Below are 57671 nucleotides of genomic sequence, written 5' to 3'. Positions count from 1 at the left end.
TCACACCCGCCCGAAACTGGATTCGCTTGGATAATTCTTGCGTTAACGTTAACACTAACCCCAATAGCAGAGACACATGAAACCCAGAGGCTGCCAAAACATGAGCAAGTCCCACCTGAATAAACTTATCCCGAATATCAAAGGGTAAATCTACAGCTCGACGACCCAGCACCATGGAACTGATGACTACACCTTGAGGTACATCTAACCCCTGCACTAGGGAACGTACAATTCGCTGACGCATCCACCACAAGCCCCAGGAAGCCTGATTAGACTCAAATTTGAGAGTTTCGGCACTCAGGCCAATAAACATCCCCTGACGAGCTAAATAGTGCCGGAAATTAAACCCTCCAGGGATGCTTGCGGGTTGTGGTTCATACAGTCTTCCCCTCACTTCTACTTGATAACCGGGATGTAATCCTGTGGCTTGCAATAAGGGAGCCGTAGTGTAAGCATTGATCTGAACCGGCTGGTCTTCAATTTGACTAATGTTAAGTTTAAACTGAATACGGTGCGATCGCGTCAACCGAGGTTCACTGAGTACCTTTCCCTGCACCATCACCGGTTGACCCATCCAAGCACTTAGGTCTATTCCTGGGGGTTGGGGAGTGCGAACATGAAAATAAAAACTGGCTAGAAATCCCAAAGTTCCCGCTAGTAACCATATCCCAGACTTGGGCCCTATCCGCCAATATCGGGGAAGCGTCAATGCGGCGATCGCTCCCAACACCAGCATGGCATAATTTCCACCAGGAACCGGAACCAGCAGCAATCCCACAATATAAGCCAGACACAACAGTACACCGCTCGTCCTGGACATGACTAACCGTAAAGATAGAAACACATCAAAAACGGTTGAAGCCCAATAGACCCCAACGCCTACACTATATCTCAATTGAAGAGAATTGAAGGAAGGTATGAGTTATAATAAGGATTTATAGAGATTAAATTTTAAGTCTTTCATGGCGGCAAAAGATTATTTTCACGATACGGTTAAAATAGCCTTGGTTAAAGAAGAATGGGACATTACTCACGATCCTCTTTACTTAGATTTTGACAGTGCTCGTATTCAAATCGATCTTGCTGGAGAAAAGCTAATTGCCGCAGAACGAGGTCTAGAAAAAATTGCTGTTGAGGTAAAAAGTTTTCTTGCCCCATCAACGATTTATGAATTTCATTTGGCCATTGGTCAATGTTTTAGCTATCGAGTAGCGTTAAGAAAACAAGAGCCAGAACGAACACTTTATCTAGCCATTCCGTTATTCACCTATCAAGAGTTTTTTTGTCGTCCTTTTGCTCAAACCACTCTTGAAGAAGCACAATTAGAAATTTTGGTTTTCGATCCGAATCAACAGGTAATTGTACAATGGAAAGAACAGAGAAAAAATTAGAGTATTATCGCCAAAGTATTGAAAAAATACTCAATCATTATGGTTCGGCACAACCGGCTAATGGTGAGATTGAAGTGTATACATTTTTTGACCACCAGCAGGATCATTACCAAGTTTTTCATGCAGGCTGGAATCGCCACATGCGTATTTTTGGCCCCCTGATTCATATTGATATTCTCAATCATAAAATATGGATTCAACATGATGGTACAGAAGTAGGAATTGCCAATGAGTTAGTTGACTTAGGGATACCGAAAGAAGAGATTGTTTTAGCTTATCATGCGCCATTTATGCGGCAATATGATGGGTTTGCTGTGAACTGACTCCATTTCTGTCGATGCTATAGCATTTCTCTCTTCTATGAAGTACAGCTCGAAGCCTTAGAACTTAAGCTATACAAACTATTGCCTATTGCCTATTCCCTCTTACTGTGAATTACGCTTTTTCTTTAATTCAAAATAAGCTTGCATTACCTGGCGTACTTTCGGCGCAGCAAACTTACCGCCACCTCCTCCAGAGTTTTCCCCAAAGGCAACAATCACCACTTCTGGATTATCCAACGGAGCATATCCCCCGTACCAAGCATGGGATAAACGGGGGGGATCTTCAGCCGTTCCTGTTTTACCTGCATTAACCGGTAAAGAAAGACTATTCATTACCGTTCCCGTACCCGCATTAACCACTCGACGTAATCCCGTTTGCAAAATTTCAACGGTAATCGGACTCAGGCCTAAAGACTCGCGCCAAATATGATCGTCTCCCTCTTGTTTCACCAAATGAGGTTTAACTAAATCCCCACCATTAGCCACCACTGCAAACATCATGGCCACTTGCAGAGGAGAAGACAATAAAAACCCTTGGCCAATAGACATATTTACCGTATCCCCGACAAACCATTCGTACCCAATATTTTCCCGCTTCCAAGCATCATCGGCGACTAAACCTGCCGCTTCTTCTCGGTGTAGTTCAATTCCAGTTTTGCGCCCAAATCCAAATCTTCGCGTCCAATCAATCAAGATTTCTCCGCCAATTCCTTGGGCAATTTGATAGAAGAACGTATCACTACTCCAAGCCATAGCTCCAGTAAAATCTAAAGGCCCAAAACCAACCCGGTTCCAGTCCCAAAACTTGATTCCTCCCACTTGAATATAGGGGTAAGTTCCCAAAACCGTGTGGGGAGAGTAGATCCCGGATTCAATGGCTGCTGCGGTGGTCACAATCTTGAACGTAGAAGCAGGGGGAAAGCCTTGCAGTGCCCGGTTGACAAAGGGATGGTCTTTTCCTTGTAGTTCTTTCCATTGTGCCTCACTAATTCGCCCAGAGAAGATGTTGGGGTCAAATTTGGGATTACTAGCCATGGCTAAGACTTCGCCATTTTGGGGATTCATGGCCACAATCGCCCCTTTCGTATTCCCTAGAGCTGCTTCTGCTGCCATTTGCAGGTCTAAGTCCAGGGTCAAACGGATATCATCACCAGATTTAGCTGCTTTATGATCGAGAATGCGTACCACTTGCCCTTTGCTGTCTACTTCTACCTCTCGACCTCCCCATCCCCCGCGTAGTTCTTTTTCTAGGGCCGCTTCAATCCCCATTTGTCCAATAATGTCACCGAGACGATAGCCTTGATTTTCCTCTTTCTCTAAGTCTTCTTCGTTGACTTCTCCGGTATATCCTAAAACATGAGATGCGACCTCTTTATACGGATATTCCCGCGCTGCTTCTACATCTACTTCTATCCCTTCTAACTCCCGGCTATATTCAGCCAGGGCAGTCACTTCTTCGGGAGTGAGTCCTCTGGCAATCCGTAGGAGGTAGGGAGAGGTATATTCTGCTTGATCCAGACGGCTTTGGATTTCTGATTCAGGAATGTTTAGGATTTCTGAGAGTCGTTGGAGGGTGGTGGGCCATTCGGTTTTACGACTGGCGAGGGGCCAAAGATAGACGGAGTGAGAAAGACTACTACCGGCGAGGATTTTGCCATGGCGATCTAGAATCTTACCGCGTCCGGGATGTTTGGGAATCACCCGAATGCGGTTATTTTTAGCTTCTTGTTCGTAGGTTTTCCCTTGGAGCAGTTGCAAATGTACTAACCGAGTCCCAATCCCTCCAACCAAGCCCAGAGTAATCAACAGTAGGAGGATTAACCCTTGGTAGTTACGCCCAATGGTACGCTCTGTAGTGTGGGTTGTGGGAATAGGACGGGACTTGGTTAAGAGCATATAGTTTGATCTAAGGTGACGGGGTTAAGATACGAAGCACCAGAATTGTAGAGCAATTTTACTGAAATTCAAAGATTTTTTACAGTTGTCTAAGTTTAGATTGACAAATCATAAAGAAAATAGTATGAAAATCGCCTTTGATTCGGTTAAATGTTGCACTCGATTGCGAGCCAACCAAACCCTCCGCTAAAATGCTCTCAGGTCAGCTATGGCCGCATTGCGTTTCCATCGCGCCTACAATACTTAACCTGAGTCAATAGATTATTAGTCTATGTTTGATGCCCTCGCCGATCGCCTAGAGTCTGCCTGGAAAAGCCTCCGGGGACAAGATAAAATTAGTCAGAGCAACATTAAAGAAGCCCTGCGGGAAGTCCGTCGCGCCTTATTGGAAGCGGATGTAAATCTGCAAGTGGTGAAGAATTTTATTGCTGAGGTCGAATCAAGGGCCCAAGGGGCAGAAGTGGTGAGCGGGGTACGCCCAGATCAGCAGTTTATCAAGATTGTCCATGATGAGCTGGTGGCGGTGATGGGGGGAGAGAATGCACCCCTAGCTCAGGTGGAACCTGCGCCAACGGTGGTGTTGATGGCAGGGTTACAAGGAACGGGGAAAACCACGGCTTCGGCCAAGTTGGCCTTGCATTTGCGCAAACAGCAACGCTCATGTCAATTGGTAGCCACAGATGTGTATCGTCCGGCGGCGATCGATCAGTTGATTACCCTGGGAAAACAAATTGATGTGCCGGTGTTTGAGCTGGGAGCAGATGCGAATCCGGTAGAGATTGCCCGGCAAGGGGTCGAAAAGGCGAAGGTTGAGGGAATTGACACCGTTATTATTGATACGGCAGGTCGGCTGCAAATTGATGCCGATATGATGGCGGAGTTGGCCGAGATTAAGGCGGTGGTCAATCCCCATGAGACGCTGTTGGTAGTGGATGCAATGATGGGTCAGGAAGCAGCCAATCTGACCCATACGTTCCATGAACAGATTGGCATCACGGGGGCCATCCTGACGAAGATGGATGGCGATAGTCGTGGCGGTGCGGCGCTGTCAGTACGGCGGATCTCGGGGCAACCGATTAAGTTTATTGGGGTTGGGGAGAAGGTAGAGGCTCTACAACCGTTTTATCCAGATCGGATGGCTTCTCGGATTTTGGGCATGGGCGATGTGCTGACCCTGGTGGAAAAGGCCCAGGAAGAGGTGGATTTGGCCGATGCGGCGAAGATGCAGGAGAAGATCCTTTCAGCCCAGTTTGATTTTACCGATTTCCTCAAGCAGACGCGGCTGATGAAAAGTATGGGGTCTCTGGGGGGTCTGATGAAGATGATTCCAGGGATGGGTAAGTTGAATGCGGATCAGTTGGAACAGGGTGAGGTGCAGTTGAAGCGATCGGAGGCGATGATTGGTTCAATGACAACTGAGGAACGTAAGAATCCCGATTTGTTGTCGAGTTCTCCGAGTCGGCGGCGGCGAATTGCCAAGGGGTCTGGGCATTCGGAGAAGGATGTGAGTAAGTTGGTGAGCGATTTCCAAAAGATGCGATCGATGATGCAACAGATGGGGCAAGGCCAGTTTCCGGGGTTACCCGCAGGCTTTCCTGGAGGCGGTGGCGGGCCAGGGATGTTTGGGGGCGGCCGGCCTCCTGCTCCCGGTTGGCAAGGCTATGGTGGAGCGCCCAAGAAGAAGAAGAAAAAGAAGAAGAAGGGATTTGGACAGTTGTAGTAGCTTGGCCAGCTTAAAAAGGTGAGGGGGAGGAACCACAGAGACACGGAGGTACGGAGAGGGTTTGTGTTCTGAATGGTTAATTATGGGTGTAGCGGTGAAAAAATGGTAAGATTAGGAGTTTAGTGTCTAGAATCGAAAAGCATACTGCTGAAGGAAAGCGATGATCAAGTTACGATTGAAACGATTTGGCAAAAAACGGGAAGTGAGCTATCGGATTGTGGCGATGCCCAGTACGACTCGTCGGGAAGCTCGTCCTTTGGAAGAGTTGGGATTTTATAATCCAAGAACGGATGAGACTCGCCTTGATGTGCCGGGAATTGTACGGCGCTTAAAACAAGGCGCTCAACCGACTGATACTGTGCGTAACATCCTTGAAAAAGCGAATGTCTTTGAACAACTCAAAGCAACAACCCCCGAAAACTAATGAGGTGACCCCACAATCGACTTTACCAACGCCAGATTATTTGGAGTTGGTGCGGATGCTGATTCATCCGTTTCTAGAGTTTCCAGAGGAGTTGAAGCTCGATTGTGAGAGGTCTACGAGTAAACCTCTGGTCTGGATACGAGTGGCGTTTTCGCCGAAGGATAAGGCGAAGGTCTATGGCCGAGGTGGCCGCAATATAGAAGCGATCCGAACGGTACTGTCTACGGCAGCTCAAGCGGCTGGACAGTCAGCTTATTTGGATGTGTATGGTGGGTTCCATGTGTCTGACGATCGCCATGAACGCCATGGGACTCATGAAGAGGTTCGAGTTCGAGAGAGTCGAGATAAACCACGAAGGAGATCGCGACCCGAACCGCGTCGAGTTCAAGGGCCTTATCGCCAATGAGAACTAGACGACTTCCTAGGGGTTGCTCCAATTGTGGTGAATTATGAGCAATGAACCAGTAATCATTGAACTGCCCAGTCCCGATAGTGCGATCGCATTATCGGGAGTCCAGGGCGAAAATCTGAAAATCCTCAGTAGACAAACGGGAGCAACTGTGGTATTGAGGGGTCAAGAGTTGCTAATTTCGGGCACAGCGAAGCAAATAGAGTTGTGTTCGGCTTTGGTGCGATCGCTCGAAGAGTTCTGGGGTAAAGGCAAGTTGCTCTCTGGTGTCGATGTCCTCACGGCCCGTCATGCTCTGGATACGGGGCGAGAGGATGAACATCAGGATTTGAAGAAAAATGTCCTCGCTCGTACCCGTCGTGGCGAGGAGATTCGGGCGAAAACCTTTGCCCAGAAGCGTTATGTGGAGTCAGTTCGGACTGAGGATCTGACGTTTTGTATTGGCCCGGCCGGAACGGGAAAAACTTATTTGGCGGCAGTTCTGGCGGTTAGAGCGCTACTGGATAACCAGTATGAGCGGTTGATTTTAACTCGTCCAGCAGTAGAAGCGGGGGAAAAGTTGGGGTTTTTACCTGGAGATCTCCAACAGAAGGTCAACCCGTTTCTACGCCCGCTTTATGATGCCCTCTATGAGTTTATTGAGCCGGAGAAAATTGCCAGTTTGATGGAGCGAGGGGTGATTGAAGTGGCTCCATTGGCGTATATGCGGGGTCGGAGTTTGAATAATTCGTTTATTATTGTCGATGAGGCTCAGAATACGACTCCGGCGCAGATGAAAATGGTGTTAACGCGGTTGGGGTTTCGATCGCGGATGGTGGTGACGGGGGATGTAACGCAAACCGATTTACCAGGGAATCAGCGATCGGGGTTAGCGGTGGCAGAAGATATTTTAAAGAATGTGGACGGAGTGGGATTTTGTAAATTGACCCAAGCGGATGTGGTGCGTCATCCTTTGGTACAACGGATTGTCACGGCTTATGAGCGCTATGAAAAGGCTCTTTAAGGGGAATAGAGCGCTTGGTGATCGGCAACAGTAGATTTCCCATCCTCTTTGTCGGCTGACCGCTTACTGCTATGATTTGTATTTGCGATTGTAGGGAGCGATCACTCATATCAAGTCCCAAGAAATCAAGAAAGCGGGTTTCTGTCAGAACTTCTGCATCCCAAGAGAAATTTTCTGAAGAAACCCGCTTTCTGCATTACCTCATATAATCGTCAGGGCTTTTATCTTAGAGATTTTATCGCGACTCAATCCCTCTAATTCCCCAATCTCTAACCACCCTTCTTTCACCAATTCGGCAAAAACAAAAATTAGCATCGAATCCCGAAAATCATATTTCCCATCCAGGTCATGCCTTCTGGCACTGAGAAAATCATGCAGTTTCCAAAGTTCATCTGGACTCGCTGCTGTTTCGGCTTGTCGTTTCACCTCTGCCGTCATTGATGCCACTTCACGACGGTAGGCCGTATCAAAAGCAGCCTTGGCAATTTTTTCTTCTATAGCAGACCATTGAGTTTCAGTAACAGGCATTGTCAACATGAATAGTTTTTTTATTTAAATTGCGGTCAAAGGACATTACTTTCCTTGATATCAAGAAAAATTATAGTAAATATTTGCATATAAAAACTAGGTAATTTGCTGTGCCCCTCCCAGAAAAGAGGGGCGAACAAACTCAGGAAAGCCATGCCCTGTAAGGGTTCAGGGGCTTCATTGTCGGTTCTTTAAACTTTATTAAGTTTTTTGATGGGTTGGGGACATGGAGGTGGATTGAGGTAGTTCGAACCAAGGAACTTGGGGGAATGTGTGGTGTTCTTGATGATAGGCCCCAAAGTGATAACAAGTCAGAAATGACCAGCAATCAAATAAAAAATCAGTCGAGGGGTTCCGGTTTGGCCATGACTTGCCTTTGCCATGAGGCAAATATGTGCCAAAAACGAAAAGCTGAAGCGAACTCAAGACCAGAGGAACTAGGAAGAAGAGGAATAAATTTAAGTAAGCAATATTAAACCAAGCATTAAGGGAGAGGGAAACCAAAGCGATCGCCCCTAAGAATTTGATAAATTGCCTAAGAGAAAAATAACCGCGCAGGAATTTAGCATACCAAAAAATCGGGTGGCGATGGACTCCATCATGGAAGTCAGGATCGCCAACTTTTCCGGGGGTTAAATGGTGATTTATGTGGTTTTTTTGGCAATTTTTATAGGACAAGCAAGCATAAAGACTCACCGCGAGTTGACCTATTGTCCGATTTAACCGCAGATTGTGCGGAACCAGTAACCCATGAATCGCATCATGGGCCAGGATAAATAAGCCCGTATGTAGGAAAGAACGACCAGCTATCCCAACAGCGATCGCTATCCAATTGATGTTGCTGAGGGGAACAGCAATCAGCAAAAAACCACTGCCTAACCATAATAAAAGAATTGCGATCGCCAGCCATAAACCCAAATTTGATTTCTGTTTCTGTAATTCCATGATTTCCGTTATACGACGATCAAGTAAAAGATTGATTCTTCTGTCTCCCTCCTTAATATCATGTCAGCATAATTGCCCATAATAAAAATTTCTCCGCGTCCATCCTAACTAGGGGTCTTCAACTTGATATGATATAAAAAGGGGGGGAAGGGGGAGGATCGATACGAAAAAAGCGTCCCCGTTGAGGACGCTCTGGTTTTAATCCGTTTGGTCTGGAGAAAAATTTGGAGATATCTCAGTCCAAATCGTCAACAGGTTTTTATTTACTAACCAAGTTTAAAAGTTCTTTGGCAGATGCCAACAAATCAACCGCCACAAAGAATATCTTGCCATCAGGATTTAACAAGAAACGCCAAGCAACATTCATGCCCACATTGGCACCAAACCAAGGAGTTTGACAAGTCCCAGTCACCTTAATTTGCAAGAAACCATCATTAGCGGATTCGCTCACACCCCGTTCGGGTACGAGTTTGAGATTTTGGCATTCTTCTCGGAAGAACTGCAGCACCGCTTCTTTACCAACAATCGGGCGTTGGAAAGGAGGTTGCAGCGCCCCATCTTCTGCAAACAACCCAATCAAAGCATCAAAGTCATTTGCATTGAGGTTCGTCATGTATTTAATAATTGTGGGATTATCAACCCCTTCGATTGTCACCTTGTCTCGTTGAGCGATTTCTGTGGGGACAACCACAGGTTCAGATACACGCTGATATCCCTCAATTCTTTTCGGATCATAACCCATATCTACGACGGCATTTCTTAAAACAGTGATTTGCTGTCCACCTGCAAGACCAGAAACCGTTAACAGAACTGCCGAAGCATTTGCAGAAAGTTTGTAACCATCAGGAATCGGCGCAACCAATCCTTGGTTCATCCATTCAGCTAGACGATACCAAAAGCCCAGTTTAAGGTTGGGTGTCCAAGCTGCATACATACGATTGATAGGGGTATCGATCCGATTGGCCAGATCGCACATGACTTGGGATTGTTTCTTGAAGGACATTCCCTTGATCTGTGCCAAAGTGGATTCGGCAAACTGCATATTCGCCGCACCAGGAGCGGCAACGGTAATGCTTTTTCCCATTTCTAAGTAAGCAAACCAAATTAATGCCAGTTGATCTTCTGCACTAAGCTGGTTGAAACGGGCCGTTGTTGCAGGAACAACATCGGCAGTCAGAGTATTTGAAAAGATATTGCGTGCTGTATCAACGGTGTACGCCATAAAGTCTCCATGATTCTGCTGAACTTGAAATGAGAAAGAGCATTTCTCGAACTCAAAGTTTTGTTCTTGTATTAACCATAGCACAGATAACTTTACTTTTTTTATAATAACTTTACTTTTTTTATAAAAAAATCATCAGTTTACATTATTTAAACTGATGATTTTTTTTGGTAATATTCTGGCTATTTATCCATATTTAGTGTTCTGGTACCGCAATTAACCCCAATTTATAAATATATATAGCGTAGCTAAGTTTTACTGATGGTTTGTATTGAGAACTATGAATGTAAATTTTGCTAAAATCGAGACAGTGTAGGGTAAATAATGTGATCTAATTTATATTAGGACTTATAATACTAAATTGTCAGATACTAACGTAAAAAATAAACAAAAACCTGACTCAAATCCTGAGCTTACCTGGTGTAATAGTCAAATCTCAAAAAAATAAAGAATGGGAGCATCAAACCCAGTGAGCAGTTTCTGGGTAACGATGAGGATTTTGGGCTGTTGGCCAAATTTGGGGAAGTTAGGTAGGGTGCCCTGCGGCGACAATAAACCATGGTTACAAATCAATGGTATTTGGGCATAACGCACCATCTATAATTACGCAATCGTCCAATTTGAATCATCGCATCATGCAAATAATTCGTTTATTATTGTCGATGAAGCTCAGAATACGACTCCAGCGCAGATGAAGAAGGTGTTAACTCGATTGGGATTTCGATCGCTATGAAACGGCTCTTTAGGGGAATCGCGATCGCAATTTTGGTCTGGATGGCGATCGCCTGTCCAGTTTGGGCAGGGCCTTTAGGCGATCGCCTGCAACAGTTTCCCCATTGGGACAGCAAACCCCCTGTAATGGCAGCTACAGGCGATTTGGTTTATCCTGACTGGATGGAAGGCACTTGGGAAGTGACCAGTACCTTAGAAGACATGGTCGCCCCATTAGCACCCGATTTAGTCACCCCTGGTTTTGAAGGAAATCGGCAATATTTGCATCAACCCATCGAGTTTGAGGTGCGGTTTCAACCCGCGAGTGAATGGGTACTACCGTTTCAGGGGGATTCGGGTTGGTCGTGGGGGAAAACGCTGAATCAGATTCTCAACCCTATTGTGGCGGATCGGGAATTTAATGGCTCCCATATTGCTAGTGCTTATTTAGGTGACGGGGGGTTGCGATCGGTTAAGGTAGATCCTGACGATCCCAATCGGCAAATTATTCGCTTTGCTTCCGATCGCCAATTAGTCTCTCTGGTCACTGGACGAGCGACAGAAGCCCCCAATGAAAACGACTTTATCAGTACAGAAGTGGCTCAACAAGTATTTCGTAGCCAGGGACAGATTTACTTAAACGAAGTTGAAACCACCACGGCTTATCATCGATTGAGTGAAACAGGTGAGGTTGAAGCCGAGCAAGTTACCGCCATTTATCTCTCACCCCAAGACCCCAACTATTTCCGCGCCTTCTCCACCCCGGTGGCGTTATACCGTTATCAGTTACTGTTATTGCTTGTCGATCAATAGAGTTCGCTGTGTAATGATCGAGATGGAATTTTCCTCCTAATTTTACGCGATCGCAGAGACTTGAGGACGGGCAAAAATCATCCGTCCTGCCGAAGTTTGCAGAGCGCCCGTAACGACCACACGCAATTCAACCCCGATATACTGTCCCCCTTCTTCCACAACGACCATCGTGCCATCGTCCAAATATCCGACCCCCTGTTGTGGTTCCCGACCTTGCTTAATAATTTTTAAGTCCAGATCGTCACCGGGCAAATAAGCCGGACGCATAGCCTGGGCGAGATCGTTAATATTGAGGACAGACACCTCCTGTAAACTGGCAACCTGATTCAAATTGTAATCATTGGTGAGCAAGGTGCCGTTAATTTCTTGTGCTAAATGCACCAACTTAGCATCCACAGTCGCAATCTCTTCATAATCGGCTGGGTGGATAGCAATTTTATCTCGATAAGTTTCGCGAATGCGGTTGAGAATTTCTAAGCCCCGACGACCCCGAATCCGCTTTTGATCGTTGCCCGCATCCGCCACCAGTTGCAGTTCTTGTAAGACAAATTGAGGCACAAGAAGTTGCCCTTCAATAAATTTTGTAGCGAGTAACTCTTCCAGGCGACCATCAATAATACAACTGGTATCCACAATTTTTGTAGTGGCGGGTTTGAGGGTTCCCTCAGCCAGTAATAGGCTTTCCATACTATGGGGGTTAATCAGTCGTAAAAAGGACCGCCCATGGGTATCTGCGAGGGAAATCCCGGAGAAGGCAAACAGGATACTGCCTAATACGGCAACCAAGGGTTTAATGAAGCCAAATTCTTTGGGAATGGGTAGCAGGAACAGGGGCGCTAACATCAGGTTAGCGACTAGTAGACCTACGACTAAACCAATGGAACGGGTCAGGAGGACTTCTACCGGCATTTGTCGCACTTGGGCTTCTAAACGGCGATAGGAGGTTTGCACAAATAACCCAACTGCTCCCATAATGAGGGCAGCAAATCCAGCGGTGACCGATCGCAGACCATCTTGATTACTCACTTGGTCTAACACTGGGGTCGGAAGCAATTCCACGCCGTAGAAACCGATACCGATTCCTGCTAGGATAAAGGATATGATAATAATTGCGTCAATCATCATTTGACCTGATTGGGAACGAATAAATATTGAGGGGTCTGAATTAACCCCCTAAACTCATTGCCATAAAGGATAGAGATAACCCATATTATAAGAGATCGATACACAAGGCTGTCGATCCATAAGACGGCAAACCGAACTGGGGTGAAAGGTCTCATGGAGCATCAAGAACAATCTTTAGTTATTCCCCGTTCAGCTTATCTTCACATTCCCTTTTGTCGTCGTCGCTGCTTCTACTGTGATTTTGCTATTTCTGTGGTCGGCGATCGCCGTTGGGGAGACAATTCCCCAGCCATTTCTCACTATATCGAGGTCTTAAGTTCTGAAATTGAACAGACTCCTCTTCGCGGTTCATCCTTAGAGACGGTGTTTTTTGGGGGGGGAACCCCATCCTTGCTCAGTGTCAGTCAACTCGAGCAACTGTTAAACACCCTCGAACGCCACTTTGGGTTAACCTCCACTGCCGAAATTTCCATGGAAATTGACCCTGGAACTTTCGATCTCAAGAAGTTACAAGGTTTTCTTGCTCTAGGAGTCAATCGGATTAGTTTAGGGGTACAGTCCTTTGATAACCAACTTTTAAAACTGTGTGGGCGATCGCATACTGTCAACGAAATTTATCAGGCGATCGATTGGCTCCATCAAGCACAAGTCGATAACTTCAGTATAGACTTGATCTCTGGTTTACCCGAGCAGACTTCTGAACAATGGCAAAAAACCCTACAAATCGCCCTCGATATTTCCCCGCCCCACCTCTCCATCTATGACCTAATTATCGAACCAATGACTGTCTTTGAGCGGCGCTATGAAGCAGGAAAACTAATCCTTCCCAGCGATGACAGCAGTGCCCAATTTTATCGCTTAACTTCCCAAATCTTAAGGCAAGCTGGTTACGATCACTATGAAATTTCCAACTATGCTCGCCCTGGATATCATTGTCGCCATAACCGTGTCTATTGGTACAATCAGCCCTACTACGGGTGGGGGATGGGAGCTGCTAGTTACATTGATGGTATCCGATTTATTCGACCCCGCACCCGAAAAACTTACTATCAATGGCTGCAAGATGGGGGAGTGATGGACACTCCTCCTCTCTCGTCCACCGAAGAGTTTCTAGAAACTCTGATGCTCGGTCTTCGGCTTGCAGAAGGTCTATCTTTAAAGACCTTAACCCATCAATTTGGTTATCCTCCTTTGCAACAGTTGAGTCCAAGTTGGTATCCCTACTATCAACAAGGATGGATTAACCTCAACACCCCGAATGGACAACCTTGGCTTCCTGGACAGCCCTTACCTTCAACAGGTCAGATCTCTCTAAGCGATCCAGAAGGCTTCCTCTTTTCTAACACAGTTTTAGCTGAGATGTTCCAAGTATTTAGTTAAGTGCTTCGCGCTAGGGAATGGGGAATAGGAAAAAAAGGCAACAGGCAACAGGCAACAGGCAATAGGGGGAAAAGGCAAGAGGCAAGAAGCAAGAGAAAATCTCTATGTCTCCCTATCTCCCTATCCCCCTATCTCCTAATCCTGAGAAACCTCTTTCGGTCGCCATCCGGGACGCACTTTTTGGGGAGCGCGGGCGACAACTAGAGCATCATTTTCTACATCTTTGGTGACCACCGATCCGGCTCCAATGGTGACATCTTCACCGATGGTAATGGGAGCGACTAGGACACTATTAGAACCGGTTTTCGTGCGATCTCCAATCACCGTTTTATGCTTCTGGTAGCCATCATAATTGGCGGTAATCGTGCCTGCACCCACATTCACCTGTTGACCGAGTTGGGAATCCCCAAGATAGGACAAATGAGCTACATTCGTGCGATCGCCCACTTGGGACTTCTTGATCTCCACAAAATTACCCACCCGACAACCCGCTCCAATTTCGGCCTGCCCTCTTAGATGAGCATAGGGGCCAATTCTCGTACTAGATTTTACCCAACTATCACTAATCACCGAATAGAGAATCGTCACCTGTTCCCCAATCTCACTATTCTCTATCAAACTCCCTGGCCCAATCCGACACGCCGACCCAATCACCGTGTTTCCACGAAGGTGAGTTTGCGGTTCAATCACCACATCCGAACCAATTTGTACCGTATCATCAATGGTAATACTATCGGGATCGATCAACGTTACCCCCGCCTTCATCCACTCCTCTTTAATCCGGTCTTGTAGAATCTGATGGGCTGTTGCCAACTGTTTGCGGTCATTAATCCCTAAAATCTCCTGGTAATCCTCCACATCCAAGGTCATCACCCGGTCTAAATAATTGACCGCATCGGTTAAATAATACTCTTGCTGGTCATTCTCTGACTTTAACTGGGGTAAAACCTGGGCCAGTTGCGGCCAATTAAAGCAATAGACTCCCGCATTAATCCGCCGATTTTGTCGTTGAGCTGTCGTACAATCGCGGTCTTCGACAATTTGTTGTAGTAGATTATCGCTATCCGAAAAAACTCGCCCATACCCTTTGGGATGGGGATGCTGGGCGGTTAAAATCGTCGCTCCATTGCCTTCGCTCTTATGGGTTGCCAGTAAATGACTAATCGTTTCTGGTCGTAATAGGGGAACATCCCCATTAAGCACCAGTAAATCCCCGGTGAATCCTTCTAAATAGGGGAGAACCTGCTGAACTGCATGACCGGTTCCCAATTGTTGACTTTGGGTGACAAACTCCAATCCCGGTAAATCCGTCAGAGATTCCTGAACCAGATCCCCCCGATATCCCACAATCACCAACTGACGCACGGGAGAAATGAGGTGACAACTCTCAAGTACTCGTTGAACTAAAGAACGTCCTCCTAGGGGATGCAAGACTTTGGGTAACTCCGATTTCATCCGGGTTCCCCGTCCTGCCGCTAAGATTGCTACTGCTACCATGACTAATCAACCACACTACCGACAGGAGTATATCGCGCTTTATCACCAAAATTTGACTCTTGGAGGGAAATCTTGATTCCAGTTTGGCTCATTTTACGAGGATAGGCGATCGCCATCACTTTTAGACTTTTGGTAGACAATCCACCTCTATCCTAGTTTTAACAAGAGATTGAGCAGTTTTTCCTTCCGGTTTTGGCGATCGCTAATTGTCAAGTTGTTTAAAGTTTCTCATCCTTTTGTTTCTTTGAGTTGAACCCCTGCGCTAAACTAAGCTTTGATCCGGTATAACACTGGACTAACTTAAACTGGTCAAACCATAGAGCGGCTAAAGCATTCCGTTCTCAACTACTCGGTTGGCACTCTGGAGCCATCTAGAACTGACTGAGCTATCTACACCTTATCCTTTGTCGATAAGTGTGAGAGCATATCACTATCAAACTGTTGTTGGGAGTTATTATTCAATGTCTCATTCAGTAAAAATCTACGATACCTGCATTGGTTGTACCCAGTGTGTGCGTGCTTGTCCCTTAGATGTGCTAGAAATGGTTCCTTGGGATGGATGCAAAGCCGGACAGATCGCTTCTTCCCCTCGCACAGAAGACTGTGTGGGCTGTAAGCGCTGTGAAACCGCTTGTCCTACTGACTTTTTAAGTATCCGGGTTTACTTAGGCGCGGAAACTACCCGCAGTATGGGTCTAGCTTACTAAAAGCGGATTCATCAATGCCTTGCCCTTGGGTTCATCCTGAATCTTGAGGCCAAGTTTCAAGGGGGAGTTGTTCAACTCCCTCTTTTTGGTAAGTCGAAAACTAAAATAACTTATTATTAAATATTGAGCTATATCGACCCATGACTTACACCCAAGCCAAACTTCTCAGCTTTGAGGAATTTATCACCCAATACGGCGATAATACTCGCTACGAACTTATTGATGGAGAACTCAGAGACATGGAACCCACAGGGCCTCATGAAGCAGTTGCGGGGTGTATTGTAGGAAGAATCTATGTGGAGATTTTTCGTTCCCATCTCAATTGGTTGATTCCAAAAACTGGTTTGATAAAACCTCTTTACGCTGAAGCTACGGCTTTACGTCCTGATGTTATTGTTTTAGATCGAGATGAATTGAGCAAAGAACCCCTTTGGGAAAAAGAACCGGTTATTTGTAATGGAAGTACCGTTTGCCTTGTTGCTGAAGTGGTGAGTACCAACTGGCAAGATGATTATGCGAGAAAGGTGGAAGAATATGCTTTTTTGAAAATTCCGGAATATTGGATTGTGGACTTTAGAGGTTTGGGTGGCTTACAATTTATCGGCAATCCCAAACAACCGACTTTGACGATTTGCCAATTGGTAAACGGCGTTTATGAGCAGCAACAATATCGTTTGGGAGACTCAATTCATTCTTACCTGTTTCCTGAGTTACAACTCAAACTTGACGATATTATGCCAAGTTAAAACTCTGCATATGAATTGGGGATTCTGAAGGGAAGGTTAACATGACCGAGAGGCTGATCTCACTGCCGATGGAAAAAATTGCTGAATTTCGCCAAAAGTTGAATGTGACAGAGCCTGCCTTATTCGGCTCCATTCTACGGCATGATTTTAATGCCAATATAGGGGATGTGCGACGATCGCAAAGATTTAGAAGAAGACATCCAGTCTTTACCACAGTTTGTACCGCTTGTACCGCGCCCCCCTCCCCCTTATGTTTGGCTGCGATCACGATCACATTACTCTCTCTGATGATTTTGATGCGACCTTAGATGAGTTTCAGGATTATAGCTAATGCGCTTCCTGCTGGATACTCATGCCTTACTGTGGTTTTTACCGGAAGTGCCAATTTAAGCGATCTCGTCCGCAACTGGATGGAAGATCCTCAACATCACAAGCCGATTCGTACGATTAAGGCTCATAGTCGCCGTGCCCGTAGTTTGTTTCGCTATGGTTTTGACCTCCTACGCCGCTTTTTCATTGACCCGCTCTCTTTTTCTGACTCTCTCTTTCAGCCCATACAACTTTTGTCCTGTACTTAGGAAAAGAATATCTCTAGTGACTTAACTCTTTGGCGAGAGTATGCCGATCGCGACTTTCAATGGTTCCAAAAACAAATTGAAGCCAACTTAACCTATCTACGTGAAGGTTCACAACTCCTCGACAGTGTGATCGCCACCATTCGCGGTTTAGTCGGGATCGAACAAGCAGAGAGCGATCGCATCTTACAACAGCAAAACGAAGATCTACAAGACGATATTCAAGCTTTGGGGTTTGCGATCGGTGTAGGCGCAATTTTAGCCTCAACATCCGGTTTAATTATACAGCCATGGGATTCCCCAAACCGTGACAATATAACCGATATTCGGCTGATTCATCCCTTTTTAGTGGCATTTTTTGGCAGTATAGTGCTGGCACTGTCGGTCTTTTGCTGGATGAGACGCTTGCTGAAGAATAAACGAAACCGAAACCGTAAAAAATCAGACTCAATAAAATGAGGATTGGCGATCGCCGGAAAAATTCTGCCGAACCATCCGATGAATGAACGAATCCCACGAAGAAACTGTTAGCATAAACAGCTAAGGGGAACAGGGTGGCCCTAGTTCTCCGTCTACAACCCCCCAGTTTCGTAATCAATACAACTCGGAGTAATCGATTCAATGTGTGGAATTGTTGGCTACATTGGCACTCAAGAAGCTCAGGATATTCTCCTTTCTGGATTAGAGAAGCTGGAATATCGAGGTTATGATTCGGCAGGCGTTGCCATGATTTCTGAAGGCGAACTGCACGCCATCAAAGCTAAAGGAAAGTTGTATAATTTGCGCGATAAGCTCAGGGGAGTTGAAGACAAGGCGCGGTTGGGAATTGGCCATACTCGATGGGCGACTCATGGTAAACCGGAGGAGTATAATGCCCATCCCCATACGAATAAACAGGAAACGGTGGCGGTGGTGCAAAATGGAATTGTGGAAAATTATCGGGAACTGCGAGAAGAGTTGAAGGCAAAAGGTCATGAGTTTGTTTCCGATACAGACACTGAGGTGATTCCCCATCTGATTTCTGACTATTTATCGAGTAATCCCAGTTCTTTCCTAGAAGCTGTGAGGCAAACGGTGAACCGGTTAGAGGGGGCATTTGCCCTTGCCGTTATTTCGACCCAATTTCCCGATGAACTGATTGTAGTTCGCCAACAAGCTCCCCTGGTGATTGGATTTGGTCAAGGGGAATTTTTCTGCGCCTCCGATACCCCTGCTCTGGTTTCCCATACCCATATTATTCTGCCCTTAGATAACGGAGAAATGGCTCGTCTGACTCCCCTGGGAGTTGAAGTTTATGATTTCCGGGGAGAGCGACGGGTTAAATACCCCCAAACCCTGAACTGGAATCCCAGCAGCGCCGAAAAACAAGGATTTCGCCACTTTATGCTCAAAGAAATTTATGAGCAACCAACGGTTCTGCGAACCCAACTTGATGCCTATTTTGACCCCGAATGGTATCTCCAACCCCAGGATAAAACCCGTTCTAGCCAGTCTTCCCTGTCTGTCTCCTCCCAGGGACTGGTGCAACTCAATTTGCCTAAGAGCTTGTATGAAAACTTAGAGCAAATTTATATTGTGGCTTGTGGAACCAGTTGGCACGCGGCGTTAGTTGGAAAGCATTTGCTAGAGCAGTGGGCGGGTATTCCGACTTGTGTTCAATATGCCTCGGAGTTTCGCTACTCTCCCCCTCCTTTAACAGCCAATACGTTAACTATTGGGGTTACTCAGTCAGGAGAAACGGCGGATACTCTGGCAGCTTTAGGGATGGAACAAGAGCGGCGCAAGGCCCACCCTTTAAGTGCCTATCAACCCCGAATGCTGGGCATTACAAATCGGCCGGAAAGTTCGTTGGGTCGGTTGATTCCTTATATTATTAATACCCATGCCAATTTAGAGGTGGGAGTGGCAGCAACGAAAACGTTTAGTGCTCAGGTGATGGCGTTTTATGCTTTGGCGTTGGATTTAGCCGATCGCCGTCAGTCCCTGAAACCGGAGGTTATCGAGAGTATCATCAAGAAGTTACGGGAATTACCAGCGCTGATTGAGAGGCTGATTGAAGAGCAGGATCGTTATATTGGTGAGTTGGCCCATCAGTTTAATGAAACGAGCGATTTTATCTTTTTGGGTCGGGGGATCAATTTTCCTATTGCCTTAGAAGGGGCATTGAAGCTCAAAGAAATCAGTTATATTCATGCAGAGGGCTATCCGGCTGGTGAAATGAAACATGGCCCTATTGCCCTGTTAGATGCAAAAGTGCCTGTTGTGGCGATCGCTACTCCTGGAGATCTCTATGAAAAAGTGCTCTCCAATGCCCAAGAAGCCAAAGCCAGAGATGCTCGTTTAATTGGAGTGACCCCTAAAAACTCCCTCGAAGCTCAGGATATTTTCAACCAAATCTTAGCCATTCCTACGGTCGATGAGTTTCTCTCTCCTTTGGTTACAGTGATTCCTCTCCAGTTACTGGCTTACCACATTGCTGCCCTTAGAGGTCTTGATGTCGATCAACCTCGCAATCTGGCTAAGTCGGTGACCGTAGAGTAGGCGGATAAGGGGAGACGCGGGGACATGGGGACACGGGGATAGCTGATTACCTATTTCCTGTTACCTATTGCCTATTGCCTATTGCCTCACGGATAAAAAAAACTTTTCGATGCAAGTCTTCCCTTTCCTAGCGTGTTATGCTATTGTGAGGAAGTAACAAGAAAAATAATTCCTAGCTGTTCTTGTTCTCTAATTCTGCAGAATCCTCACGAGAAACCTAACTCGCCACTAGGAAAGTACACATAGAAAAGATTTGACAAACTTCAAATATGAATCAAGGTTGTATGAAACAACAGATTGTTCACCCAATGTTTAAACTGCAAACCAAAGTGAAATCATTGGTTGATTCTAATATCCTAAAACCGACAGATGGCATTTGGAAAATGGCCTTTTTGTATGGCGATCAGTGGAAATATTGGAAAAAAGAATTGAAAGCCTATGACTTCTCTATGCAAGACCCGGTGAGTGAACTCCTAGCTGTAGAAGAATGGGAAGACTAATGCAACGCTAAGGGCCAAGAACCCATTGTCAAGAAAATAAGTTTCAAACCCCAAAACTCCTTTATCCCGTAATAGCTGAAAGTGCAGAGTCTAAAGCTTGCGCTAATCTTTGAGCATTGGGAAATCGATCGCGGGGTTTAGGAGCTGTTGTCTTTTCAATCACATCCCGCAGAGGTGGAGCGATCGCTTCCACAGACTGCAAATCTAAACGATAGGAGAGATCTCGGCGGCGTTTATAATACTTAAGCGGCTGTTCTCCAGTTAGTAAAAACACAAGTGTCGGCCCGATCGCATATAAATCTGATTGGGTTACTGGTTGTCCTCGATCCTGCTCCGGGGCACTATAGCCCTCTGCTCCAATCCGAGTTCCCAAGGGCGTTCCAATCTCCTTAACTGCTCCAAAATCAATCACCACAATCTGACGATCTAAGCGACGTAGCAATAGATTCGCCGGTTTAATATCCCGATGCACAATCGGGGGTGATTGACTATGTAAATAACCCAAAATCTGGCAGGTTTGAATCATCAACTCAATGGCAACTGGTGCAGAAAACGGCCCCTGTTGATAGAGCAAGCGCTCTAAGTCCTCACCATGGATTAACTCCATCGCCAAATACTTTTTACCCTCCTCAATAAACGAATCAAAAAAGCGAGGAATTCCGGGATGGTTCAACCCCTTCAGGGTGCGAGCTTCCCGGTCAAACAACTCCCTAGCCTTGGCAATGCGGGCTAAATCAGAATTCATCTCCTTAAGTACGATTAACGGAGATGAACTTTTTTTCGATTGAGGAGGATAGGCTAAATAGGTTGTTCCCATACCCCCTTGACCTAAAATTCGCAAAATCGGATAATCCCGCACTTGTTTTTCAACATGCAAGGGTTGACCACAATGGATACAAAACAAATTATTCGGAGCATTGCCTTCATGGGTGCATCCTGATGTAGTTGGGGGGGGAGCAATTGTCTGATTCAGAAAGGTAAGCTCTAAAGTTGGCCCCCCAGCAGCTAACTGGATCAGACTTTTGCTCTCGATTATCATTTGGGAGATAGCTTGATGGTTCACCAGCGTGCCATTTGTGCCTCGGTTAGTGACTTTCCAGGCGATCGTTTCATCCGTCTGATGTGGAATGGGTTCTAACTCCAAATGATACCGAGACACCAAATCATTAGAAAGCACCACTTCATTATCCTGGGCCCGGCCAATACGAACTTTCCCTTGAGGAGTAAATTCCCAGCTTTGCAGTGGCTCTCCTTTCTTCGGATCTAATAGAGTGAGGGCGATCGTCCCTTGTATCATCTTGACGTATCTCAAACAGTACAGAACAACTCAATATTGACTTAACGGCTTAATCCTCCTAAATTAGGGCGCACCTTGGCCCGAACTAGAACCACTGTAATATTGTCATGACCATTATGTTCGTTAGCCAAATCGATTAAATCACTCACTCCCCGCTCCAGATTGGCACGAGAACTCATCAGAGGTTCAATATGCGTCCCCACATGCTTTTCTACTAAATCATTATCCGTAAGTCCATCGGAGCTTAACAGCAATAGACTATCTTGATTGAGTTCAAAACAATAAATATCCGGTTTGACAAAATCGTTATGGCGTGGCCCTAATGCTTGAGTTAACTGATAGGCATCGGGACGAGCAAAGGCTAATTCGGGTTCTAATCCACGCTTAATTTCCCGTTGGGCAACATCATGGTCTTGAGTCAGTACGCTTAACCCCTGTTTTCGACTAAACATATATAACCGACTATCGCCCACATGGGCAACAGCCACATGGACATCTTGAATTAAGACCAAAACCAAGGTAGTTCCCATTCGTCCACTTCCGGTACGACTTTGGGATTGATTAATGTCATAGATGGCTTGATTGGCTTGTAATATACCTTCTCCAATACATTCAGCCGAAGGTAAACGAGAGTCAGAATCGGGTAAATCAAACCAATGGGTTTGAAAATACTCTTTGAGGGTTTTTACTCCAACCATACTGGCTTCTTCTCCACCCGCATGTCCACCCATCCCATCACAGAGAATATACAAGCCTTTGGCATGGATAGTACGCCCAGTTTTATCTTCAATGCGTTCTAGTTGGGTATGAATCAGAAAACTATCTTCATTGTGGTCTCGTTGCATCCCCTTATCCGTTGCTCCTGCATAATCGAGGCTAAACAGTTGCATCGGTAAAACCACGGTGGGCATATCTTCAAAGGGGGCACCCGTGGAACTGGGAAACTGGGTAGGGGCAGATGGAGAAAATGCAGCAGGGTTATAGTCGTTGTAGTCAATAGGTTGGGTTTTGTCCTGATCGAGTTCTTCTTCAGAATAAAGGGGGGCAAGGCTTTCGGGATCGCTGTCTAGGTCTAGGTCTGGATTGCCTTGTTCTTCGGCTAAAATGTCTTCTAGGCGATCGCGGAGTTGGTCAACGGCGGTCATTTTTTCCGCTTTCAGGTCTTGAAAGAGGGTCAGTAATGATCCCACTTGGGTCATATCTGATTGTTGAAAGAGTTTGTGCCACAGTTTACCTAACTCTTTAAGAGTGACTGCTTCTGGGTTGCCATCGGGATATAAGCATTTGAGGCACAGAATTTCATCTTCATCGAGCAGAAGGTTGTCTAGTTCTAGAAGGCTTTGGCGACAATGGACGATTTCGAGCTGTTCCCAGAGATCGAGCATCTCATGGAACATAAAGATAATTTGCTCTGAGGGCATGTTTTCTTCCCGCCACAGATCTACCACTTTTTTCCAGTCCGAGCGGTCCTCGATCACTGTAACTGTCTTGTTTTCGTCTTCCAGCCAAGATTCCTGTAGGGAAGGGACACGATGGCGATCCATTTCATTGAGTTGTGATTCTAGCGCTCGATAAATCTGGGCGAGTTCTGGAAGAATAACTTGTGCATTGGGTGAGATATCCATAGGGTTGTTTAGGGTTAGTCTTGAGCTTGATTTGGGAGAATTGTTAATTAGTACGTCTGGAGATTCTGGGAATCCAGAATAGTGGCTTAAGAATAGATAACAATAATCAGGGAAGTTGGACAACCGGGTGGACGGTGGCGATCTGTGACTCATCGCTAATGTGATAAGGCTGGGCATTGCTGCGCGATAAGGCTGGGCATCGCTACACAATCGAATCGCACAATCTCTTGCACCTTTCAGGATAGCAGGTTAGATTTCCCATGGTCATTATATTGTCTCAGTTTGATGATTCAATGAAGAGCCGTTTAATTGTGTAACAAATTGCAAAAATGATGTCTGAGCTATCCGATCGCAATCTTAAGATAATTGGAAGGAGAGGATTAAAAAATTGACTCAACCTCCTTCCGCTACTCCTGTTACTCCAAGGATAACCCTTGCTAAGATCATGTCTGTTACCAGAGCCTTACCCTCAATTCAACCCCATTTACCTAAAATTCCTAAAATCAGTTCCACTGTATCTGCCCTATTAGCTGTCTTTTTGGCGATCGCTTCTTTATCCTTTGCTGCCATTTTCATTCGCTTGAGTGAACGAGAGTTGGGCCCATTTTCTACGATTTTCAACCGGTTTTGGATTGCCTTTATCGTTTTGGGAGTGGTTTATGCCCTAGAACAGTGGAAAAACAGCGATTCTCTAGATCCCAACCCAAACGTTGAACCGCTCAATCGACGGGATGTGATCTTGTTAATCGGTGCAGGGGTGATGTTTTGGGGATGTTTGGCCTTTTGGGCTTGGTCTTTGACCCTAACCGGTGTCGCCAATTCTACCATTTTACATAACCTAACGCCTTTATTTACAACTCTGGGGGCTTGGATCATTTTCCGTGAGTCCTTTGATCGGCCATTTTTAATGGGCTTACTCATTGCTCTGATTGGGGCGATTGCTCTGGGACTCGATGATTTCCAAGTCGGCGCTGAACATCTGAATGGGGATATTGCTGCCCTATTATCGGCTGTCTTTTCTGCTGCTAATTTAATGTTAATTGAAACTCTACGCCACAAGTTTCCCGCTACGGTAATCTTAATGTGGTGCTGTGGTGTTGGCGCAATTCTCTCCCTGCCGGTTGTCTTGCTGGCTGAAGACCAACTCTTTCCGATTACGGTCTCTGGATGGCTGTCTGTGATTGCCTTAGCGGTGGTTTGTCAAGTGGTGGGACAAGGATTACAAGCCTATAGTCTCAAGCGTCTGTCTTCGGGTTTAGTGGGAATTTTCCTGTTACTCGATCCGGTTTTTGCCGCGATAATTGCTTGGATTGTTTTTGCCGAGGGATTGACGTTGATTAATATGATTGCTTTTGCTACGGTTTTAGGGGGAATTTATCTAGCCAAATCGAGTCAATATAGCGATCGCATCCTTAGTGAAGAGTCGTCTACCTAGAGTTGGATTAATCGGCATCCGTCTGTAGGGGCGAAGGGTTTTTCGCTCCTACTCGATCAGCCATAGTATCATGGTGAGTTAAGTTTCCGGTTATATCATTATCTGAATTTTTAATTGATATTAGGTTTACAGTCATGAATTCCCATATCCTGGTCATTGAAGATGAAGCAAAACTCGCTCGTTTTGTGGAATTAGAACTACAATACGAAGGATACCAGGTAAGTGTTGCGGGGGATGGGTTGACCGGATTAACCCGCATTCGAGAGTTGAAACCCGATTTGGTGATTTTAGATTGGATGTTACCGGGGTTAAGTGGAATTGATTTATGTCGCCGTTTACGCCAAACTGGAGAGAATGTTCCAGTGATTTTGTTGACTGCGAAGGATGAAATTGGCGATCGCGTTGCGGGATTGGATGCGGGTGCAGATGATTATCTGGTCAAACCTTTTAATATTGAGGAATTATTGGCCAGGATTCGGGTACAGATTCGCCGAGTGCAGAAATCGGAGCGTGAGTATTTAGCCTTTGAGGATCTGAGTTTAGATCGCAGGTCGCGGGAAGTCAAGCGCGGAGATCGGGAGATCGAGCTAACTGCCAAAGAATTTGATTTGTTAGAATATTTGCTGATGCATCCCCGCCAAGTTCTCACCCGCGACCAGATTTTAGAAAAGGTTTGGGGCTATGATTTTATGGGCGACTCCAATATCATTGAAGTTTATATTCGTTATCTGCGCTTAAAGTTAGAAGCCAACGAAGAAAAACGATTAATTCAGACGGTGCGCGGTGTCGGCTATGTTTTGCGGGACTAGATTAGTTTATTCTCTAGTAGGTAAAACGTAATGCTCTAAGTTTACCGTTGTTTTAGTACGACCAAAGTAATATCATCAAAGACTTTTTGTTGCCCAATAAACTGGCGTACCTCTTCAATAATCAAGTCACGAATTTGCATCGCTGAATGTTGCCGATACTGTTGTGCTAATTGAGTTAATCGCTCTAACCCATACAGCTCATTCTCCATATTTTCCGCTTCTGTAATACCATCCGTGTACAAGATAACAATATCATCTCGATTTAAGATAATCTCTTGTTGAGCAACAAATTCACCAATCTCCAATTCTAAACCAATAGGGAACCCTAAATCTAGGGTATCGATCAATTCCAGTTGTCCATCAGCTCGAACCACGATAATTTCTTCGTGTTGACCACTAACCTGAATCACTCCACATTCATAATTGAGAATAGCTAAACTCATATTTTTGTCAGAGTTCATGCGTTGTAAATTTTGATGCAAGGTCTGATTTACTATTTCTAAAAAATGAATCGCATTGGTTTCCTGGATATTTTCTAGAGTGCGAATAACCGTTTGCGCCATTAACATTAACACTCCACTTTCTAAACCATGACCGGTTACGTCTCCGATACTAATTTTAATGCGATCGCCTTGCTTTAATATATCATAATAATCTCCTCCAACTTCATCTGCTGGCTCCATAAACCCGGCAATATCCAAGTTTTCCACAACTTCTAATTCAGTTTGCTTAGGTAACACCATCTGTTGAATCTTTCTGGCAACATCCACTTCTGAACTCAAGCGTAGATTTTCAGAAGTTAGTTGTTCATTTAATGTTTTAATTTCTGCGTTAGCTAAAGCCAGTTGAGCAGTTCGCTCTTCTACTTTCTGCTCTAAATTACGGTATAAATACGCATTTTCCAGGGCAATCGCCGCTTGTCCGGAAAGAACCTGTAGTGTATTTACTCTATCATCAGTAAAAGCCCGTACCGTTAAGTTGTTCTCCAGATAAACCATACTAATTAATTTACCCTGATTGACTAAGGGAATACAGAGAATTGATTGAGGTTGATTGGTTTTAATATAAGTATCTCGAGTAAAGTTACCAGAATGAGACGCATCATTTAAGACTAAGCTTTCCTGCGTTCTAGCAACATAGTTCACGATCGCATGACAAACCGTATTAGACTCTGCTACGGGTTGATTCTGAAGGGCTATAATCTCCTCAGAATCAACACTTCCTGATGCTTCAATCACTAAATCATCTTCATTAACAACGATCAAACATCCAGTTTGTGCCCCCGCATTTTGCAGGATAATATGCATTAACTCTACTAGCAATCTATCTAAGACAATTTGTCCAGAAATAACTCGATTAGCTTTGAAGATTGTATCAAAGTCTAAGACCTGTCCGTAAGTTCCGGTAGTATCTCTTGAGGTAATGTTGTGGGAAGGAGAGCTATTGTACAGCGTGGGGAAATCGTTCTCGAGGGCAGCGATTTTTGCCAAGGCTCCCCAGCGATCGTAACCATAGATCGCATCGAGCAAATAGTGCTGGGCAATTTTTTCCCGTCCCAAGCTCCGATAAAACTCAGAGGCACGTTCGGCTGCAATACCCGTCTCTGCCAAAAAACCGTTGGACTGGGCAGTGGAGATCGCGCGATCGTAATAGTCCATTGCCTCTAGCGCTCGCCCTTGAATGCGTGCCTGTTCGGCTAAGATCAATTCGTGCTTGCTTTGATAATTGTGAGGGGCGTGACTCGCCCAATTGGCGATTTGAGCCGTATTGGTTTGAATGGACTCCCAAGTTGTTGTCTGTTCTTCTGGCGGTAAACCTGAATAAATGGCTAACTGCACCAAAGTTTCATAAAAAACATAGCCTCCAGCGAGCATAGAAGCAAAGGCTGCTGTTTGGTATTGGGATGCGATCGCGATCTTGGTCTTAGCAGTTTGCCAATCTTTCATCAGGTAAGCCAACATCACCTCGGCACAATATACAAAAAACAGCAACATCAAATTTTGTGAGGCTTCGATGTATGTTACCTCCTCGTGGCTGAGATATTCACCCTCAAGGATTTGCACATTCGGTGCTTCGCCCCGTAAATTTTGGGTCAATTGTCGCCAAGTTTTCGCTGGATACCAAGCATGATCCTGCTTTGTTTTTGCGAGTAGGTCTACATAAGTCTGTTGTGCCCTTTCTACATCCGTTAGTGTCATCCCCGTCAGCATCATGTAGCCGCACGAAAACATTGCAGAATAGGCTGCATAAACTACATCGCCAGTTTCAAGACCCATGTATACGGTTTCCTCTAGAGCTTTAATCCCGTGCTGATGGGGTTCTTTCCAATGACCCGTAAAGCAATTAAAGAGCATATGCACCTTGCACTTGAGTGCATCGGAGGGATATTGCTCCAGAATCCGCAATGAAATTTGTCCTGATTGATAGGTCAAATCAACATCAAATGGGATCAAGATTACTCCATAAGCATAGGCTGCTAGAGAAGAGTGACCGAATTCCAAACAGAGGTTCTTGATGTTGTAAATCACATAGGGCAGCAGATCCGGACGGGCTTGGTAGACGGGGCCACTAATGAGGGTAAGGATTTTGAGGACGGACAGTAGCTTGGGATCGCACATTTCCGGATAATCTGCCAATTCATCCAACTGCGGCAGAGAACGCACCAATTGCAACTGTGCCGCATCGGTTTCTAGCGGATACCCTAGCAATTCCAACACGGGGAGTGTTGTCTCGATCGCCTCCAACATTTGGTTTTGGGCAATGAAAAACTGGATTTTTAGCTCGTAAATTTTGACTTTATCCAGTAGGGTTCGCGCCTGATCGAGAGCAACTTCTGAAAGGCTCTGAGCGCTGTCAAGCCGAGCGAGCAGATATTCGACTTCAACGGCTTCAGTATAAAGTTGCAAGGTCAGATCGTATTCGCTTTGCCATGCCCCTTCTGGTAAAAGAGTCCGACCTGTCGTCAGATATTCTAACGCCGAGTGGTAGGCATTAGAAGCCTTGGCCTTGCACCCAGCCTGCAAGTTCAGTCGTGCTAAATCCAGCCGCTCGGCGGGTTTGACTATGAGAGCAGCCCCGATATTAAGTGGGTTAACGATATCAAAGATACGCTCGTCTAACTGTTCTGGTGGAATGCTCTGCCAAAGTAAGCGACCCACCTTGAGATGAACCTGTTGCTTTTCTGCCTCGGGAATCAGAGAATAGGCCGCCTGTTGAACGCGATCGTGCAAAAACTTGTAGTCAATTTGCAAAGTTTCGCAGTCCTTGACGACTTGCGGAATTTTATAGGCATCGCTCAAAGGAACGACTAATCCAGACTGAAGGGCCTCCCATAAATCGGCAGCAACCATCTTAGCTGACTTTTCATTGACAATTGCCAAGATTCTCAAATCGAACCGATTGCCCACACAGGCGGCTAATTGCAAGATATTTTGCGTGGCAAGGGGTAATTTTTCGATTTCCCCTACCATCAAATCCACAACATTTTCAGTGATTTCAATATCGAGTAAATTTTCTGCATTCCATTGCCACTCGCCCGTTTTTAGATTGAATTTAATGACTTCTTCAACATAGAGATATTTAAAGAGCTGTGTTAAGAAAAATGGATTGCCTCGGGTTTTCCAGACGAGTAATTGGGTGAGTGATTCAATCTCCGTTTGCTCCATCTCGATTGTATCGCTGACTAGCTCGGTAATGTGGGTTGAGTCTAGTGGTTTGAGAAGGATGGTCTCTAAGTTTGTTCCCATCTCCTGAATCTCACTGAGGGTTCGTATTAAAGGATGGGTGGGACTCACCTCGTTGTCCCGATAAGCACCCAATACGAGCAAATATTGTCCGTCAGGATTCGTAACGAGCAGTTGAATGAGTTGCAGCGATGCGGCATCCGCCCATTGCAAGTCATCCAAAAACATAACGAGGGGATGCTCTTGGCGAGTAAATACGTCAATAAACGCCCGAAAAACAAGATTAAAGCGGTTCTGGGCTTCGGAGGTAGACAAGACTGACAGAGCCGGTTGGGGACCGATGATCGATTCGACTTCCGGAATCACATCCACGATCGCTTGACCATTTTTCCCGAGGGCTGCTGTGAGTTTTTCGCGCCAAGTTGTAACTTGTTGCTCCGTTTCTGCAAGCAGTTGGCGCACCAATTCTCGAAAGGCTTGAATCAATGAAGAATAGGGCTTATGGCGCTGTAACTGGTCAAACTTGCCGCTGACGAAATAGCCTCGCTGTCGCACGATAGGCTTATGAACTTCATTGACCAGAACCGATTTACCGATTCCCGAATAGCCTGCTACCAGCATCATTTCTGTTGTGCCTTGGCTGGTGCGATCGAAGGCCGCCAGCAATTGCCGCACTTCTGATTCCCGACCGTAGAGCTTTTGCGGGATCGAGAAGGTTCCTCGTCGGTCTTGTTGAGCTAGTATAAAGGGGCGCACGGTTTGACTTTCCCGCCATTGCTGCCAGCAGATTTCCAAATCCGCTTTGATGCCATAGGCACTCTGATAGCGATCTTCAGCAGTTTTGGCCATGAGTTTTGCGATCGCGCCCGAAAGGATTTCGGGAATTTGAGGATTTACACTATCAAGGGGCTGGGGAGTTTTGGCGAGATGGCAATGTATCAGTTCCATCGGATCGTTGGATTTGAAGGGAAGCTCTCCCGCAAGCAGTTCGTAAAGGGTAATCCCCAAGGAATAAAAATCGGTGCGATAATCGATCGCCCGGTTCATCCGACCTGTTTGTTCGGGAGAGATATGGGTGAGGGTTCCTTCGAGAAGATTGGAATTGCTTATAGTCGCCGCTTCCTTAGACAAGCGCGAGGCAATGGAGAAATCGGTCAGTTTTAACTGTTGGGTTTCTGGGTTAAAGATAATATTTTCGGGTTTAATATCCTTATGAATCACTCGTTTTTGATGGAGATGTCCCAAAGTTTCTGCCAGTTGCCGTCCGACCCAGAGAACCCATTCGACAGATAGCGGTTTCTCGTGCGACCAATAAGCGAGATCTCGCCCACCAAAATCTTCCCATACTAAAATTGGTTTTTCCTGAAATTCATCTAAAGTAAGGGGAGCGACGATTCCCGAAATATCCAGGTGTCGAGCGATATCGTACTCGTGCTTGAGTCTGGCAATATCCACCGTAGAAGGATGATTTTTCCGGATGGTTTTGAGAATCACTGGAGTACCATCGGTTTGCGTGACTGCCCGATAGACAATTGTATTCACATTTTCCGACAGTGTAGCCAAGATTTGATACTGCGACAGCTTGAGCATGATTCAAGATGGAAGGATATAAAAAATCAGAGGAATAATAGATAGATAAAGCAAGTCACGATCGTGCGGCAGGAAAGATCCGATTCTGCTCTAATGTATCTATAATGGTAAATCCAATCCCACCGCAACACCCCATATAAACCGGTTATACTCCAAGCTTTTTTAATCAAGCTCGGAGTATATAATCCACTAACGCAACCAAGGACACAATTGTTGGAGCCACCTCCATAACTGCAAAAGCAAAATCTCTAGAATTCCCAAAAATAAAACCAAGGGAAACAAAGGCTTGAGATACCAAGGGAGTTTCCCACTCCACGGCAGGCCCTGTTGGTAGCGTTGGCAATCTGACCAGCGATGCAATGAATAAATGATAGGTTGACGGAGATTCCATACTTTACAGTAGGGGACTTTTGCCTCTGAAGCATCGATAATAGAGTTGACGGCGTAGCGAGCGGCTTCGTTTGCGCCTTCCATCGTTGCCAGATCGACATTCGTTCGCACATAGTCCGAAGCGAGGAATAGGTTGGGGATTTGGCTGTAAGACAAGGGACGCAGACTCCAATTATCGATCACATTGACCATGAGGGGTTCGCTGTTGATGTTGGCGGAGGAATCATGGCGCAGGCGGCTGTAATAGCACAGGGTTTCGTTGCCGGGTTGCGGAGGAGTACAGGAGGTCGGACTAGCTCCCGGACAGTCCTTGGGTCGAGGAATGGGTCCGACAAAACCTTTGGCAACTAACGCATTCACTTCCAAGCGCGCTCCATATTGGTCGATCTCGAGATGATTGGCAATTTCTTCAAGAGTGACGGAATCGCGCTCATGCTGATGAATCCACAAAAAGAGTGCTTTAAAAGAATCCGGAAGATAGAGATTTAATACTTCTTCTAATTTTTCTGGATTATCAACCCAGTCAGAAGTATTGGTAATATCGGGGTCGAGAAACCAAGAGAGCAGGTATTCATCCTTAAGAATGGGTTTGCCGTCTTTCTTAAGAGAGTGTTTCATTTCTTCCCAAATTTCGGTTTTGATTTGGTCTCGATAAGCAACTTGGGCGGGCTTGTTGTTGTCCCCGAGGTAAAGGCTGCAAGAAGCAGATTCCACTCCGATTTCATTGGTGTTGGGATTGATGAAGTATCCCCAGTCGGAGGCGATCGCAGAGATAATCCCCCTCACGTTGCCGTCCCCAAATCCTTCCATGGGAAATTCCTCTTTCTTCCAAACTGCTTGTTGGGAAATGGAAGTCAAAGACCAAGGCGTATCTACATATAGAATGTGTCCCTTTAGGTCAACAACATCTCGATCCAGATAGAATTGAATGCCGTTCATCCAAGCTGTACTCGTTCCTAGGGATTTAATCGTTGCCAGAGTGCGATCTCCCTCTAGGATTTCCTCCGAGAGCAAGCCAGCCATCATATCGACCGGGACTGCGGCGAGATAGTAGTCGGCTGTAATACGCTTGTCGATTTGAGTTTCCAAATCCGTCACAATCGCCCCCGTGATTTTCCTCTTCCCCCGTTTGTCCTTGGTAACTTCAATGCGGCGTAGGCGATGGCGAAGATGGTAGTTCGTCCCTTTGGAGCACAAATACTCGAGCCAAGGGTCGATCCATACATCGTTGGTCGGACCATTGAGAACCCGATCTGTACTAGTCGTACGAGTCATATCAAAAAGCAATTGAATAAAAATTTCTCCTATTGTTTTTGTATTGGCTAGTTGGGGGCGAGAGGCTACTAAGCTCATAGTTAAACCCTGTGCCAACAGGTTTTGATAGGCTTTGCACCTGTTCTCCGCATCAATGTAGTTCCACCAACTGATTTTGTCGTATTCTCCAATAAACCTTTCTTGGCAAGAGGTCATCAACTGCCAAGTGCGAGCGGCGAAAAATTTAATATCGACAGGCGGTATTTGATCGGTCACGATCGCTTCAATAATTAGCTCGATATCCTTGATCAAATCCCCACAGGAATGAGGGAAGCTCGCAGGCAAGATAGTCAAGTTCTGATTTAACTGTGCAAGAGCGAGATACGGGACAGATACTAAGTTGTCAAAAACACCTCTGGGATTATTCTTATAAGGAATGCGCTTCATCGTATCAGTCACATTTCTATAAAAGCCCGGAAAGAAACGAAATCCATGCTCCCCCGGCAGGGGTTTTTTCCTGGGAGCAGCACTATGGGGAACGTTGATGCTCCGGGCTTTCCCTCCCGGAATCTCTCTAAGTTCGTAGACTTCAACCTCAAATCCCCGCTCAATTAATTCCTGAGCAGCACTCATTCCAGCAACTCCACCACCAAAGATCGCTACTTTAGCCATACTAGTTTTGACTCCACTGTTCACAACACCTTTAAATTATTGTATATTTTAAATCCAGATCACTCAGTGTTTATTGGGCTTAAAAATTTGTTTGAATTTTAACTGAATTTTTAAGTGATAGACCTATTTCCGGATCGGATGGCAAAACGCTGTAGTCCAAATCCCTGTAAGCTATGCTAAAAGAGTCACGACATTGTTGATAACGCTTATGCACAGATTTTTGTCTGGGCCGTTAACCGTTGAGACTCTAACAGTTACTGTCAAGGACTTGCCCCCACAGTTACAAGGACTCAAAATTACCCAATTATCTGATTTTCATTATGATGGAGTGGAACTTTCTGAGGAACTGTTAACCGAAGCGATTCGCACTAGCAATCGCATCAATCCCGATCTGGTGGTCTTGACAGGGGATTTTGTCATCCATAAACCCGATCCCATTCATGCTTTAGTCAAACGCTTGAAATGGCTAGAGTCTCGGCGAGGGATTTATGCCGTTTTGGGAAATCACGATCTTTATTATCCGACCACTCAATTTATCGTTACTGAAGCTTTAACTAAAATTGGGATTCAGGTTTTGTGGAATCAGGTCATTTATCCTCTCGGAAAAGGATTAGCCTTGGTGGGATTGCCAGATTTTTGGTCGCCCGAATTCAATCCAGCTTCAGTGTTAGACCATCTCGAGCCAAAATTACCGCGCATTGTGCTGTCTCATCAACCGGATAGTGCGGAAGTCTTGCAACAATGGCGTGTGGATTTACAGTTATCCGGTCATACCCATGGGGGGCAAATTGTGTTACCTCAATTGGGGCCATTAATCGCTTATCAAGATCGAGTGATTAGGGTAACACCTAAGTGGTTACGGGAGTATATCCCTTTACTGCAACGAAAGTGCGATCGCGTCGTTAAGCATTGGGAATGGTCGGCTGGATTGTACCAAGTTAATCACAATCGCCTTTATGTGAATCGAGGATTGGGGACTTATCCCCCTGGTCGGTTATTTTGTCCTCCAGAATTAACTGTGATTACGTTAGTTTAAATAAAAATGATCAAACTTTATGATTTTTTGCCCTCCGGCAATGGCTACAAAGTCCGTCTGTGTCTCACTCAGTTAGGACGAGAATTTGAGCGCATTGAAGTGAATATTCTTAAAGGTGAAAGTCGCAGGGTTGAGTTTTTGCTAAAAAATCCGAATGGACGCATACCAGTGATTGAAGTTGAGCCAGATTTTTTTTGTTTGAATCCAATGCAATTTTGATCTATCTTAGTCAAGGAACGAATCTATATCCTGATAGTTCATGGGAGCAAGCACAGGTGTTGCAGTGGATGTTTTTTGAACAGTACAGCCATGAACCTTATATTGCTACACCTCGCTATTGGATTTCAATTTTAGGAAAAGAACAAGAGTATCAGGAAGCCATCGAGCAAAAACGCCAGGGAGGATATGCGGCGTTAGAAGTGATGGAAAATCATTTAAGGGTTAATGATTTTTTTGTCGAAAATCGGTATACCTTGGCTGATATTGCCTTGTTTGCCTATACCCATGTTGCGCCTGAAGGAGGTTATGATTTAAGTGGTTTTGGAGCGATTCAAAACTGGATCTCTAGAATTGAAGAGCAACCGGGATTTATCCCGTTAATGTTTGATGGATTTTAGGTTTCCTCTATTTAAGCAGAATTTCTCAATGTTCGAGGTTTGATACAAGAGGGATATGGGAATTCAATACGGTAATCTAACTCTATATGGAATATCTCAACAAGAATTAGTCAACTATTTGTCTGAAATTAGTGAAGAAGCTTATGTCTCTCCAACTTTCGATAGAGTGACAATTCTGTACGCTTCATATTTTGAAAATGATTTAGGTCGAAAACAAAATTTAAAGTTTAGAAACCTAGATACAAATTGGAAAAAGATATTTAAGCAATACCACTATAGTTCGTTAGCACCATTAGTGTTTTTTGCATTTCACCTTTCAAAGTTTTTTTCATGTTCGGCTCTTGGTGTCTTTGTTTATGACGGTAGCTGCTTTTGGTATTCTCTTTATCAAAAAGGATTAATACTCGATGAGTATACAACTTGTGGAGGAAATCGTTGGCAAATAGGTCAAGGTATGCTTTTGCATGAATTCGGGAATCAGATTAAAGGAGGAGATGCGAAAAAATCATGTAAAGCTTTTGAAAAAGAGAAACTTATTAGTGAAGTTAACACTATTTTAACAAAGCCAGATGGAAATAACTGTAAACGATTAGACAGTTTTGATGGGTCTCGCTATGATGCTCTACTTCAAGTAGAAAACTATGATTCTCCTACTACTCGACATGAAGCCTTAGCAAGAGTTTTAGGTGTTTGTCCTGGTTTGGTGGTGGGATTAAACTATTCAGCTATTGAATCAGGAGAACTAGCAGACTTTTTGGATGATTTTGAGTATTATGAAAATAATGGAACTATCTCTTTTGAAGAATTTGATTTAAAGTTCAAAAAAATATTGAATTAACCAATATTTTTTTGTCTTGTATTTGTTCAAATATTTCAATTACTTCACAATAGGTAAAATAATAAATCTGCAAATTTGCCCTCGTAAATCACTCCCACTCAAGTTAACTCCACTCAAATTTAAGGAATGGAGATCGATTTCTTGCAAATCTAATCCACCAAAATCTCGTTCACCCTGATGATATCGTTGATGTAATTCCTCTCGATTCATAGTGCAATCCACTCATCGTTATTCACTGTAATATTGATATTGCCAATGGATACGAGGATGCAGAAGTCTCTGTACCGGTTCCCCTCCCTGAAGATGGGATTCAACAATCTCAGATACATCTTCCGGTTTTACCCGACAATACCAAGTTTCATCTGGTAAAACCCGCACCGTTGGAGCCAGATTACATTGTCCTTGACACCCAACAGCTTCTACTTTAACGGTTTCACTCGCATACCCTTCAAAAGCAGCTAAAACCTCAGCCGATCCTTGCCTAGTACAAGATTCATGTTGACAAAGCCAAACATACCGACAATTCACCTCTTCTGGAGAATTTTCTGACCCCTTACCCATTGCCTATTGCCTTTCAATGATGAATATCCAAGGATAAGACATATTGACCTAAATTGAGGCGCTCGCACCACAGTTCATACTCAATTCTCAAGTGTTCAGGTTGGGAATCCCCCGTTAAAATCAAACTGTGAGTAAAATTGCGTAAGCGCATCTGTCCTACCTCATGGGCAGACTCTCCGGAGAGCCAATATCGAGATAATCCATACATGCCCTGTTCCCAGAAATGGCGATAACTCAATTTGCCATTTCCCTGCATTGTCATCACTACCCGATGAGCAGAAATCTCTAACCATAATAATCGCGGTGGCCCGGCTAAGGGAATGGTTGGATCAATCTCTGGGTTACGGTCGTAGAGTCCGGGTTCATTGAGTAACAGATGAAAGCGGTCTCGGTCTTTACGGTATAACGTAGCGGCAGTTTCCACAAACGAATAAATAGGAAGATCCGTCGAGGAAAAAGACAGACTAACAGGTTTGCGGTGGTTTTTGAGCATATCACATGAAGAGAGAACAACAATTGACAGATTCAGAAGTGAACCCCTACCAGCCTGTAACACCTTAGGGTATGATTGCGCTACAGAGTCTTAATTTTCACTTATTTTTAGTTTATCTCCATGACCGCCCCGATTGTTACCCTAAATTTAATTGGCCCTAATGAAGATTTGATCATTCAACCCCCAAAAACTGGGGTAGCGCTACAGGGCAAGATTCAAGTGCCTGGAGATAAATCGATTTCCCATCGATCGCTGATGTTAGGGAGTTTAGCCCAAGGAGAAACAACGATCGCCGGATTGCTCATTGGAGAAGACCCCCAGAGTACCGCCGCCTGTTTCCGAGCCATGGGCGTAAATATTACAAAACTTAACTCCGAAGAAGTTAAAGTTAACGGTTTAGGACTCGGAGCACTACAGGAGCCAACTGATATTTTAGATTGTGGCAACTCTGGAACCACAATGCGCCTGATGTTGGGAATTTTAGCCTCCCATAAAGACCGCTTGTTTAGTGTAACGGGAGATCATTCCTTGCGATCGCGTCCCATGTCCAGAGTGATTAACCCCCTAAAACAAATGGGCGCTCAAATTTGGGGACGTAAAAACCACACCCTTGCTCCTCTAGCTGTACAAGGCACCCAACTCCAACCCATTCATTACCATTCCCCTATTGCCTCAGCCCAGGTCAAATCCTGTATTCTCCTGGCAGGACTGATGGCAGAAGGAGAAACCACGGTCACCGAACCGGCGCTATCTAGAGACCATAGCGAACGGATGTTAGCCGCTTTTGGCGCAACGGTAAAAAGAGACCCCCAAACCCATTCGGTTACTGTTGTAGGGCCAGCTCAATTATCCGGTCAATCGATTATTGTTCCTGGAGATATTAGTTCGGCAGCCTTTTGGTTAGTTGCAGGAGCCATCATTCCCGATAGCGACCTGATCATTGAAAATGTTGGTATCAATCCTACCCGCACTGGAGTATTAGAAGTCTTAGAGCAAATGGGAGCCGATATTGAATTTCTGAATCAAAGAATAGTGACGGGTGAACCCGTAGCCGATTTACGAGTCAAATCGAGCCGTCTGCACGGATGCGAATTTGGCGGTGACTTAATTCCCCGCTTAATTGACGAAATTCCCATCTTAGCGGTTGCTGCTGCCTTTGCGGAAGGCAAAACCGTGATTAAAGACGCGGCAGAATTACGGGTTAAAGAAAGCGATCGCCTGGCCGTTATGGCCTCCGAACTAAGCCGTATGGGAGCCAACATCACCGAACACCCCGACGGCTTAGAAATTATTGGCTCTACTCCCCTCAAAGGGGCTGAAGTTGACAGCCATACCGACCATCGGATCGCCATGAGTTTGGCGATCGCCGCCCTCAATGCCCAAGGGAAAACCACCATTCATCGCGCCCAAGCAGCCGCCATTTCCTATCCCAGCTTTACCCCTACCCTAGAAAGACTCTTAATTGAGGGATAGTCGATCAATAAGATTGCAAGCCTGCCAACTCTCAACTATTCACTATCAACTATCCTGAGATAGAATGCACTATAGTAACCCTAATTCATGTTGCCTTAAAGCCCCAGTTTAAAATCCATCCCAGAGATTTCCTGAACATCAGCTATTTTCAACCACGGGGTTTTTCAGTTAAGCTCTGGATAACCTGATGTGTCGCTGCTCGCGAATGGACAGTTCAAATCCTACTCTAGAGTTATTCAAAGTATTTGTTGAACAAACCCCTGCCGCTGTGGCTTTGTTCGACCAAGAAATGCGTTATTTACTCACCAGTGATCGCTGGCTGAGTGAATATGGTCTTAGGGATACCCCCCTAAACAACCTCACCTTCTACGATACCTTTCCCCATTGCCCAGAGCAATGGAAACCCATTCATACAGAATGCTTATTAGGAAACTATGAAGGGTGTGAAGAACATTATTTTTTCGGAGAAGATGGAAAACTGCAATGGGTCGAATGGGATATTCGACCCTGGCATAATTCTTCCGGAGAAATTAATGGTCTCATCATGTTCACCCAAAATATTACTAAACGTAAACGAGCAGAGGCGGCTTGGATGAAAATTGAGAATCGGTTTAACAAACTTACAGCTAATGTCCCTGGAATTATCTGTCAACTCCTTCTTAAACCCGAACACCCCATCCAATTCACTTATGTTAGTCCAGGTTGCACCAAAATCTGTGAGCTTGATCCAGATGCCCTTGAGCAACATCCCCTTCTGTTTCAGGAATTAATCCATCCGGATGATTTATCAGAATACAAATCTTCTATCACAACAGCGATTCAAAACCGATCGGCCTGGTCTTGGGAAGGCCGAATTATTACCACATCAGGTCAAATTAAATGGCTCGCTTGCTCCACTTCCCCCCCAGATACTCAAAACTCGCTAGAACAACAATTTTTAGACGATCTCCCCTATAACTTTACTCCCCATGAACTGCTCCTAGATGGCCTATTTATTGAAGTTACTGAACGCAAACAGGCAGAACTAAGCCTTCTGCAACAGGAAACCCAGTTAAGGGCCCTGTTTAAAGCCATGACCGATTTGATCCTCGTCCTCGATCGAGAAGGTCACATCCTAGAAATTGCCCCAACCAACTGCAACCTCTTTACTCAAGACCGGCTTGAACTCTATGGCATGAAAATCAGCGATCTCATGCCTGATGAAAATGCCCATCGCCTACTTGCCAATCTTCGTCGTTCCTTAGAAACCCAAAAAACGATTGATGTAGAATACTCGATGACCCTAAATGACCAAATTTTTTGGTTAGCGGCAAAAGTCTCGCCTTTAGATATGGATACTGTGGTTTGGGTTGCCCGTGATATTACCCGTCGCAAAGAATCAGAGGGAAAATTAGAGCAATATCGAGATACCTTAGAAGATCGAGTTGCACAAAGAACCGCTGAACTAGCAGCGGAAGTTGAAGAACGTCAACAAGTGGAACAGTCCCTACGCCAGCATGTACAAATGCTGGATTTAGCCAATGATTCCATTATGATTCTGGGCTTAGAGGGAACGATTAAATATTGGAATCATGGGGCCCATAAACTCTATGGTTGGACGAAACAGCAAGCGATTAATCAGAATATTCATAGTCTCTTACAAACGGAATTTAGTATCCCTTTACCGACTATTCACAAGATTTTGCAAGAACAAGGGTATTGGGAAGGAGAATTACAACAAACCAAGCGCGATGGAACTCCAGTAACTGTTGCCAGTCGATGGACCCTTCAGCGAGATAGACAGGGCCGTCCAGCCGCCCTGTTAGAAATTAATAATGATATTACTTATCGCTTTGAAACTGAGATGGCCTTACGCAAAAGCGAGGAACTCTATCGCACCTTGGCTCAAAATTTTCCGGATGGTGCAGTGGTCTTATTCGATCTCGACCTCCGGTTTACCCTGGCAGAAGGCCGAGAATTAGGGAAGTTGCGATTAGCTAAAGACAAATTGGAAGGGGAAACTCCCGCAGACATCTTTCCTCAATCGGTCAGTCAATTGATGGAATATCATTACCAAAATGCGTTAGCGGGAGAAACGGAACACTTTGAAATTTCTTTGGGGGAAAACTTTTATTTAATTCAGACCCTACCTGTTAGAAATGATGACGGATATATTATGGCGGGTATGGCTTTAATGCAGAATATTACTCAGCGTAAGCGCTCTGAAGAAGCCATTCGTAAAAGTGAAACTCGCTATCGAGAAATGGCCCAACGGGAGGAGTTGATTAACCGTTTGGCTTCTCAAGTCCGTAATTCTTTGAATCTTGACCAGATTTTGGACATAGCGGTGGTCGAAATTCAGAATTTGTTACAGGTGGATCAGTGTTTATTTAGTTGGTATCAGTCCCAGGGAGAAGACACACTACAAACTCCAGAATTTTCTCCCTATGGATATGTGAATGTGGTCAAAGAGGCAAAAACGGAAACTTTACCAACCGCATTGGGGTGTTTTCCAGTAGCTGCTGACGATCCGCTGTTGAATAATTTGCTTAATCTAGAAATGCTCCAAGTGGATGATGTCTTCAGTCATGAAGACCCAGGAATTCATCAGCTTTATGAAAGTCGAGGATATCGGGCAATCCTTTTTTTACCGATTAAAACGGCTTATGGCGAGTTAGGATGTGTCAGTTGTGCCCATTTTGATGGCCCCCGTCGATGGACAGAGGATGAAGTAGAATTATTACAAACTGTCACGGATCAGTTGGCGATCGCGATTAGCCAAGCTGAACTCTATCGTCAGGCGACTGTAGCGGCGGAAAACGCCGATCGCAAAGCCAAAGAACTTGAAGAAACCCTCAGACAACTGCAACGTACCCAATCCCAACTGATTCAAAGCGAAAAACTCTCTAGTCTTGGTCAAATGGTCGCCGGTGTTGCCCATGAAATTAATAATCCCGTCAACTTTATTTATGGTAATTTAGTTCCGGCAAGAGATTATACGGCTGATATTCTCGGACTCTTACAACTCTATCAAGAAACCTTTCGCGATCCACCAGAACAGATAGAAGAAGAAATTGAAGCGATCGATCTAGAATTTATTAGTGAAGATTTACCCCGACTCCTCGACTCGATGCAAGTGGGAGCAGAGCGGATTCGGGAAATTGTCCTATCTCTGCGTAACTTCTCCCGATTGGATGAAGCAGAAATGAAAAAGGTTGATCTTCATGAAGGCATTGATAGCACCTTAATGATTCTCCAAAATCGATTAAAAGCCAAAGGCGATCGTCCAGGGGTAGAAGTAAGCAAACATTATGGTAAATTACCCCAAATTTTCTGCTATCCAGGACAACTCAATCAAGTATTTATGAACTTGTTCAGTAATGCGATTGATGCCTTGGAAGAGTCTAATATAGCTGAACCCAAAATCACAATTACGACTGAATTGATCGACAATAACCAAGCTGTCGTCAAACTAAAGGATAATGGACCAGGAATTGGCGAAAAAGTTCGTCAACGGTTGTTTGACCCCTTCTTTACGACCAAACCTGTGGGTAAAGGAACCGGCTTAGGATTAGCCATTAGTTATCAAATTATTGTGGAAAAACATCAAGGACAACTCAGTTGTGTTTCTGAATTGGGTCAGGGCGCAACCTTTGTGATTCAAATTCCCGCAGTTTCCCATTAGAGTAGGGAATAGGGAAAACCAAGTTTTCCCTATTCCCTAATTCCTTAATTTCTTAATTCCCTATTCTCCTATGACTCTACGGTGGAACTCCTTTTCAAGTTTGCTCAGTACAACGCTGTTCGTTGCCCTGAACTGGGGATGTACTCCCCAAACCCCTCAAGACTCCTCTGCTCCTCCTGCTGCAGAAACCATGCCCTTTGTGGCAGTCACTCAGATTGTAGAACATCCGGCTCTAGATGCTACCCGTGATGGCATACAGGATGAGTTAAAAGCAGCCGGATATACGGCTGGAGGAACCCTAACCTGGAAGTGGGAGAGCGCCCAAGGCTCACCGGCAACTGCCGCCCAAATTGCATCTGCGTTTGTAGCAGAAAAACCGGATGTCATTGTGGCGATCGCCACTCCATCCGCCCAAGCTGCCGTTGCTGCCAGTACCGATATTCCCGTAATTTTCAGTGCGGTCACCGATCCAGTCGCAGCCAAATTAGTGGAAAACCTCGATCAACCGGGGGGTCTAGTCACTGGAGTGAGCGACCTATCTCCGATCAATCGCCATGTGTCCTTAATGCAAGAAATTAATCCTAATCTGAAGACGATTGGTGTAATTTATAATGCTGGAGAAGCCAACGCCGTTTCCTTAGTCAATTTACTCAAAGACCAGGCCCAAATTAAAGGATTATCAGTCGAAGAAGCCACCGTTGCCAATTCCAGTGGTGTAGTCACTGCTGCCCAAAATTTGGTCGGGAAAGCCGATGTAATTTATGTGCCCACGGATAATACGGTGGTTTCAGCTCTAGAATCAGTGATTCAAGTGGGGATGGATAATAAAATTGGCATTTATTCTGGAGATACTGATTCGGTAGAGCGGGGGACGATCGCCAGCTTAGGATTTGATTATTATGATGTTGGCCGACAAACCGGCAAACAAGTCATCCGTATCTTAGAAGGAGAATCCCCTGGTAATATCTCTGTAGAATCCGTCGATACCCTAAAACTGTATGTTAACCCCAAAGCTGCCGAAGCCATGGGTGTAACCCTTCCCACGTCAGTCCTCGATCAGGCCGATACGGTAGTAGATTAGGGGAATGGAGCGGATTGTCTATTGCCTATTCCCCCTTGCACGAAGCTCTGTAATTTTAATTGTTGCTTATGACTGCCCTCTTAGGAGCCATTGAACTGGGTTTACTCTATAGTCTCGTCGGTTTAGGCGTGTATCTATCCTTTCGTGTCCTTGACTTTCCCGATTTAACCGTCGATGGCAGTTTTCCCCTTGGAGGTGCTGTAGCTGCCACCTTAATCGTCAATGGAATGCATCCTATCATTGCCACAGCAGTGGCGATCGCTGCTGGGGCACTTTCAGGAGCTTGCACTGCCTGGCTAACCGTACAATTCAAGATCCTCAATCTGCTCTCTAGCATTCTCACCATGATCGCCCTCTATTCCCTCAATCTGCGGATCATGGGTCGCCCCAATGTTCCCCTTTTGGGAGAAACCACCCTCTTTAGTCCCCTGAATAGCCTCTCTGTGCCCCGTCAAGTGGTCATTCCCATCATTTTGGTCATCATTGTCATTTTGCTCAAAGTTGGCCTAGATGCCCTCTTAGCAACCCAATGGGGCTTGGCATTGCGGGCAACTGGTGCCAACTCAACCATGGCTCGCGCTCAAGGGGTCGATCCCGGAATGATGATTATTGTGGGTATGGCCTTAAGCAATGCCCTGGTTGCCCTGGCGGGGGCACTCTTTGCCCAAATTTATGGATTTGCCGATGTCACCCTGGGAGTAGGAACCATTGTCCTTGGATTAGCCGCCGTGATTATTGGCGAAACCTTTATCCCTGGAAAAACCATCTTTCAAGGTACATTAAGCGTCATTTTAGGTGCACTGGCGTATCGTTTAGCCATCGCTATTGCCCTGAATGCCAATTTTATGGGACTTCAGGCCCAAGACTTAAATCTAGTTACGGCCTTATTAGTCGCGATCGCCCTCATCTTACCCCAAACCCCCCTTAAAAAATTAACCCTTAAAAATTAAGGGAATCGCAATAATTCAGAGTTCTTCAATTCCCCATCTCCCCATCCTCCCCCTACTCACATAACCGTTCCTTAACCCAAGCTCCTGGGCGATCCCCCTTGCCAACTGCCCGGTTCAGTCAGACACTGGACTAGGAAAGTTATTGGTTTTTGATATAAGAGGGTTTTTTTCGTGAAAAATGTCTTAGGGATTATTCTCGGAGGAGGGGCAGGAACCAGACTGTACCCTTTGACCAAACTACGGGCTAAACCAGCCGTACCTTTAGCTGGTAAATACCGGTTGATTGATATTCCCGTCAGTAACTGTATCAACTCCGAGATTTTCAAAATCTATGTTCTGACTCAATTCAACTCCGCTTCCCTAAACCGCCATGTGACTCGCGCCTATAGCTTTTCTAGCTTCTCGGAAGGCTTTGTAGAAATTCTGGCGGCTCAACAGACGGCGAATGACACTGACAGTTGGTTTGAAGGGACAGCCGATGCGGTGCGTAAATATCTATGGTTAATGCAAGAATGGGATATTGATGAATATTTGATCCTATCGGGAGATCATCTGTACCGTATGGATTATCGGGATTTCATCAACTACCACCGGGAAAGCCAGGCGGATATTACCCTGTCGGTAGTTCCCATTGATGAGGAACGTGCCTCTGATTTTGGGTTAATGAAAATCGATGAGACGGGACGAATCATTGATTTCAGTGAGAAACCCAAGGGAGATGATCTGAAAAAAATGGCGGTGGATACGACCATTTTGGGTCTTTCTCCAGAAGAAGCGAAACAAAAGCCCTATATTGCCTCCATGGGCATTTATGTCTTCAAAAAAGATTTGATGGGCAAACTGCTCACGGAAAATCCGACGCAAAAAGACTTTGGTAAGGAAGTTCTACCTTTTGCTGCGGCTCAGGATTACAGAGTGCAGGCCTACCTGTTCAATGATTATTGGGAAGATATCGGAACGATTAAGGCGTTTTATGAAGCGAACCTGGCGCTAACGGAACAACCGACTCCACCGTTTAGTTTCTATGATGAAACCGCCCCGATTTATAGTCGTTCACGGTTCTTACCTCCTTCTAAGCTATTGGATGCGAAGGTGACTCAATCGATTGTGGCAGAGGGCTGTATTCTCAAGAATTGTACTATCCATCATTCGGTTTTGGGTGTGCGATCGCGCGTAGAAGCCGATTGTGTGGTCGAAGATTCCATGCTGATGGGTTCAGACTTCTACGAACCGTTTGCTGAACGCCAATCTGGGATTCAGAAAGGAAAGGTTCCGGTAGGTATTGGCGAAGGAAGCACGATCCGAGGGGCAATTATTGATAAGAATGCTCGCATTGGTCGCAATGTCAAAATTATTAATAAAGACCAGGTGGAAGAAGGAAACAATAAAGAGACTGAAAAGCTAGGCTTTTTAATTCGTGGTGGAGTCGTGGTGATTATTAAAAATGCCACTATTCCCGATGGTACAGTGATTTAGTCTACTCAAGATTTAGGGTAATGGAGATCCTCTTTTAATCAAGGATGATGACTGACTCCTGCCGACTGATTCTATTAATTGGTCTTCCAGGTAGCGGGAAGTCTACCCTAGCTCACCAGTTGATGGCGGCTTGGCCGACCTATCGACTGGTTTCTACTGATGCTATTCGGCGGCAATTGTTTGGAAATGCCGCAGTTCAAGGGGATTGGAGATTAATCTGGAATCAAGTCAGGTTACAGTTTCAGTCAGCTCTGCTCGAAGGGGCACCAACAATTTATGATGCAACAAATGCGAAACGAGCCAACCGCCACGACGTGATTCAGCTTGGCCGTCAGTTAGGGTTTTCTTCGATTACCGGGATTTGGATTAGAACTAGGTTACAGGAGTGTTTGGCGAGAAATCGATCGCGCGATCGCCAAGTTCCTGAAGAGGTAATCTTAACCATGTACCGCCAGCTTTGGGGTACGCCTCCGAGTCTGGGTGAGGGGATGAATCATTTGATTTTTTATCAACCCAGGAGGGAACTCTATGATGATTGAGCGGGAGATGCGGAGATTGGTTTGTCGTGCGGAATGTGGGTGGTAACGTCTTTCTCTTGTATAGAAGCAATACGAAAGAATCGGGTATCGTAGCCCGATTCCAGTAGAAGAAGTTGCCTGCAACCGGAATTAATCGCATCTGCGATGACTCGATCTCCATATTTTTCTCTTAAAATAATGAACCAATATGCCCATTACACAAATCTTTGAACATCATCGGTCGGTTCTCCACCCAGATTTAAAGGATCGTCTTTGAGGGATTGGGCTATGGATTCATCAAAGAACCAACCAATATACTCATCTTTGAGAAGAATATCGGGTTGGAATTGATGAGCAAACTTCATCATCGCCGTACCTTTATTTGTTGCTGTACCGAGATCGAAGCTCATGATGTTATCTCCAGATTTAGGCTTTATTGAAATCAGAATTCACAAAAAAACAATAAGCGATCGCGTTTCAGACTAAATCATTCAAACCTTGAATTTAGCAACTATTACGGTATTGTTGGACTTCTTTCATGTTCAGTTAGTTAAACACTCATTTAGTTAGCCTGTCAAGTGCTTCTGAGGGAAAATAAGGTTTAGGCTAGATAGAGTAGTCTGTTTAGGAAAATGCTCTAGATCGTGTCCAAGCCATCTGACTCTACTGCCAAGAAAGAGAAACAAAGGCGTAATCCAGAAGTGACAAAAGCTAATATTCTGGCCGCCGCGATTGAAGAATTTGCACAGTATGGTTTATCTGGCGCAAGGACAGAAGCGATCGCCACTCGTAGCGGAGTGACTAAAGCAATGCTCTGCTACTACTTTAAAAACAAAGAAACCTTGTATCAATCCGTCTTGCAGGAACTGGTTGATGAAATTAACCAGGCCTTTCAATCCATTGATGTGGAGAGATTATCTCCTGAACGGGCATTAGAAACGGTTGTGCGCAACTATATCGAGTTTGAAGTGAGTCATCGTTGGCATGGAATGCTCTGGTTTCAAGAAGCTATTCAGAATCAAGGACGCTACGGTGAACAGACCGGTTGGGAAGCTGGGTTTCAATCCATTGTTCAGATCTTGGAGCGAGGAATTGCTGAAGGGAAATTTCGACCGGTCGATCCATTTCTGACCGCCATTAATATCTTAGGGGTTTGTTCTTTCTACTTTGATGCCTATGAAAACTTGAAGTATCTCAATACCAAGAAAGCACTCCTCAGTACTGAAATGGTTAAACAGCAAACTGAAACGGCAGTTGAATTCATTCTTGCTGGAGTAACGACTTCTTGACAGGGAGTCAAGAGATGGGGCGATCGCCGGAAAACTAAGCAGCAGAAGAAACCCGTACTGCCTGCAAAAACATCCAAGACAGCGATCGCAACTCATCCATTAGACTAGAAAATATTCCCTCTCAGGGTTATGAACCAGAGGCTTATCCGATATGGCGCATCAGATATCCACAACCGAACAGGTCAAATTTTGGCGCGATCCAGTTCTCAACGATCTGGAAATGCTGCACGCCACCTACATTACCTATTCCTTCTCGCGCCATGCCCACGAAGGCTTTGGCATCGCCATTGTGGAATCTGGGGCAATGGAGTTTGAATACGAAGGCGAGACCTACATCGCTCCACCCGGGAGCGTGGTAGTGACCCAACCGGGGGCGATTCATACAGGAGGGGCAGTCTTGGAAACAGGGTGGACTTATCGCACGCTCTTGCCCGCCGCTGATTGGCTCCAGCAAGCTGCCACCGAATTGGCCGAACGCCCCAAGGGAATTCCCTATTTTCCCTCACCCCTCATTTACGATAAACGCCTCAATCGCTTACTTCTCCAACTTCATCGCAGTCTCGAAGCTATGCCATCCCCCTTAGAACGGGAATCCCGCTTTCTGTGGGGCATGGCGCAACTGATTAATGCCCATGCAAGCGATCGCTCCTGGGTCAAACCCATCGGTCAAGAACATTCAACCGTTGAACGGGTACGCGAGTATTTAAATGCCAACTACCATACCAATATTTCCCTCGAAGAACTGGCTAACTTGGTGGATCTAACTCCATTGCGACTCTTGCGCACCTTCCGCAAACAGGTCGGCTTGCCACCCCACACCTATCTCAACCAAGTGCGCGTTTACCAAGCTAAACGGTTACTCGCAGCAGGTTGGTCCATTATCAATACTGCGTTGGAAACGGGCTTTACCGATCAAAGCCATCTTCACCGCCACTTCAAGAAAATAGTTGGACTCACTCCAGGACAGTATGTCCGAGGCTGCAAAAACGTACAAGATTAACCAGAATTAATCCTGATAGGCTAGCCATCATCAAGTCTACTGGCTATCCTCAATGATCCAACTTCAAGAAGGTTCTCATTCAAAGAGGCGGATTCTATCTCCCCAGGCTGAATTCTGGACTGGCGCGCGGGATATCTTGCCGCTGATTATCGGGGCGATTCCCTTTGGCATTATCTTTGGTACGTTGGCGACCAGCAATGGCTTATCCATTAGTGGCGCGTTGGCAATGTCAGCCTTTGTATTTGCGGGATCGTCTCAGTTCATTGCTGTGGGTCTAATGGCGGCAGGAACAGGCTGGCTGCTGATTGTGTTGACTACCTTTATCGTCAATCTTCGCCATTTGCTGTACGCGGTTAGCCTCCTTCCCTACGTCCAATCCCTGCCCCAACGCTGGCAGGCGATTCTGGGATTTTTTCTCACAGATGAGTCATTTGCCATTGCCATTCGACGTTACGAACAAGTTGATGGTGCTTCGATGAAGCACTGGTACTTTTTGGGAGCATCAGTGACGATGTATGTCAGTTGGCAATTGTCCACGCTGCTTGGCATTACGATCGGTCAGACTCTACCCAATGCTGCGAATTGGGGACTTGATTTTGCCATGTCTGTTACTTTCATCGGCATGATTGTGCCCTATGTCAAAACAAAGCCCATGGCGATCGCCACCCTCGTTTCTGGGATGGTTGCTCTGCTTGCCTATCCTTTACCTCACAAACTGGGGCTGATCGTAGCGGCGATCGCTGGAATTACTGCTGGTGTCCTCAGCGAACGGGTTCTCAAACCCAGACCGAATCTATGAAATTCAATCGAACTGTAATTCTGTGGGAGTGAACAGCTATGATCCATGAAGAACTTATGATTGCGGGAATGGCGATCGCCACGTTCTCGATTCGCTATGTCATCTTTGGGGCGAGTCACCATATCACCCTGTCCCCCTCATTATTGAATGCCTTGCGCTACGTCCCGCCTGTGGTGTTGACGGCGATTGTGGTGCCAGAAGTGTTAATGAGTGATGGTGGGCTAGATATGAGTTGGATGAATGCTCGCTTAGTCGGGGCGATCAGCGCTGTTCTGATTGCCACAACGACTCAGAATCTCTTGTTCACCATTGGTCTAGGTATGGCTATATTCTTAGGCTGGAATGGGGTTCTCAACCTATTGTTTTAAGCATGGACTCAGAGGCAAGAGGCGATCATCCATGAAACCGACTAAACTCTTTTGTTGAGGGGCAAATTACTCTTAGCCCCTTGTCTATCCAAGATTGATGAATGGTAACCTGAAAGAGACATGGTATTCGGGAAAAGTGGTGTACCCATTACTCATTACTCTTCGTCCCAATCATCGTCTTCTGGGATGCTATTTTCCAGTTTCGTGATTGCCAGTTTAATCACTTGCGCTACAGGGGGTTCGCTCTCCTGAGTTAAGGCGGTTTGTAGGGAGTCTATCACGGTCAAGTCGCCAATTTTCATTAAGGATAGAGCTGCGCTTTTGCGACTTTCTGCCTCTGAATGCTGGAGTAGCTCTAAAAGTGGAGGAATGCCTTTGGTATATTTCAAATTGCCTAACGCGGTTGCGGCTTCACAGCGCACGATAGAGGCAGCATCATTTAAAGATTGTAATAATAACTCAAGTTCGCGATCGCAGTTTCCGGGATTTTCTTGAGCCACTTGCACAATCACTTCTATCATTGCTGCTCGCACTTCCGGGGACTCAGAATCCATTTGTTCATAAACCAAATCTTTGGCTTCCGAACCAATAAAGGCTAATGCCCAACCGACTAATCCCTTATAATTCTCTGGATGGTTGGGATTGGAGAGAATATCCAGTAGAGCGGGAACTGCGACTTCTCCGGTTCTGGCTAAAGCACCCACAGAAGAGCCTTTAACGACCATATCATCATCATTGAGCAGGGCTTGCACCAGGGTCGGAACTGCTGTAGGATCAGCGATTAAGGTTAAGGTTTTCGCTGCTGCTCGTCGCACGACCACATTGGTATGATGTTGCAGAGCTTCCAATAATACCGGGGTGGCGGGTGTACCAATACTTTTTCCGATGGTTTCCGCAAAACTGAGGCGCACCATCCCTCTAGAGTCGCCCAAGCATTCTACCATTTGCTGCAACACTTGGCGATCGCCACTATCAAACTCTTCAGCGACCATTTGCGCTTGCACGCTTTGCAAAAAAGCATCGGTTTCTTCAGCAGACAAAGCACCCAAGCGATCTACAGTAGAAAATTCAGCAGGAGAGGGATGGTTCATAACAAACTACAGTAAGCACAAACTTGATTTTATAACGAAAGTCAGGCAATAGGTATATACAGTAGTTAAAATCAGGACGATTACAGTATTAACTGAGAGGTTAAGTACAACCGATGGTTTTCAAAATTGCTAAATGGGGAAATACCCTAGCGATTCGTATTCCTCAATCTCTAGCTCAGGAGATTCCCCTTTCTGAAGGAACTGACGTTGATCTAGTGGTCATTGATGGTAATTTGGTGATTAAACCGCGATCGCATTCCTCCTATTCCCTAGAAGAATTAGTTACCGCTATTACTCCAGAAAATTGCCATAGAGAGCAAGACAGTGGTGTAGCTGTGGGGAACGAGGTGTGGTGATTTCAGAAGATGGCTATGTTCCCAAGCGAGGAGATATTGTCTATATCAACTTTAATCCCACTAAAGGCGATGAGCAAAAAGGTTCCCGACCTGCTTTTGTGGTATCACCGTATAGTTACAATGTGAGAACTTCCCTGGCATTATTCATGCCAATTACGCGACAGCAGAAGGGGTATCCTTTTGAGGTGGTGTTGCCTTTGCAGCTACAGACTCAGGGAGTCATCTTAGTCGATCAAATTAAGTGCTTGGATTGGCAAGCTAGGAAGGTAGAGTTTAAAGAGACTGTACCAGAAGATGTGGTAGAGGAAGTTCAGGCTAAAATTGAACCTCTAATTTTGTAAAGATTGAGATCAAACCATGCCAGTGCTGAAGCTTTCTTGCAGGAAGAGTTTCGGCAATAGGATTTTCTATTGCCTATTGCCTATTCCCTAGCGCGAAGTGCTATTAGGTGTAGATACTCTCAAATTCTCCAGGTTGATAGATTTCGTCATCGTCATGGGGACGACATTCCCGACTACCGCTTACTCATTACTCCATTATGGCAGAACAAACCCCTTAGATTTCTTCTTCTTCTTACCCTTCGTCCCCTTCTCATTGCCATTTTGCATATACGCTTTCATCTGGGGGGTAAACCCATCTCCATCCGCATTCGGAAAATTTCCTTTAGCCACATTTTCCACAATTTGAACATGCTTGGGCAACAAATCCTTCAGCGCATATTGCTCCACAATTAATTCCCTCGCCTTTTCGCGCAAAGGAGCCATTTGATCGGGATTATCTAAAGCCTCACCTACCCGTTGAGCAATCTCTTTCGGTGAGAAGAAATCCACCAATAAACCATTCTCTCCATCCCGGATCATTTCCCGTACCGGAGCAGTATCCGAACCCACGATTAAACATCCTGTAGCTAAGGATTCCATCATCGACCAAGATAATACAAACGGTCGGGTTAAATAGACTCGCACAGTAGAGGCTTGTAGAACTTGTAAATAGAGTCCATAGGGGAGAGGCCCGGTAAAATGAACCCGTGACATATCCAAGTTTAGGCGCTCTAACATGGCCTGCTTATAGGTTTTTCCATCGGGCAAAGACTTACCGTAACACACTCGGTCTTCTCCCACAATCACCACATGACAATTGGGGCGCTTTTCCTGAAGATAAACAATCGATTCCATGAACTGGGGAAACCCGCGATAGGGTTCCATTCCCCTAGTGGCATAGGTGACGATTTCATCGACTCCAGATAAATCGAGTGGCTCAATAAATTTACTGTATCCTTCACCGGTGAATTTCATTTTTGCGCCTGGATTGGGCTTAAAATAATCTGTGTCGATGCCATCGAAAATTACGGATAACTTGCTCTGAAATTCTGGCGGAAATTGGGACTTTTGCCACTGGGTCGGGCAAACTCCCCAATCACAGTTATATAAGTCTTGTAAAATCCCAGCATTTTTAACCCGAATTCGACATAAATCATCAGCCGAAAGGGGTTCTGAGGGGTCAAAATCAGCATCGGTTCCCCTAGCGTGATAAAACCATTCGTAATAGCACAGAAGGGGAGATTCTGGGAAAACTTCTTTCAAAAATAAAGTTGGCCCCCATCCAGAATGGCCATACATAATATCGGGAATAAATCCTTCTGCTCTCAGTTTCTCCGCAACTCGATACACACTTTGACCATACAAAACAGCGCTTTCTAAGGGGCGGACATAGTGATGGGTTTCGGGTCGCGGTTCTCGACTGGGATTAAACAGAACTTTTCGCACTCCGGGAATCACCCATTCTGGGCGTTCATTTTTGGTAATGAAAACGACTTGATTGTTGGGGTTGCTGCCAAAGACGTTGGCTAAATGGCGGAATTGGGCGGGAAAATTGGGGTGTAAAAATAGGATTTTCATGTTTTTTTTACAAACAGTTAAACAGTCACGACAGTAGTGTCTTTTTCAGCTAATTCGATGCATTAGATTTTGTTTTTAGTGAGTCCCTCTCCAGCTAGGCTTTTAAGCACTCTTCGTGCTTACACCAAACAAAGCACTATTTTAGGTGAAACAATCCAGTAGGGTGTGTTACAGAGAAGGGTTGGGCAAGGGGCTGAAGCCCCTTGCCTCTCAAGGAGAGAAGGGGGGTTCGGGAGCGCGACAGATCCAAATACAATCTCTGGGGACTAATTCCGTATTTTGTTCTAAGATTTCATAGCCCAAGGTGGTAAGGAATTTTTCCATGATTTCATTGGTCATAATAGAAAAAGCAGTTCCATCTCGTTTTCCGAGGAGATTATGGGGATAGTCATTGAGGAATTTTTCCCATCCGAGGGGGGAGAGGATATTACTATGGTGGAATAAACAGAGTCGTCTGCCGCGCAAAAGTGGGGGGATTTGAACTAGATAATTATAAATATCTCGCGGTTCGATATGAACCATGGTATCGTAACAGAAACACACATCAATACTTGCCGGTTCAACGCCTTCTAGGGTGAGTCCATTAAGTTTGACGTAGGATGTCCGTTCAGTTCCTAATCTTTGTTGAGTAGCTTTGAGCATTTGGGCGGAAATATCAGCACAAACTAACTCTTGACAATAGTTCAATAATAGGGCAGCGGTTTTACCTCCACCAATACCAATTTCTAGGACGCGATCGCCGGATTCGATATAAGGTGCGATTAAATGGGTTTCGATTAACTGTTCGTATTCAGACAGGGAAAATGCAGCTCCGGCTTTTTTTCCGATCCATTCATCGCCAACATGCTGATAGTCAGGATCGGTAGATGTCCAATTTTGGGCGTAATTATCCCAAGCGCCTTCATAATCAATGGGGCTGGATGGTTTAGTCATAGTCCAAGATAAGGGTTGATGAAGATAAACAGATAAACGTTGGTTGTGAGGGGTAAAATAGTCGGTAAGCTGTTGATACAGTTGGGGAGAAACGTCGGGGTAATCTCCAGCATCATAAACGGGAGGGTCAGTTAAAGTATAGGGCGGTAATTGCAGAAATTCATAGACTTGATCGGCGATCGCCTGGGGATGAGCATAAAAGTCTTCCGCGAGTAAAATCAGGAATTGTTCTGGAGGAAAATATTGCTGCCAACGGAGCAGTTGATCGATGTATACACCTCGCTCTAAATAACTGTAATGGCGATGGTTAAAGCTATGATAAAGGGGATTGGCTTGGATTTTTTCCACTTCTGTTTGCAGTCGCTGGGGTTCACTGGCGATCGCCGCTTCTAATCCCAACGATTCAAATCCCCACCTTACCTCATGATAATAATGGGAAATTGCCCGCTTGACCGGATCGCGCAATAGCACAATCAACTTCACATCTGGATAACATTGGTGAACCCGTTGGGGAACACAGGGATGATAGAGATAATAGGGACTCGCTTCCCCTTTGATTCCCGGTTGGGGAAACTGTTCCTTATACCAGGAAACGCCGCGATCGAAGTGTAAGCTAAAGAAATGGAGTTCCTTTTCCGTCGCTGCACTTATCCCTGGATGTTGAATCAGATGATGATAGAGGGAAGTTGTCCCGCTTTTTTGCGCCCCTATAATCAGGTAATCGACCATAAACCGGTTATTGAGAGTTGTTTGGAAGGCTAGGCCCGCTCCTGCTTAATAATCTTTTAACATCTTTGCGGCATTTATGGACAAAAACCCGCAGGGCAATCCCCTGGGAACCATAGCCTGCTTGCCAACTGCGCCAGCCTAGCTCTAAGATCGGCCAACCAAAATTGAGGGGGCGATCGCCAAAAGGATTGTTTTCTACCTCTTGGGGATTGAGATTTAGGCGATCGCACACTGCATGGTTCAAGTTGCAATGGGTGATATAGCTTCTTCCCCTGAGTTTTTCAGCTTTCTGCAATCCAGTCATCACTTCTTGGGAAAGAGTTCCGGCATTTTCCACCACTCCCACGGTGTTCGTGTCATGAATGCGATATCGCACCAAGGGGGTAGAAATATGGGCAATTTTCCCCCGATGGGAAGCAATGAGCGCTATCCACCAATCATGATACCAATCGCCGCCCTTTCGGGGTGGAAAAGGTAGCACCACTGAGAGTAATTCAGGGCGAAACATCATCGTACATCCGGTTAAGGTGTTGCGCAGCAACAGCAGTTGGGGGGTGAGCTTTTGGGGAGATCGCTGTTCAAATTCCCACGCAGAAGGATGACAAGTGTCGTCTTGCGCATCGATTAGCTCTAGGTCAGAATGGACTAAAAGGGCAGATTGGGACTCTAAAGCGTGCCATTGACGCTCCAGTTTATCCGGTAACCAAATATCATCCTGATCGCAACAGGCGATCGCCTCCAACCGTTGATCTCCTACACATAATTCTAATCCGCGCTCAAAGTTATGATACGAACCTACATTTTCCGAGTAGGAATGGAAGTGAAAACGGCGATCTCCGGCGATCGTTGCTTGAATCTGGCTTTGACACCCTTCAGATGAGCAATCGTCAACCACATGACACATCCAATCTTGCCAAGTTTGCTCCCGCAAAGACTCAATTTGTTTGCGCAAATATTCCATATTGGGGTTATACGTTGCTAGAATAATTCCAATTTTTCCCATTACCAATTCCCGATAAAATGATGTGAAAATTTGAGGATAACCAGAGTGAAGAAAGCCAAGGGAAAACGCCCCGTTTATTTAGATAATGCCAAAGTAGATCGGTTATTAACGATGATTATGACATTGGCCAGTGAGGTTTCTGTCTTACACGATCGCCTGGATACCCTCGAACGATTAGCCCAGGAAAAAGGTATCCTTTCCCTGGAAGACATTGAAGCCTATCAACCCGATGAGCAAACGCAACAGCAACGGGAACAGTGGCGACAGGCTTATCTGGAGCGGTTGTTAGGCGATCTAGCCACGGATAATGAATAATGAATACTTGTGAATACTTGGAAACCCCAGAGACACCAACCACCCATGACCACACTACCCCAAACTCTAGATGAGGCGATCGCCCAAGCGAAAGCAGCAACGTTGCAAGCCCTCGAAGATGGAATGCACTTAATTCAAGTAGAGTTAGTCTTTCCCGAAATTGCCCTAGAAGCGCAGAAACTCGCCCAAGACTTTATCCCTATTTTGCAAGAGTTTGGGGGACAACCGAAGATCTTCTTTCCAGATACCGGAGCGGCAGCTCTAGCGCGTCGAGACTGGGGTGAAACTCCCTTTAAAGTCACGGATTTAGGCAGTAGCCGATCGCCCATTGATCATAAAATAGACCCCGAAGACGAGAGCTTTCTGATCGTTAATCCCTCATCCGTAGAAGTTGGACAAGTCGAGCGTCTGGTGAATTTAGCCGGCGATCGTCCCATCATTCTTTTAATCCCAAAACTCGAAGATGTGGCTGTTGTCGGTATTGGTTATACGGCTCGTCAACTGCGCGAGAGACTCTTAAGCCAAATCTACTCCTGCTATTACATCCGCCCCCTAGAAGGTGCAGCCCTCTATCGCTGCCATCCCCATCCCTGGCAAGTTTGGCTCGAAACCGCAGACGGTACTTATACTCAAATTGCCGAACAACTGCAAAAACCTGTAGGGGAAGTCCTAGATCGGATTTTAATCCGAGCTACTACCGGAGAAAATACGGCAGAAGCCACCCCGACTCAGAAACGGCGAGGGGGGATTTTCGGAGAACTTGAACGCTTTATTAAAGCTTTGACTCAATAACCCCAGAACAGTTGTCCAGGACTAAACTTTGTCAGTACACTGTAGAAACACCAAAATAGCTCAGATTTTAAAGGAGATCGGCAAAGCTAACTGGGTGTTGAGGAAGACTGTGGCAACTTACCCTGGATTCCTCATACCATATTCTCTATGATGATGCACTTTAACAATTGGCCCAGAGCCACTTGCCTCCCAAGGATCGATTAAGGGCAAGGTTAAAGAGAAATGGTATCAGTACGGAACCGACTTGATTAGCACACAGGGAATACAAAGCAATGATAGGAGCAACAGGACGACGAGTTTTTATTGGTGATGTCCATGGGAATTATGATGGCTTAATGCATCTTCTGGAGGCGATCGCTCCTGTAGAGAGCGATGACTTATACTTCTTAGGAGACCTGATCGATCGCGGGCCAAAAAGCGCAGAAACCGTTAACTTCGTTCGTGATAGTGGCTATCCCTGCATTCGAGGCAACCACGAACAACTACTGATCGACAGTTTTCCAGACGGCAAAATCCATTATCCCGCCCTCCAAGCATGGCTCTATAGTGGCGGACAAGCTACTCTGAGTAGTTATCACGATGCCCACCTCCTTCTGGAGCATCTGCAATGGATTAGCAATCTTCCCCTATACCTCGACCTCGGCGATGTTTGGCTTGTCCATGCTGGAGTTCATCCCGATTTACCCATCGACGAGCAAACCGAATATGAACTCTGTTGGATTCGCGATCAATTTCACTGCATTCCCACTCCTTACTTCCCTGATAAAACCATTATCACCGGCCACACCATCACCTTTACCTTCCCTGGTGTGTTACCCGGTCAAATTGTCCAAGGACAAGGCTGGTTAGATATCGACACGGGAGCCTACCATCGCCGCAGTGGATGGTTAACCGCCCTAGACTGGACAAACCAACAAGTTTATCAAGTCAACGTCTATCATCAAGCAGTCCGTATCTTGCCTCTAGAAGAAAGCATCACTTTTATAGAACCTGAAGCCATTATTCCTCGACATCCAATTGCCGCCAACCATTAATAATGGGCAATAGGCACGAATAGCAAGCGGCAAGAGAAAATGTCCTAACTATTCTTTGCCCTGTTATATAGCAGAGAAAGGGAGAGTTAGGACATAATAGAAAGACAAAGTTAGCGATCGTGAGATTATGCCAGCAGCTTATA

General features: G+C 45.4%; 55 protein-coding genes and 3 pseudogenes (1 of these 58 running past the window's edge). 36 read left to right on the top strand and 22 right to left on the bottom strand.

Going from position 1 to position 57671, the window contains the following annotated elements; translation table 11 throughout:
- Positions 1-820 carry the start of a ComEC/Rec2 family competence protein gene (locus tag J7529_RS04580; RefSeq protein WP_318728013.1) on the bottom strand. 1412 nt of this gene lie to the left of the window's left edge, so only the first 820 of its 2232 coding nucleotides appear in the window; the start codon lies at positions 818-820; the stop codon falls past the left edge of the window.
- Between the two features lie 142 nt (positions 821-962).
- Between J7529_RS04580 and J7529_RS04575 the strand changes: the two genes are divergently transcribed.
- Together J7529_RS04575 and J7529_RS04570 are read left to right on the top strand one after the other, a co-directional pair.
- Entirely contained in the window at positions 963-1391 is a 429-nt protein-coding gene (locus tag J7529_RS04575) for an element excision factor XisH family protein (protein WP_271936743.1), read from the top strand.
- Positions 1367-1714, top strand: a complete 348-nt coding sequence (locus tag J7529_RS04570; protein WP_271936745.1) for a XisI protein — start codon at positions 1367-1369, stop codon at positions 1712-1714. Before J7529_RS04575 ends, J7529_RS04570 begins: the two co-directional genes overlap by 25 nt.
- A gap of 102 nt (positions 1715-1816) precedes the next feature.
- Here the strand turns inward: J7529_RS04570 and mrdA are convergent, their stop codons facing one another.
- Positions 1817-3610, bottom strand: a complete 1794-nt coding sequence (mrdA, locus tag J7529_RS04565; protein WP_318728012.1) for a penicillin-binding protein 2 — start codon at positions 3608-3610, stop codon at positions 1817-1819.
- A gap of 271 nt (positions 3611-3881) precedes the next feature.
- On the opposite strand from mrdA, the gene ffh reads away from it, so the two are divergent.
- The 4 genes from ffh to J7529_RS04545 all read left to right on the top strand — a co-directional run bounded on the left by ffh (position 3882) and on the right by J7529_RS04545 (position 7169).
- Positions 3882-5330, top strand: coding sequence for a signal recognition particle protein (ffh, locus tag J7529_RS04560; RefSeq protein WP_318728011.1), 1449 nt, complete (start codon positions 3882-3884; stop codon positions 5328-5330).
- Positions 5331-5493: 163 nt separating this feature from the next.
- The gene (gene rpsP / locus J7529_RS04555; protein ID WP_271936749.1) at positions 5494-5757 is read left to right on the top strand and encodes a 30S ribosomal protein S16; all 264 of its coding nucleotides are present in this window, start codon (positions 5494-5496) and stop codon (positions 5755-5757) included.
- On the top strand, positions 5717-6163 hold the full coding sequence (locus tag J7529_RS04550; protein ID WP_278002964.1) for a KH domain-containing protein: 447 nt from the start codon (positions 5717-5719) through the stop codon (positions 6161-6163). The genes rpsP and J7529_RS04550 overlap by 41 nt, the downstream gene beginning before the upstream one ends.
- A 43-nt stretch (positions 6164-6206) precedes the next feature.
- The gene (locus J7529_RS04545) at positions 6207-7169 is read left to right on the top strand and encodes a PhoH family protein (RefSeq protein ID WP_318728010.1); all 963 of its coding nucleotides are present in this window, start codon (positions 6207-6209) and stop codon (positions 7167-7169) included.
- Positions 7170-7370: 201 nt separating this feature from the next.
- Here J7529_RS04545 and J7529_RS04540 read toward each other — a convergent pair whose 3' ends face one another.
- The 3 genes from J7529_RS04540 to J7529_RS04530 form a co-directional block, all read right to left on the bottom strand.
- Positions 7371-7697 (bottom strand): hypothetical protein, encoded by a 327-nt coding sequence (locus J7529_RS04540; protein WP_318699496.1) that lies wholly within the window; start codon positions 7695-7697, stop codon positions 7371-7373.
- A gap of 201 nt (positions 7698-7898) precedes the next feature.
- Positions 7899-8642: a fatty acid desaturase gene (locus tag J7529_RS04535; protein ID WP_318728009.1), complete on the bottom strand. Its 744-nt coding sequence runs from the start codon at positions 8640-8642 to the stop codon at positions 7899-7901.
- A gap of 259 nt (positions 8643-8901) precedes the next feature.
- Positions 8902-9864: an orange carotenoid-binding protein gene (locus J7529_RS04530; protein WP_318728008.1), complete on the bottom strand. Its 963-nt coding sequence runs from the start codon at positions 9862-9864 to the stop codon at positions 8902-8904.
- A gap of 640 nt (positions 9865-10504) precedes the next feature.
- Between J7529_RS04530 and J7529_RS24635 the strand changes: the two are divergent.
- Together J7529_RS24635 and J7529_RS04520 are read left to right on the top strand one after the other, a co-directional pair.
- Positions 10505-10591 (top strand): annotated as a pseudogene (locus J7529_RS24635) (PhoH family protein); the annotation flags it as partial.
- Between the two features lie 2 nt (positions 10592-10593).
- Complete coding sequence (locus tag J7529_RS04520) at positions 10594-11388, top strand: DUF6816 family protein (protein ID WP_318728007.1); 795 nt, start codon at positions 10594-10596, stop codon at positions 11386-11388.
- A 42-nt stretch (positions 11389-11430) separates the two neighbouring features.
- Here J7529_RS04520 and J7529_RS04515 read toward each other — a convergent pair whose 3' ends face one another.
- Complete coding sequence (locus J7529_RS04515; protein WP_413038807.1) at positions 11431-12510, bottom strand: PIN/TRAM domain-containing protein; 1080 nt, start codon at positions 12508-12510, stop codon at positions 11431-11433.
- A 156-nt stretch (positions 12511-12666) separates the two neighbouring features.
- On the opposite strand from J7529_RS04515, the gene hemW reads away from it, so the two are divergent.
- Entirely contained in the window at positions 12667-13893 is a 1227-nt protein-coding gene (gene hemW, locus J7529_RS04510) for a radical SAM family heme chaperone HemW (RefSeq protein ID WP_318728005.1), read from the top strand.
- 135 nt (positions 13894-14028) lie between these two features.
- On the opposite strand, the gene glmU is transcribed toward hemW, so the two are convergent.
- Both glmU and J7529_RS04500 read right to left on the bottom strand, forming a co-directional pair.
- The gene (gene glmU, locus J7529_RS04505; RefSeq protein WP_318728004.1) at positions 14029-15390 is read right to left on the bottom strand and encodes a bifunctional UDP-N-acetylglucosamine diphosphorylase/glucosamine-1-phosphate N-acetyltransferase GlmU; all 1362 of its coding nucleotides are present in this window, start codon (positions 15388-15390) and stop codon (positions 14029-14031) included.
- A 2-nt stretch (positions 15391-15392) separates the two neighbouring features.
- Positions 15393-15530 carry a hypothetical protein gene (locus J7529_RS04500; RefSeq protein ID WP_271936756.1) on the bottom strand — a complete coding sequence of 46 codons (138 nt, stop codon included), beginning with the start codon at positions 15528-15530 and terminating at the stop codon, positions 15393-15395.
- 321 nt (positions 15531-15851) lie between these two features.
- Between J7529_RS04500 and psaC the strand changes: the two genes are divergently transcribed.
- The 7 genes and pseudogenes from psaC to J7529_RS04465 all read left to right on the top strand — a co-directional run bounded on the left by psaC (position 15852) and on the right by J7529_RS04465 (position 20459).
- Positions 15852-16097, top strand: coding sequence for a photosystem I iron-sulfur center protein PsaC (psaC, locus tag J7529_RS04495; protein ID WP_012307203.1), 246 nt, complete (start codon positions 15852-15854; stop codon positions 16095-16097).
- A gap of 140 nt (positions 16098-16237) precedes the next feature.
- Positions 16238-16843: a Uma2 family endonuclease gene (locus J7529_RS04490; protein ID WP_271936761.1), complete on the top strand. Its 606-nt coding sequence runs from the start codon at positions 16238-16240 to the stop codon at positions 16841-16843.
- A gap of 41 nt (positions 16844-16884) precedes the next feature.
- Entirely contained in the window at positions 16885-17151 is a 267-nt protein-coding gene (locus tag J7529_RS04485) for a hypothetical protein (RefSeq protein ID WP_318728003.1), read from the top strand.
- Between the two features lie 123 nt (positions 17152-17274).
- Positions 17275-17421: pseudogene (locus J7529_RS04480) on the top strand (IS4 family transposase); the annotation flags it as partial.
- Positions 17422-17547: 126 nt separating this feature from the next.
- Positions 17548-17877 (top strand): hypothetical protein, encoded by a 330-nt coding sequence (locus J7529_RS04475; protein WP_318728002.1) that lies wholly within the window; start codon positions 17548-17550, stop codon positions 17875-17877.
- Positions 17878-18039: 162 nt separating this feature from the next.
- Positions 18040-19959: a glutamine--fructose-6-phosphate transaminase (isomerizing) gene (gene glmS / locus J7529_RS04470; protein WP_271936762.1), complete on the top strand. Its 1920-nt coding sequence runs from the start codon at positions 18040-18042 to the stop codon at positions 19957-19959.
- A gap of 284 nt (positions 19960-20243) precedes the next feature.
- Complete coding sequence (locus J7529_RS04465) at positions 20244-20459, top strand: DUF4327 family protein (RefSeq protein WP_318728001.1); 216 nt, start codon at positions 20244-20246, stop codon at positions 20457-20459.
- 61 nt (positions 20460-20520) lie between these two features.
- Here J7529_RS04465 and J7529_RS04460 read toward each other — a convergent pair whose 3' ends face one another.
- Both J7529_RS04460 and J7529_RS04455 read right to left on the bottom strand, forming a co-directional pair.
- On the bottom strand, positions 20521-21756 hold the full coding sequence (locus tag J7529_RS04460; protein ID WP_318728000.1) for a protein kinase domain-containing protein: 1236 nt from the start codon (positions 21754-21756) through the stop codon (positions 20521-20523).
- Positions 21757-21797: 41 nt separating this feature from the next.
- A complete protein-coding gene (locus tag J7529_RS04455; RefSeq protein ID WP_318727999.1) occupies positions 21798-23381 on the bottom strand; it encodes a serine/threonine phosphatase in 1584 nt (527 codons plus the stop codon).
- A 445-nt stretch (positions 23382-23826) separates the two neighbouring features.
- Here J7529_RS04455 and J7529_RS04450 point away from each other — a divergent pair, with 445 nt between their 5' ends.
- The gene (locus J7529_RS04450) at positions 23827-24816 is read left to right on the top strand and encodes a DMT family transporter (protein ID WP_318727998.1); all 990 of its coding nucleotides are present in this window, start codon (positions 23827-23829) and stop codon (positions 24814-24816) included.
- Between the two features lie 7 nt (positions 24817-24823).
- Here the strand turns inward: J7529_RS04450 and J7529_RS04445 are convergent, their stop codons facing one another.
- The gene (locus J7529_RS04445; RefSeq protein ID WP_318727997.1) at positions 24824-24952 is read right to left on the bottom strand and encodes a hypothetical protein; all 129 of its coding nucleotides are present in this window, start codon (positions 24950-24952) and stop codon (positions 24824-24826) included.
- Between J7529_RS04445 and J7529_RS04440 the strand changes: the two genes are divergently transcribed.
- Positions 24951-25625, top strand: a complete 675-nt coding sequence (locus J7529_RS04440; RefSeq protein ID WP_318727996.1) for a response regulator transcription factor — start codon at positions 24951-24953, stop codon at positions 25623-25625. The genes J7529_RS04445 and J7529_RS04440 overlap by 2 nt on opposite strands.
- Positions 25626-25666: 41 nt before the next feature.
- Here the strand turns inward: J7529_RS04440 and J7529_RS04435 are convergent, their stop codons facing one another.
- Both J7529_RS04435 and J7529_RS04430 read right to left on the bottom strand, forming a co-directional pair.
- On the bottom strand, positions 25667-30898 hold the full coding sequence (locus J7529_RS04435; protein WP_318727995.1) for an AAA family ATPase: 5232 nt from the start codon (positions 30896-30898) through the stop codon (positions 25667-25669).
- Between the two features lie 189 nt (positions 30899-31087).
- A complete protein-coding gene (locus J7529_RS04430) occupies positions 31088-33238 on the bottom strand; it encodes an FAD-dependent oxidoreductase (protein ID WP_318727994.1) in 2151 nt (716 codons plus the stop codon).
- A 184-nt stretch (positions 33239-33422) separates the two neighbouring features.
- Between J7529_RS04430 and J7529_RS04425 the strand changes: the two genes are divergently transcribed.
- From J7529_RS04425 to J7529_RS04410, 3 genes and pseudogenes are all read left to right on the top strand, one after another.
- Complete coding sequence (locus tag J7529_RS04425; protein ID WP_318727993.1) at positions 33423-34250, top strand: metallophosphoesterase; 828 nt, start codon at positions 33423-33425, stop codon at positions 34248-34250.
- A pseudogene (locus tag J7529_RS04415) lies at positions 34251-34867 on the top strand (glutathione S-transferase family protein).
- Between the two features lie 55 nt (positions 34868-34922).
- The gene (locus tag J7529_RS04410) at positions 34923-35705 is read left to right on the top strand and encodes a hypothetical protein (RefSeq protein WP_318727990.1); all 783 of its coding nucleotides are present in this window, start codon (positions 34923-34925) and stop codon (positions 35703-35705) included.
- Positions 35706-35744: 39 nt separating this feature from the next.
- On the opposite strand, the gene J7529_RS04405 is transcribed toward J7529_RS04410, so the two are convergent.
- Genes J7529_RS04405 through J7529_RS04395 form a run of 3 tightly spaced genes read right to left on the bottom strand, consistent with a single transcriptional unit; the run spans position 35745 to position 36759 of the window.
- Positions 35745-35915 (bottom strand): pentapeptide repeat-containing protein, encoded by a 171-nt coding sequence (locus tag J7529_RS04405; RefSeq protein ID WP_271936781.1) that lies wholly within the window; start codon positions 35913-35915, stop codon positions 35745-35747.
- Between the two features lie 18 nt (positions 35916-35933).
- The gene (locus J7529_RS04400) at positions 35934-36266 is read right to left on the bottom strand and encodes a (2Fe-2S) ferredoxin domain-containing protein (RefSeq protein ID WP_271936783.1); all 333 of its coding nucleotides are present in this window, start codon (positions 36264-36266) and stop codon (positions 35934-35936) included.
- A gap of 13 nt (positions 36267-36279) precedes the next feature.
- On the bottom strand, positions 36280-36759 hold the full coding sequence (locus J7529_RS04395; protein WP_318727989.1) for a hypothetical protein: 480 nt from the start codon (positions 36757-36759) through the stop codon (positions 36280-36282).
- Between the two features lie 120 nt (positions 36760-36879).
- Between J7529_RS04395 and aroA the strand changes: the two genes are divergently transcribed.
- The 6 genes from aroA to J7529_RS04365 all read left to right on the top strand — a co-directional run bounded on the left by aroA (position 36880) and on the right by J7529_RS04365 (position 45942).
- Entirely contained in the window at positions 36880-38232 is a 1353-nt protein-coding gene (aroA, locus tag J7529_RS04390; RefSeq protein WP_318727988.1) for a 3-phosphoshikimate 1-carboxyvinyltransferase, read from the top strand.
- A 205-nt stretch (positions 38233-38437) separates the two neighbouring features.
- Positions 38438-41896 (top strand): PAS domain S-box protein, encoded by a 3459-nt coding sequence (locus J7529_RS04385; RefSeq protein WP_318727987.1) that lies wholly within the window; start codon positions 38438-38440, stop codon positions 41894-41896.
- 70 nt (positions 41897-41966) lie between these two features.
- A complete protein-coding gene (locus tag J7529_RS04380; RefSeq protein ID WP_318727986.1) occupies positions 41967-42977 on the top strand; it encodes an ABC transporter substrate-binding protein in 1011 nt (336 codons plus the stop codon).
- Positions 42978-43039: 62 nt separating this feature from the next.
- Positions 43040-43927, top strand: coding sequence for an ABC transporter permease (locus tag J7529_RS04375; protein ID WP_413038806.1), 888 nt, complete (start codon positions 43040-43042; stop codon positions 43925-43927).
- Positions 43928-44098: 171 nt separating this feature from the next.
- Complete coding sequence (locus tag J7529_RS04370; RefSeq protein ID WP_318727984.1) at positions 44099-45403, top strand: glucose-1-phosphate adenylyltransferase; 1305 nt, start codon at positions 44099-44101, stop codon at positions 45401-45403.
- Between the two features lie 44 nt (positions 45404-45447).
- Entirely contained in the window at positions 45448-45942 is a 495-nt protein-coding gene (locus J7529_RS04365) for an AAA family ATPase (RefSeq protein ID WP_318727983.1), read from the top strand.
- On the opposite strand, the gene J7529_RS24630 is transcribed toward J7529_RS04365, so the two are convergent.
- Positions 45930-46118, bottom strand: a complete 189-nt coding sequence (locus tag J7529_RS24630; protein ID WP_413038805.1) for a class I SAM-dependent methyltransferase — start codon at positions 46116-46118, stop codon at positions 45930-45932. The genes J7529_RS04365 and J7529_RS24630 overlap by 13 nt on opposite strands.
- 18 nt (positions 46119-46136) lie before the next feature.
- Positions 46137-46331: a hypothetical protein gene (locus J7529_RS04360; RefSeq protein ID WP_318727982.1), complete on the bottom strand. Its 195-nt coding sequence runs from the start codon at positions 46329-46331 to the stop codon at positions 46137-46139.
- Positions 46332-46565: 234 nt separating this feature from the next.
- On the opposite strand from J7529_RS04360, the gene J7529_RS04355 reads away from it, so the two are divergent.
- The 4 genes from J7529_RS04355 to J7529_RS04340 all read left to right on the top strand — a co-directional run bounded on the left by J7529_RS04355 (position 46566) and on the right by J7529_RS04340 (position 49377).
- A complete protein-coding gene (locus J7529_RS04355; RefSeq protein WP_318727981.1) occupies positions 46566-47210 on the top strand; it encodes a TetR/AcrR family transcriptional regulator in 645 nt (214 codons plus the stop codon).
- A gap of 151 nt (positions 47211-47361) precedes the next feature.
- A complete protein-coding gene (locus J7529_RS04350) occupies positions 47362-48210 on the top strand; it encodes an AraC family transcriptional regulator (RefSeq protein WP_318727980.1) in 849 nt (282 codons plus the stop codon).
- A 52-nt stretch (positions 48211-48262) separates the two neighbouring features.
- Positions 48263-49009 carry an AzlC family ABC transporter permease gene (locus tag J7529_RS04345; protein ID WP_278002967.1) on the top strand — a complete coding sequence of 249 codons (747 nt, stop codon included), beginning with the start codon at positions 48263-48265 and terminating at the stop codon, positions 49007-49009.
- Between the two features lie 38 nt (positions 49010-49047).
- Positions 49048-49377 carry an AzlD domain-containing protein gene (locus tag J7529_RS04340; RefSeq protein WP_318727979.1) on the top strand — a complete coding sequence of 110 codons (330 nt, stop codon included), beginning with the start codon at positions 49048-49050 and terminating at the stop codon, positions 49375-49377.
- A 155-nt stretch (positions 49378-49532) separates the two neighbouring features.
- Here J7529_RS04340 and J7529_RS04335 read toward each other — a convergent pair whose 3' ends face one another.
- Positions 49533-50468, bottom strand: a complete 936-nt coding sequence (locus J7529_RS04335) for a HEAT repeat domain-containing protein (protein ID WP_318727978.1) — start codon at positions 50466-50468, stop codon at positions 49533-49535.
- 113 nt (positions 50469-50581) lie between these two features.
- On the opposite strand from J7529_RS04335, the gene J7529_RS04330 reads away from it, so the two are divergent.
- Entirely contained in the window at positions 50582-50824 is a 243-nt protein-coding gene (locus J7529_RS04330; RefSeq protein ID WP_271936814.1) for an AbrB/MazE/SpoVT family DNA-binding domain-containing protein, read from the top strand.
- Positions 50821-51165, top strand: a complete 345-nt coding sequence (gene mazF / locus J7529_RS04325; RefSeq protein ID WP_413038804.1) for an endoribonuclease MazF — start codon at positions 50821-50823, stop codon at positions 51163-51165. The genes J7529_RS04330 and mazF overlap by 4 nt, the downstream gene beginning before the upstream one ends.
- 195 nt (positions 51166-51360) lie before the next feature.
- Here mazF and J7529_RS04320 read toward each other — a convergent pair whose 3' ends face one another.
- The 3 genes from J7529_RS04320 to J7529_RS04310 form a co-directional block, all read right to left on the bottom strand.
- Positions 51361-52722 carry a glycosyltransferase family 4 protein gene (locus J7529_RS04320; protein ID WP_318727976.1) on the bottom strand — a complete coding sequence of 454 codons (1362 nt, stop codon included), beginning with the start codon at positions 52720-52722 and terminating at the stop codon, positions 51361-51363.
- Positions 52723-52932: 210 nt separating this feature from the next.
- Complete coding sequence (locus tag J7529_RS04315) at positions 52933-54384, bottom strand: sulfotransferase domain-containing protein (RefSeq protein WP_318727975.1); 1452 nt, start codon at positions 54382-54384, stop codon at positions 52933-52935.
- Between the two features lie 7 nt (positions 54385-54391).
- Positions 54392-55387 (bottom strand): glycosyltransferase, encoded by a 996-nt coding sequence (locus tag J7529_RS04310; RefSeq protein ID WP_318727974.1) that lies wholly within the window; start codon positions 55385-55387, stop codon positions 54392-54394.
- A 45-nt stretch (positions 55388-55432) separates the two neighbouring features.
- Between J7529_RS04310 and J7529_RS04305 the strand changes: the two genes are divergently transcribed.
- The 3 genes from J7529_RS04305 (at position 55433) to J7529_RS04295 (ending at position 57528) form a co-directional block, all read left to right on the top strand.
- On the top strand, positions 55433-55702 hold the full coding sequence (locus tag J7529_RS04305) for a hypothetical protein (protein ID WP_271936824.1): 270 nt from the start codon (positions 55433-55435) through the stop codon (positions 55700-55702).
- Positions 55703-55747: 45 nt separating this feature from the next.
- Positions 55748-56494, top strand: a complete 747-nt coding sequence (locus J7529_RS04300; protein WP_318727973.1) for a DUF1995 family protein — start codon at positions 55748-55750, stop codon at positions 56492-56494.
- Positions 56495-56766: 272 nt separating this feature from the next.
- Positions 56767-57528 (top strand): metallophosphoesterase family protein, encoded by a 762-nt coding sequence (locus tag J7529_RS04295; protein ID WP_318727972.1) that lies wholly within the window; start codon positions 56767-56769, stop codon positions 57526-57528.
- The last annotated feature ends 143 nt before the right edge of the window (positions 57529-57671 follow it).

Origin of the sequence: Roseofilum sp. Guam, assembly GCF_017746735.1 — a bacterium.
Taxonomy (GTDB): Bacteria; Cyanobacteriota; Cyanobacteriia; order Cyanobacteriales; family Desertifilaceae; genus Roseofilum; species Roseofilum reptotaenium.
This window is presented reverse-complemented; position numbering and strand designations above follow the sequence as displayed.

Bases quoted from the DNA above. Each gene is read 5' to 3' on its own strand.
- J7529_RS04540 (WP_318699496.1), bottom strand. From the start codon at position 7,697: ATGCCTGTTACTGAAACTCAATGGTCTGCTATAGAAGAAAAAATTGCC.
- J7529_RS04410 (WP_318727990.1), top strand. From the start codon at position 34,923: ATGGGAATTCAATACGGTAATCTAACTCTATATGGAATATCTCAACAA.
- J7529_RS04400 (WP_271936783.1), bottom strand. From the start codon at position 36,266: ATGGGTAAGGGGTCAGAAAATTCTCCAGAAGAGGTGAATTGTCGGTAT.
- J7529_RS04340 (WP_318727979.1), top strand. From the start codon at position 49,048: ATGATCCATGAAGAACTTATGATTGCGGGAATGGCGATCGCCACGTTC.
- J7529_RS04360 (WP_318727982.1), bottom strand. From the start codon at position 46,331: ATGAGCTTCGATCTCGGTACAGCAACAAATAAAGGTACGGCGATGATG.
- J7529_RS04300 (WP_318727973.1), top strand. From the start codon at position 55,748: ATGACCACACTACCCCAAACTCTAGATGAGGCGATCGCCCAAGCGAAA.
- J7529_RS04435 (WP_318727995.1), bottom strand. From the start codon at position 30,898: ATGCTCAAGCTGTCGCAGTATCAAATCTTGGCTACACTGTCGGAAAAT.
- J7529_RS04570 (WP_271936745.1), top strand. From the start codon at position 1,367: ATGGAAAGAACAGAGAAAAAATTAGAGTATTATCGCCAAAGTATTGAA.
- J7529_RS04385 (WP_318727987.1), top strand. From the start codon at position 38,438: ATGGACAGTTCAAATCCTACTCTAGAGTTATTCAAAGTATTTGTTGAA.
- glmS (WP_271936762.1), top strand. From the start codon at position 18,040: ATGTGTGGAATTGTTGGCTACATTGGCACTCAAGAAGCTCAGGATATT.
- J7529_RS04310 (WP_318727974.1), bottom strand. From the start codon at position 55,387: ATGGGAAAAATTGGAATTATTCTAGCAACGTATAACCCCAATATGGAA.
- J7529_RS04345 (WP_278002967.1), top strand. From the start codon at position 48,263: ATGATCCAACTTCAAGAAGGTTCTCATTCAAAGAGGCGGATTCTATCT.
- J7529_RS04485 (WP_318728003.1), top strand. From the start codon at position 16,885: ATGACCGAGAGGCTGATCTCACTGCCGATGGAAAAAATTGCTGAATTT.
- J7529_RS04535 (WP_318728009.1), bottom strand. From the start codon at position 8,642: ATGGAATTACAGAAACAGAAATCAAATTTGGGTTTATGGCTGGCGATC.
- J7529_RS04450 (WP_318727998.1), top strand. From the start codon at position 23,827: ATGTCTGTTACCAGAGCCTTACCCTCAATTCAACCCCATTTACCTAAA.
- mrdA (WP_318728012.1), bottom strand. From the start codon at position 3,610: ATGCTCTTAACCAAGTCCCGTCCTATTCCCACAACCCACACTACAGAG.
- J7529_RS04405 (WP_271936781.1), bottom strand. From the start codon at position 35,915: ATGAATCGAGAGGAATTACATCAACGATATCATCAGGGTGAACGAGAT.
- J7529_RS04295 (WP_318727972.1), top strand. From the start codon at position 56,767: ATGATAGGAGCAACAGGACGACGAGTTTTTATTGGTGATGTCCATGGG.
- J7529_RS04350 (WP_318727980.1), top strand. From the start codon at position 47,362: ATGGCGCATCAGATATCCACAACCGAACAGGTCAAATTTTGGCGCGAT.
- rpsP (WP_271936749.1), top strand. From the start codon at position 5,494: ATGATCAAGTTACGATTGAAACGATTTGGCAAAAAACGGGAAGTGAGC.
- J7529_RS04490 (WP_271936761.1), top strand. From the start codon at position 16,238: ATGACTTACACCCAAGCCAAACTTCTCAGCTTTGAGGAATTTATCACC.
- J7529_RS04575 (WP_271936743.1), top strand. From the start codon at position 963: ATGGCGGCAAAAGATTATTTTCACGATACGGTTAAAATAGCCTTGGTT.
- J7529_RS04445 (WP_318727997.1), bottom strand. From the start codon at position 24,952: ATGACTGTAAACCTAATATCAATTAAAAATTCAGATAATGATATAACC.
- J7529_RS04460 (WP_318728000.1), bottom strand. From the start codon at position 21,756: ATGATACAAGGGACGATCGCCCTCACTCTATTAGATCCGAAGAAAGGA.
- glmU (WP_318728004.1), bottom strand. From the start codon at position 15,390: ATGGTAGCAGTAGCAATCTTAGCGGCAGGACGGGGAACCCGGATGAAA.
- ffh (WP_318728011.1), top strand. From the start codon at position 3,882: ATGTTTGATGCCCTCGCCGATCGCCTAGAGTCTGCCTGGAAAAGCCTC.
- J7529_RS04455 (WP_318727999.1), bottom strand. From the start codon at position 23,381: ATGGATATCTCACCCAATGCACAAGTTATTCTTCCAGAACTCGCCCAG.
- J7529_RS04545 (WP_318728010.1), top strand. From the start codon at position 6,207: ATGAGCAATGAACCAGTAATCATTGAACTGCCCAGTCCCGATAGTGCG.
- hemW (WP_318728005.1), top strand. From the start codon at position 12,667: ATGGAGCATCAAGAACAATCTTTAGTTATTCCCCGTTCAGCTTATCTT.
- J7529_RS04530 (WP_318728008.1), bottom strand. From the start codon at position 9,864: ATGGCGTACACCGTTGATACAGCACGCAATATCTTTTCAAATACTCTG.
- J7529_RS04550 (WP_278002964.1), top strand. From the start codon at position 5,717: ATGTCTTTGAACAACTCAAAGCAACAACCCCCGAAAACTAATGAGGTG.
- J7529_RS04515 (WP_413038807.1), bottom strand. From the start codon at position 12,510: ATGATTGACGCAATTATTATCATATCCTTTATCCTAGCAGGAATCGGT.
- J7529_RS04330 (WP_271936814.1), top strand. From the start codon at position 50,582: ATGGTTTTCAAAATTGCTAAATGGGGAAATACCCTAGCGATTCGTATT.
- J7529_RS04380 (WP_318727986.1), top strand. From the start codon at position 41,967: ATGACTCTACGGTGGAACTCCTTTTCAAGTTTGCTCAGTACAACGCTG.
- J7529_RS04395 (WP_318727989.1), bottom strand. From the start codon at position 36,759: ATGCTCAAAAACCACCGCAAACCTGTTAGTCTGTCTTTTTCCTCGACG.
- J7529_RS04335 (WP_318727978.1), bottom strand. From the start codon at position 50,468: ATGAACCATCCCTCTCCTGCTGAATTTTCTACTGTAGATCGCTTGGGT.
- J7529_RS04520 (WP_318728007.1), top strand. From the start codon at position 10,594: ATGAAACGGCTCTTTAGGGGAATCGCGATCGCAATTTTGGTCTGGATG.
- J7529_RS04320 (WP_318727976.1), bottom strand. From the start codon at position 52,722: ATGAAAATCCTATTTTTACACCCCAATTTTCCCGCCCAATTCCGCCAT.
- J7529_RS04315 (WP_318727975.1), bottom strand. From the start codon at position 54,384: ATGGTCGATTACCTGATTATAGGGGCGCAAAAAAGCGGGACAACTTCC.
- J7529_RS04440 (WP_318727996.1), top strand. From the start codon at position 24,951: ATGAATTCCCATATCCTGGTCATTGAAGATGAAGCAAAACTCGCTCGT.
- psaC (WP_012307203.1), top strand. From the start codon at position 15,852: ATGTCTCATTCAGTAAAAATCTACGATACCTGCATTGGTTGTACCCAG.
- J7529_RS04425 (WP_318727993.1), top strand. From the start codon at position 33,423: ATGCACAGATTTTTGTCTGGGCCGTTAACCGTTGAGACTCTAACAGTT.
- aroA (WP_318727988.1), top strand. From the start codon at position 36,880: ATGACCGCCCCGATTGTTACCCTAAATTTAATTGGCCCTAATGAAGAT.
- J7529_RS04365 (WP_318727983.1), top strand. From the start codon at position 45,448: ATGATGACTGACTCCTGCCGACTGATTCTATTAATTGGTCTTCCAGGT.
- J7529_RS04465 (WP_318728001.1), top strand. From the start codon at position 20,244: ATGAAACAACAGATTGTTCACCCAATGTTTAAACTGCAAACCAAAGTG.